At 49.6% G+C, this 57,671-nt stretch carries 56 protein-coding genes and 2 pseudogenes (2 of these 58 cut by a window edge); 51 read left to right on the top strand and 7 right to left on the bottom strand.

Annotated features, from left to right (window positions below):
* Positions 1 to 653, bottom strand: partial view of an N-acetyl-gamma-glutamyl-phosphate reductase gene (argC, locus tag BO18_RS22160; protein WP_034449730.1) — the 5' portion only. It extends 424 nt beyond the left edge of the window; only the first 653 of its 1,077 coding nucleotides appear in the window; it begins with the start codon at positions 651 to 653; its stop codon lies beyond the left edge, outside the window.
* 478 nt (positions 654 to 1,131) lie between these two features.
* Here argC and BO18_RS22155 point away from each other — a divergent pair, with 478 nt between their 5' ends.
* From BO18_RS22155 to BO18_RS22010, 30 genes and pseudogenes are all read left to right on the top strand, one after another.
* Positions 1,132 to 2,247: an ABC transporter ATP-binding protein gene (locus BO18_RS22155; protein ID WP_028507475.1), complete on the top strand. Its 1,116-nt coding sequence runs from the start codon at positions 1,132 to 1,134 to the stop codon at positions 2,245 to 2,247.
* Positions 2,248 to 2,443: 196 nt separating this feature from the next.
* A complete protein-coding gene (locus BO18_RS22150; RefSeq protein ID WP_034449728.1) occupies positions 2,444 to 3,550 on the top strand; it encodes a PucR family transcriptional regulator in 1,107 nt (368 codons plus the stop codon).
* 6 nt (positions 3,551 to 3,556) lie between these two features.
* Positions 3,557 to 4,213 (top strand): annotated as a pseudogene (ftsE, locus tag BO18_RS36645) (cell division ATP-binding protein FtsE); the annotation flags it as partial.
* A gap of 716 nt (positions 4,214 to 4,929) precedes the next feature.
* Entirely contained in the window at positions 4,930 to 5,826 is an 897-nt protein-coding gene (gene ftsX, locus BO18_RS22140; protein ID WP_034449727.1) for a permease-like cell division protein FtsX, read from the top strand.
* Between the two features lie 8 nt (positions 5,827 to 5,834).
* Entirely contained in the window at positions 5,835 to 7,124 is a 1,290-nt protein-coding gene (locus tag BO18_RS22135; protein WP_051689056.1) for a murein hydrolase activator EnvC family protein, read from the top strand.
* Positions 7,125 to 7,130: 6 nt separating this feature from the next.
* On the top strand, positions 7,131 to 7,871 hold the full coding sequence (locus tag BO18_RS22130) for a class I SAM-dependent methyltransferase (RefSeq protein ID WP_034449725.1): 741 nt from the start codon (positions 7,131 to 7,133) through the stop codon (positions 7,869 to 7,871).
* 9 nt (positions 7,872 to 7,880) lie between these two features.
* Positions 7,881 to 8,795, top strand: a complete 915-nt coding sequence (gene hslO / locus BO18_RS22125) for an Hsp33 family molecular chaperone HslO (protein WP_051689055.1) — start codon at positions 7,881 to 7,883, stop codon at positions 8,793 to 8,795.
* A 368-nt stretch (positions 8,796 to 9,163) separates the two neighbouring features.
* Positions 9,164 to 9,481 carry a 30S ribosomal protein S10 gene (rpsJ, locus tag BO18_RS22120; RefSeq protein ID WP_034449724.1) on the top strand — a complete coding sequence of 106 codons (318 nt, stop codon included), beginning with the start codon at positions 9,164 to 9,166 and terminating at the stop codon, positions 9,479 to 9,481.
* Positions 9,482 to 9,590: 109 nt separating this feature from the next.
* Positions 9,591 to 10,217: a 50S ribosomal protein L3 gene (gene rplC, locus BO18_RS22115; protein WP_034449722.1), complete on the top strand. Its 627-nt coding sequence runs from the start codon at positions 9,591 to 9,593 to the stop codon at positions 10,215 to 10,217.
* Positions 10,218 to 10,234: 17 nt separating this feature from the next.
* On the top strand, positions 10,235 to 10,858 hold the full coding sequence (gene rplD, locus BO18_RS22110; RefSeq protein ID WP_034449721.1) for a 50S ribosomal protein L4: 624 nt from the start codon (positions 10,235 to 10,237) through the stop codon (positions 10,856 to 10,858).
* Positions 10,858 to 11,118, top strand: a pseudogene (gene rplW / locus BO18_RS22105) (50S ribosomal protein L23); the annotation flags it as partial. The gene rplD and the pseudogene rplW, both read left to right, overlap by 1 nt.
* A gap of 116 nt (positions 11,119 to 11,234) precedes the next feature.
* Positions 11,235 to 12,065: a 50S ribosomal protein L2 gene (rplB, locus tag BO18_RS22100; RefSeq protein WP_034449717.1), complete on the top strand. Its 831-nt coding sequence runs from the start codon at positions 11,235 to 11,237 to the stop codon at positions 12,063 to 12,065.
* A 12-nt stretch (positions 12,066 to 12,077) separates the two neighbouring features.
* On the top strand, positions 12,078 to 12,359 hold the full coding sequence (gene rpsS / locus BO18_RS22095; RefSeq protein WP_034449716.1) for a 30S ribosomal protein S19: 282 nt from the start codon (positions 12,078 to 12,080) through the stop codon (positions 12,357 to 12,359).
* Between the two features lie 14 nt (positions 12,360 to 12,373).
* Positions 12,374 to 12,850 carry a 50S ribosomal protein L22 gene (gene rplV, locus BO18_RS22090; protein ID WP_081861196.1) on the top strand — a complete coding sequence of 159 codons (477 nt, stop codon included), beginning with the start codon at positions 12,374 to 12,376 and terminating at the stop codon, positions 12,848 to 12,850.
* A 12-nt stretch (positions 12,851 to 12,862) separates the two neighbouring features.
* Positions 12,863 to 13,612, top strand: coding sequence for a 30S ribosomal protein S3 (gene rpsC, locus BO18_RS22085; RefSeq protein WP_034449714.1), 750 nt, complete (start codon positions 12,863 to 12,865; stop codon positions 13,610 to 13,612).
* Complete coding sequence (gene rplP, locus BO18_RS22080) at positions 13,612 to 14,043, top strand: 50S ribosomal protein L16 (RefSeq protein ID WP_034449713.1); 432 nt, start codon at positions 13,612 to 13,614, stop codon at positions 14,041 to 14,043. The genes rpsC and rplP overlap by 1 nt, the downstream gene beginning before the upstream one ends.
* The gene (gene rpmC / locus BO18_RS22075) at positions 14,033 to 14,233 is read left to right on the top strand and encodes a 50S ribosomal protein L29 (protein ID WP_034449711.1); all 201 of its coding nucleotides are present in this window, start codon (positions 14,033 to 14,035) and stop codon (positions 14,231 to 14,233) included. Before rplP ends, rpmC begins: the two co-directional genes overlap by 11 nt.
* Positions 14,234 to 14,247: 14 nt before the next feature.
* Positions 14,248 to 14,505, top strand: a complete 258-nt coding sequence (rpsQ, locus tag BO18_RS22070; protein WP_034449709.1) for a 30S ribosomal protein S17 — start codon at positions 14,248 to 14,250, stop codon at positions 14,503 to 14,505.
* Positions 14,506 to 14,529: 24 nt separating this feature from the next.
* Positions 14,530 to 14,898 carry a 50S ribosomal protein L14 gene (rplN, locus tag BO18_RS22065; RefSeq protein ID WP_028507491.1) on the top strand — a complete coding sequence of 123 codons (369 nt, stop codon included), beginning with the start codon at positions 14,530 to 14,532 and terminating at the stop codon, positions 14,896 to 14,898.
* A 12-nt stretch (positions 14,899 to 14,910) separates the two neighbouring features.
* Positions 14,911 to 15,261 carry a 50S ribosomal protein L24 gene (rplX, locus tag BO18_RS22060; RefSeq protein ID WP_081778874.1) on the top strand — a complete coding sequence of 117 codons (351 nt, stop codon included), beginning with the start codon at positions 14,911 to 14,913 and terminating at the stop codon, positions 15,259 to 15,261.
* A 3-nt stretch (positions 15,262 to 15,264) separates the two neighbouring features.
* On the top strand, positions 15,265 to 15,804 hold the full coding sequence (rplE, locus tag BO18_RS22055) for a 50S ribosomal protein L5 (protein WP_034449707.1): 540 nt from the start codon (positions 15,265 to 15,267) through the stop codon (positions 15,802 to 15,804).
* Between the two features lie 18 nt (positions 15,805 to 15,822).
* Positions 15,823 to 16,008, top strand: a complete 186-nt coding sequence (locus BO18_RS22050; RefSeq protein ID WP_034449706.1) for a type Z 30S ribosomal protein S14 — start codon at positions 15,823 to 15,825, stop codon at positions 16,006 to 16,008.
* Between the two features lie 53 nt (positions 16,009 to 16,061).
* Entirely contained in the window at positions 16,062 to 16,457 is a 396-nt protein-coding gene (gene rpsH / locus BO18_RS22045) for a 30S ribosomal protein S8 (RefSeq protein ID WP_034449704.1), read from the top strand.
* Between the two features lie 111 nt (positions 16,458 to 16,568).
* Positions 16,569 to 17,108 (top strand): 50S ribosomal protein L6, encoded by a 540-nt coding sequence (gene rplF / locus BO18_RS22040; protein ID WP_034449703.1) that lies wholly within the window; start codon positions 16,569 to 16,571, stop codon positions 17,106 to 17,108.
* A 23-nt stretch (positions 17,109 to 17,131) separates the two neighbouring features.
* Entirely contained in the window at positions 17,132 to 17,500 is a 369-nt protein-coding gene (gene rplR, locus BO18_RS22035; RefSeq protein WP_034449701.1) for a 50S ribosomal protein L18, read from the top strand.
* An 18-nt stretch (positions 17,501 to 17,518) separates the two neighbouring features.
* The gene (rpsE, locus tag BO18_RS22030; protein ID WP_034449700.1) at positions 17,519 to 18,037 is read left to right on the top strand and encodes a 30S ribosomal protein S5; all 519 of its coding nucleotides are present in this window, start codon (positions 17,519 to 17,521) and stop codon (positions 18,035 to 18,037) included.
* A gap of 17 nt (positions 18,038 to 18,054) precedes the next feature.
* Positions 18,055 to 18,234: a 50S ribosomal protein L30 gene (rpmD, locus tag BO18_RS22025; protein ID WP_034449699.1), complete on the top strand. Its 180-nt coding sequence runs from the start codon at positions 18,055 to 18,057 to the stop codon at positions 18,232 to 18,234.
* Between the two features lie 12 nt (positions 18,235 to 18,246).
* Positions 18,247 to 18,690 carry a 50S ribosomal protein L15 gene (rplO, locus tag BO18_RS22020; RefSeq protein WP_034449697.1) on the top strand — a complete coding sequence of 148 codons (444 nt, stop codon included), beginning with the start codon at positions 18,247 to 18,249 and terminating at the stop codon, positions 18,688 to 18,690.
* A gap of 5 nt (positions 18,691 to 18,695) precedes the next feature.
* Positions 18,696 to 20,039, top strand: a complete 1,344-nt coding sequence (secY, locus tag BO18_RS22015) for a preprotein translocase subunit SecY (protein ID WP_034449696.1) — start codon at positions 18,696 to 18,698, stop codon at positions 20,037 to 20,039.
* Between the two features lie 123 nt (positions 20,040 to 20,162).
* Positions 20,163 to 21,320, top strand: a complete 1,158-nt coding sequence (locus tag BO18_RS22010; RefSeq protein ID WP_081861195.1) for an Mbeg1-like protein — start codon at positions 20,163 to 20,165, stop codon at positions 21,318 to 21,320.
* A 33-nt stretch (positions 21,321 to 21,353) separates the two neighbouring features.
* Here BO18_RS22010 and BO18_RS33340 read toward each other — a convergent pair whose 3' ends face one another.
* Positions 21,354 to 23,285, bottom strand: a complete 1,932-nt coding sequence (locus tag BO18_RS33340; protein ID WP_051689053.1) for a sensor histidine kinase — start codon at positions 23,283 to 23,285, stop codon at positions 21,354 to 21,356.
* Positions 23,285 to 23,983 carry a response regulator transcription factor gene (locus tag BO18_RS22000; protein WP_034449694.1) on the bottom strand — a complete coding sequence of 233 codons (699 nt, stop codon included), beginning with the start codon at positions 23,981 to 23,983 and terminating at the stop codon, positions 23,285 to 23,287. Before BO18_RS22000 ends, BO18_RS33340 begins: the two co-directional genes overlap by 1 nt.
* A 150-nt stretch (positions 23,984 to 24,133) precedes the next feature.
* Between BO18_RS22000 and BO18_RS21995 the strand changes: the two genes are divergently transcribed.
* Entirely contained in the window at positions 24,134 to 24,682 is a 549-nt protein-coding gene (locus BO18_RS21995; protein ID WP_034449693.1) for a histidine phosphatase family protein, read from the top strand.
* Positions 24,683 to 25,151: 469 nt separating this feature from the next.
* Here the strand turns inward: BO18_RS21995 and BO18_RS21990 are convergent, their stop codons facing one another.
* The 3 genes from BO18_RS21990 to BO18_RS21980 are packed head-to-tail and all read right to left on the bottom strand — an operon-like array spanning position 25,152 to position 28,244.
* Entirely contained in the window at positions 25,152 to 26,819 is a 1,668-nt protein-coding gene (locus BO18_RS21990) for a carbohydrate-binding domain-containing protein (RefSeq protein WP_051689052.1), read from the bottom strand.
* Positions 26,820 to 26,845: 26 nt separating this feature from the next.
* Positions 26,846 to 27,526, bottom strand: a complete 681-nt coding sequence (locus BO18_RS21985) for a DUF4956 domain-containing protein (RefSeq protein ID WP_034449691.1) — start codon at positions 27,524 to 27,526, stop codon at positions 26,846 to 26,848.
* Positions 27,519 to 28,244, bottom strand: a complete 726-nt coding sequence (locus BO18_RS21980; protein ID WP_034449689.1) for a polyphosphate polymerase domain-containing protein — start codon at positions 28,242 to 28,244, stop codon at positions 27,519 to 27,521. The genes BO18_RS21985 and BO18_RS21980 overlap by 8 nt, the downstream gene beginning before the upstream one ends.
* 199 nt (positions 28,245 to 28,443) lie before the next feature.
* Between BO18_RS21980 and BO18_RS21975 the strand changes: the two genes are divergently transcribed.
* Both BO18_RS21975 and BO18_RS21970 read left to right on the top strand, forming a co-directional pair.
* Positions 28,444 to 29,118 (top strand): response regulator transcription factor, encoded by a 675-nt coding sequence (locus tag BO18_RS21975; RefSeq protein WP_034449687.1) that lies wholly within the window; start codon positions 28,444 to 28,446, stop codon positions 29,116 to 29,118.
* Positions 29,115 to 30,368: a sensor histidine kinase gene (locus tag BO18_RS21970; protein WP_034449686.1), complete on the top strand. Its 1,254-nt coding sequence runs from the start codon at positions 29,115 to 29,117 to the stop codon at positions 30,366 to 30,368. The genes BO18_RS21975 and BO18_RS21970 overlap by 4 nt, the downstream gene beginning before the upstream one ends.
* Before the next feature lie 140 nt (positions 30,369 to 30,508).
* Here BO18_RS21970 and BO18_RS36325 read toward each other — a convergent pair whose 3' ends face one another.
* Positions 30,509 to 33,487: a carboxylesterase family protein gene (locus BO18_RS36325; protein ID WP_330379614.1), complete on the bottom strand. Its 2,979-nt coding sequence runs from the start codon at positions 33,485 to 33,487 to the stop codon at positions 30,509 to 30,511.
* A 211-nt stretch (positions 33,488 to 33,698) separates the two neighbouring features.
* Between BO18_RS36325 and BO18_RS21955 the strand changes: the two genes are divergently transcribed.
* The 18 genes from BO18_RS21955 to BO18_RS33325 all read left to right on the top strand — a co-directional run.
* Entirely contained in the window at positions 33,699 to 35,462 is a 1,764-nt protein-coding gene (locus BO18_RS21955; RefSeq protein ID WP_051689051.1) for a sensor histidine kinase, read from the top strand.
* 13 nt (positions 35,463 to 35,475) lie between these two features.
* Positions 35,476 to 37,077, top strand: coding sequence for a response regulator transcription factor (locus BO18_RS21950; RefSeq protein ID WP_034449685.1), 1,602 nt, complete (start codon positions 35,476 to 35,478; stop codon positions 37,075 to 37,077).
* Positions 37,078 to 37,294: 217 nt separating this feature from the next.
* On the top strand, positions 37,295 to 39,064 hold the full coding sequence (locus BO18_RS21945) for a sugar ABC transporter substrate-binding protein (protein WP_034449683.1): 1,770 nt from the start codon (positions 37,295 to 37,297) through the stop codon (positions 39,062 to 39,064).
* Positions 39,065 to 39,150: 86 nt separating this feature from the next.
* The gene (locus tag BO18_RS21940) at positions 39,151 to 40,119 is read left to right on the top strand and encodes an ABC transporter permease (protein ID WP_034449681.1); all 969 of its coding nucleotides are present in this window, start codon (positions 39,151 to 39,153) and stop codon (positions 40,117 to 40,119) included.
* A 19-nt stretch (positions 40,120 to 40,138) separates the two neighbouring features.
* Positions 40,139 to 41,074 (top strand): carbohydrate ABC transporter permease, encoded by a 936-nt coding sequence (locus BO18_RS21935; protein ID WP_034451571.1) that lies wholly within the window; start codon positions 40,139 to 40,141, stop codon positions 41,072 to 41,074.
* Between the two features lie 171 nt (positions 41,075 to 41,245).
* Entirely contained in the window at positions 41,246 to 42,748 is a 1,503-nt protein-coding gene (locus BO18_RS33335) for a YesL family protein (protein WP_051689050.1), read from the top strand.
* Between the two features lie 131 nt (positions 42,749 to 42,879).
* Complete coding sequence (rpmH, locus tag BO18_RS21925; protein WP_034449678.1) at positions 42,880 to 43,017, top strand: 50S ribosomal protein L34; 138 nt, start codon at positions 42,880 to 42,882, stop codon at positions 43,015 to 43,017.
* A gap of 27 nt (positions 43,018 to 43,044) precedes the next feature.
* Entirely contained in the window at positions 43,045 to 43,422 is a 378-nt protein-coding gene (gene rnpA / locus BO18_RS21920; protein WP_185752546.1) for a ribonuclease P protein component, read from the top strand.
* Positions 43,419 to 43,631 (top strand): membrane protein insertion efficiency factor YidD, encoded by a 213-nt coding sequence (gene yidD, locus BO18_RS21915; RefSeq protein ID WP_081861192.1) that lies wholly within the window; start codon positions 43,419 to 43,421, stop codon positions 43,629 to 43,631. The genes rnpA and yidD overlap by 4 nt, the downstream gene beginning before the upstream one ends.
* Before the next feature lie 38 nt (positions 43,632 to 43,669).
* On the top strand, positions 43,670 to 44,791 hold the full coding sequence (locus tag BO18_RS21910; RefSeq protein WP_034449676.1) for a YidC/Oxa1 family membrane protein insertase: 1,122 nt from the start codon (positions 43,670 to 43,672) through the stop codon (positions 44,789 to 44,791).
* A 27-nt stretch (positions 44,792 to 44,818) separates the two neighbouring features.
* Positions 44,819 to 45,538 carry an RNA-binding cell elongation regulator Jag/EloR gene (jag, locus tag BO18_RS21905; protein WP_034449673.1) on the top strand — a complete coding sequence of 240 codons (720 nt, stop codon included), beginning with the start codon at positions 44,819 to 44,821 and terminating at the stop codon, positions 45,536 to 45,538.
* 41 nt (positions 45,539 to 45,579) lie between these two features.
* Positions 45,580 to 47,001 carry a tRNA uridine-5-carboxymethylaminomethyl(34) synthesis GTPase MnmE gene (gene mnmE / locus BO18_RS21900; RefSeq protein ID WP_034449671.1) on the top strand — a complete coding sequence of 474 codons (1,422 nt, stop codon included), beginning with the start codon at positions 45,580 to 45,582 and terminating at the stop codon, positions 46,999 to 47,001.
* Positions 47,002 to 48,939: a tRNA uridine-5-carboxymethylaminomethyl(34) synthesis enzyme MnmG gene (mnmG, locus tag BO18_RS21895; RefSeq protein WP_051689048.1), complete on the top strand. Its 1,938-nt coding sequence runs from the start codon at positions 47,002 to 47,004 to the stop codon at positions 48,937 to 48,939.
* The gene (gene rsmG / locus BO18_RS21890) at positions 48,932 to 49,825 is read left to right on the top strand and encodes a 16S rRNA (guanine(527)-N(7))-methyltransferase RsmG (protein ID WP_081861191.1); all 894 of its coding nucleotides are present in this window, start codon (positions 48,932 to 48,934) and stop codon (positions 49,823 to 49,825) included. Before mnmG ends, rsmG begins: the two co-directional genes overlap by 8 nt.
* Positions 49,826 to 50,026: 201 nt before the next feature.
* The gene (gene gyrA / locus BO18_RS21885; RefSeq protein ID WP_081861301.1) at positions 50,027 to 52,720 is read left to right on the top strand and encodes a DNA gyrase subunit A; all 2,694 of its coding nucleotides are present in this window, start codon (positions 50,027 to 50,029) and stop codon (positions 52,718 to 52,720) included.
* On the top strand, positions 52,720 to 54,165 hold the full coding sequence (locus BO18_RS21880) for a D-alanyl-D-alanine carboxypeptidase family protein (protein ID WP_034449669.1): 1,446 nt from the start codon (positions 52,720 to 52,722) through the stop codon (positions 54,163 to 54,165). Before gyrA ends, BO18_RS21880 begins: the two co-directional genes overlap by 1 nt.
* Complete coding sequence (locus BO18_RS33330; RefSeq protein ID WP_051689047.1) at positions 54,162 to 56,327, top strand: N-acetylmuramoyl-L-alanine amidase family protein; 2,166 nt, start codon at positions 54,162 to 54,164, stop codon at positions 56,325 to 56,327. Before BO18_RS21880 ends, BO18_RS33330 begins: the two co-directional genes overlap by 4 nt.
* 199 nt (positions 56,328 to 56,526) lie before the next feature.
* Positions 56,527 to 57,671, top strand: the 5' portion of a protein-coding gene (locus BO18_RS33325; protein WP_051689046.1) for a DUF6273 domain-containing protein. It continues 985 nt past the right edge of the window; the window shows 1,145 of its 2,130 coding nt (coding positions 1-1,145); the start codon lies at positions 56,527 to 56,529; the stop codon falls past the right edge of the window.

The following is a 57,671-nucleotide window of genomic DNA, read 5'->3' as shown; positions in this document are numbered from 1 at the left end:
GTATGGCGGTGTCCGACTGCGCCGTAAGGCTTGAATGATTCGTCGAGTTCGCAGAATGCATAAGCGAGATCGGCTTTTCTGCCTGCGCCGCTTACTCCGGATGTCGCATCGATGATGATGGAATCCTCTTCGATGAGGCCTGCCTTGAGAAAGGGGGCCAGAGCGATGAGCGAACATGTCGGATAGCATCCCGGATTTGCAACGAGCTTTGCGGTCTTGAGCTGCTCTCTGTAGAACTCGGGAAGTCCGTATACCGCGGTCTCCAGAAGCTCAGGATTGGGGTGAGTGAGCTTATAGGACTTCTCGTAAGTCGTGAGATCCTTATATCTGAAATCTCCGCTGTGGTCTATGACCTTGCATCCTTCCTTGAGAAGCTCGGGAACGATCTTTGCGGATACCCCGTGGGGAAGAGCCGTGATGACAAGATCGGAATCTTTCGCGACCTCAGAATAGGGGAGATCTTCGCAGATATTGTCAACGATGCCGCGGAATTCCGGGTAGATGTCCGAATAGGGCTTGCCCGCGAAAGTCTGGCTCGTGAGATGGCGGAATCTGAAGACGGGATGAGCGGCAAAGCCTCTTACGAGCTCAGCGCCGACATATCCTGTGGATCCTATAATAGATACATACTTAACAGATTCTTCAATTGCCATATTTTTAGCCTCCGGTCAGGGCATGAGATACCTGCCCTTATGTGTGATTTATGCAATATAATGCATAAATATTCAAAAGTCAACAAAGTTGTGCATAAATAAAAACTTATTTATATGTCACTGATCCAATCCGCATAATATCGCAACAGGAGCCCCGCATGATCATCACGGAGCGTTTGGTAATCTAAAAGTAATAATAAATAAAGACCTTTTCGACGTTTTGGAGATAATTTGCACAATGCACAAAACCCCGAAAAATGCCCCAATTTATTGCATTTGCCTCTTTTTCTTGTACAACACACACAAAATAATTCAAAGCCAATTGATATATTTACCAAGCGGGGCATTTTACTATGCCAAATTACTCCCGCTTTTTTTGGGAAATGTGCCATATAGTAAAGAAAATTGCGTTTTGATACTATTCTCGTAGTTATCACGCCCACTTTCGGATGGGCACACTATTTGGAGGTTATAAGTTATGGCAAGTTTATCTTTCCAGCACGTTTACAAGAAGTATGAAGGCGGCGTTGTCGCAGTTTCAGATTTCAATCTTGACGTAGCAGATAAGGAATTCGTTATCCTCGTTGGCCCTTCCGGATGCGGTAAGTCTACAACACTCCGTATGCTCGCCGGTCTCGAAGATATTTCAGAGGGTGAGATCTATATCGACGATCGTTGTGTAAACGACGTTCTCCCTAAGGACAGAGACATCGCAATGGTTTTCCAGAACTACGCTCTCTATCCTCACATGTCAGTTCGTGACAACATGGCATTCGCTCTTAAGCTCAGAAAGATGCCTAAGGACGAGATCAACCGCCGTGTTCAGGAAGCAGCTAAGATCCTTGAGATCGAGCACCTCCTCGACAGAAAGCCTAAGGCTCTCTCCGGTGGTCAGCGTCAGAGAGTTGCTCTCGGCCGTGCTATCGTTCGTGACCCTAAGGTCTTCCTCATGGACGAGCCTCTCTCAAACCTCGACGCTAAGCTCCGTGTACAGATGCGTGTCGAGATCACAAAGCTCCACCACAGACTCAAGACAACCTTCGTCTACGTTACACACGACCAGACAGAGGCTATGACGATGGGTACCAGAATCGTAGTTATGAAGGACGGTTTCATCCAGCAGGTTGACTCTCCTACGGAGCTCTATGACAACCCGGTCAACACATTCGTTGCAGGATTCATCGGAATGCCTCCTATGAACTTCATCAATGCTGTTCTCAACGTTGAAGGTTCCGACGTATTCGTTTCTTTCGAGAACGTTGCTATCAAGCTCCCTGAGAGATATGCAGTTGAGGAAGTTATGGAGCGTGACGGTCAGGAAGTTATCTTCGGTGTAAGACCTGAGGCTATCACAGACGATATTACATACGTTACAGATCACCCTGAGTCCGCTTTCACAGCTGACGTCGACGTCGTCGAAATGCTCGGTGCTGAGACATATCTCTATGTCACAGTCAACGGCTCACTCCCGCTCACATGCCGCGTTGACCCTACAACATCCCAGTCAGCAGTTGGTCAGGTTGTAGACCTCGCAGTAGACTCTAACCGTATCCACCTCTTCGATAAGGATACTGAGCAGAGCATCATTTCTTAATAATCAATCTTTAGAACCTCAAACAAGGGCTGTCTCAAAAGTGAATGTTTCACTGTTGAGACAGCCCTTTTGATTGCCCGCTTATGTGGCAAATCAATGTCAAAATCTCTGCTCGCTTGCACCTTAAAGCGAAAAATAATATCATTTAATGTAGCGTTTTAGGCGTTCTTATTGAATTCTTGATGAGGTGAAAGCCATGGAAGAGATAAAGAAATGTATGCGTCAGGTAAAAACGATCATCTCCGTAAACTGCGGCGTGATCGATACGGCAGGAAAGATCCTGGCTGCGACGAATGAGGTCGGTGAAGATGAGATCGATCCTTCCTTCAGAGCAGTCGTATCCTCGGACAATCTTTTCGCTTCGACAGCAGACAGGACATATCTCAAGGTTTTCATTGGTGAACAGCTTAAATATATCCTTTATATAGAGAGCACCGATCCGGATGCCAAGATCTCTCTGCAGCTTATTGCGGAGTGGATGAAGACTCTGGTCAAGGAAAAGGGCACTGACGCGGAGAAGGCCATCTTCATCCGTAACGTGCTGCTCGATAACGAGATCAGGAGCGAAGTCCCCATGATCGCCAGAGGATATAAGATCGACTGCAACGATCCTAGACTCGTTCTCGTCGTAAGAACTGCAACGGAGCAGAGTGCCGAAGCATTCGAGATACTCCAGAATCTTTATACTGATTCGGATGTTGCGACAGTCATCTCCATGGATGATACGACGGCGATCGTCATAATTGACGCGCTCGAATCACAGGTAAGCGAGGAGTCCAGGGACAGTTTCATCGAAGAGACATCACAGTCCGTACTGGCATGCCTTACATCGGAAGGCTGCAAGGCCAAGGTTGCGGTAGGTTCCGTAGTAGGCTCCTTCATGGACATAAGCAAGTCATATTCCGATGCCATGACGGCATTAAAGGTCAGCAAGATCTTCGACGGTGAATCAGACCTGTCGAGATATGACAAGCTGGGACTCGGCAGACTTATCTATCAGCTCCCCAAGCCCCTCTGCGAGATGTTCATCAGAGAGGTTTTCCCTAACGAGGCTTTCAAGCAGCTGGATGAGGAGACAAGGACCACGATCGATACGTTCTTTGCCAATGACCTCAACGGATCCGAGACTTCAAGAGAATTATTCGTTCACAGGAACACGCTCGTATACAGACTCGAAAAGGTTAAGACCAAGACAGGCCTTGACCTGAGAAAATTTGATGATGCGGTACTCTTTAAGATGGCGACCATGGTCAGGACCTATATCGACTATCTTAACGATACCAATGACAACAAGATAAGGTAATAGGAATTGATCGATTTTATTGACGTTGAAAAGACTTACAGGTCGGGAGTTGAAGCTTTAAAGGGCGTCAGCTTCACTATAGAAGACGGTGAATTCGTCTTTGTAATCGGAAAATCAGGCTCAGGCAAGTCGACACTCCTCAAGTGCATAACATGTGAGGAGAGACCGACTTCAGGAAAAGTAACCATAGACAACTTCGACATCTCCCACATGAGCCGTGCGCTCGTGCCTGTCCTGCGCCGCAGGATCGGCATGATCTATCAGGATTTCCGTCTCATCGAGACGAAGACCGTTGCGGAGAATGTCGCTTTCGCGGGCGAGATCATAGGCGTTCCGAAGCAGGACCTCATGAACACGGTCCTGATCTGTTTATCCGTAGTAGGACTTAAAGACAAGGCAGACTGCTATCCGCAGGAGTTATCGGGCGGTGAGCAGCAGAGAGTCGCAATAGCCAGGGCCATGGTAAACAACCCAAGCCTCATCGTTGCCGACGAGCCTACGGGAAACCTTGACCCCGAGACATCGGAAGCCATCATGGCGATGCTCCTGGAGATCAACAGGAATGGCGGCACGACGGTAATCATCTGTACTCACGACAGTGCGATGGTCGACCGTATGAAGCAGCGCGTTATCGAGATCGAAGACGGTCTCATCTCAAGAGACGAAAAGAAGAGCGGATACAGAGGCGATCAGGCAGCTGACCACGAAGCATACATGCCGCCTGTTGCAAGAACATCTTACTACGCAGGAAAAGAGGAAGTCAGCGGCATTGCGTTCGGCGATGACGAAGCGTACAGCGACAACTACGACGATGCAGAGTATCAGCCTGCAGAGACCGTAAGTCCGGCTCCCGGTTTCGTTTTCGGTGACGATGCAAACGGCGCTGCGACAGTGAGCGCACCCGTCGAAGAACCTTTCAAAATGGATGAAGAGGAGATAACCCCGCAGGATAAAGCCCCTGAATCTGTCCCGGAAACAAAGATAGAGGACATCCCGTCAGAGGAGATCCCTGTTGAGGACGTGAAGATGGAGGAAGCTCCCGCGGCAGCTGAGGAAGAAACTGGAGCTCCGGTCGAGGAGCCTTTCATAGCTTTCGGTGATGAGGTGAAGTCTGAGCCTGCAGCTGCTGAGGTAAATGCTCCCGCGGAAAAGGAAACAGATCCCGACATCACGGCTGATGACGCTCTGACTTTCCCGAGTGAAGAGACATATACCGCGTCAAAAGACAATAAGCGCGAAGAAAAGAAAAAGTCGCGCGAGGACAGGCTCGCCCAGAAGGAAGCCAGACGAAAAGAAAAACTCGACAAAAAGAAAAAGGTCAGAAGAACGGACTTCATGCCCGGAAGCGACATAGACATTTTCCCGGAGGATGAAGAATAATGACTGCAAGAGCGTTTTTCAATTCTATAAGGGAAGGTTTCCGCGGTATCATCAGACACCCGCTGGTAACTATGGCTTCCATTACAACGATCATGATGATGCTCATAATCATGGGCGCGTTCTATATGTTCTCGGTCAACGCGAGACTTATCACGACTAAGCTGGCTCAAAGGCCGCCTATCGAAGTCTACATGAATCTCCAGTGCACCGAGGAGGAGAGAAACCAGGTCGCTCAGAACCTGGCAAACAATCCGGATATCATAGAGTTTACGGCAGCTTCGCCGCTGCAGAACTACGAGGAATTCAAGAGCAATCTCGGAACTTCTTCATCGATCCTGGATGATTTCGATTACAACATGTATCTTCCTTATACATTCAGTTTAAGGCTGTCCGATCCTTCGCTGGCAGACAAGGTCTGTGCGGAAGTCGCGACATACACCGGAGTCGCAAAGGTCGCGCAGGAGAGCAATGTCATGAGCTTCCTTACAAGGGCTTCGAGGATTGTCAACATTACGACGGCCGTATCATTTATCGTATTGTTCATCATCGCGCTGTTCATCATCTCGAACATGGTACGTATCTCCGTTTACTCGAGAGCGAACGAGATCGAGATCATGAAGTTCGTCGGTGCGACCAACAACTATATAAGACTTCCTTATATTACCGAGGGAGCGATAGTAGGACTTTTCAGCGCGATATGTTCGTGGGCGATCACGACTCTCGTTTACCACCAGGTATACGACAAGGCAATGAGTTCGATCGACCCCGGAAGTTTCTATGCTCTGGCTACGACCAGATCTTTAATGTGGCATGAACTGGTAATTCTTTTACTTATGGGACTGATAATCGGAGCTGTCGGAAGCGGCATCTCGGTACGCAAGTACATCAAAGTGTGAGGCGCATTATGGAAAAGACAGAGAAGTTAATGAAAGAGAATACTAAAAAGACAAGGATCTGGCGCAGAATATCCATGCTCGGCGTAGCGCTGCTCGCAGGCATCATCTGCACGACATCAGGTTCCTGGATCACTTCACAAAAGGTAATTGCCGTCGGCGGCATCCCTGTGATCACCAATGCGGTTTCGAAAGAAGACATCGAGAACGCAAAGAAGAAGAGAGATGAGGCCAGGACACAGGCCAAGAAGGCTGCCAGCATGGTCGAAGATCTCAAGGACCAGAAGAGCGATCTCCAGGGTGAGCTTAAGAAGCTCAACGCTGCCAATGAAGAACAGCGCGCCCAGTATGAGATCATCGCGGCACAGCTCGAAGCTGCTCTTGAGGAAAAGGCAAAGGCTCTGGACGAGTTCCTTGAAGCCCAGGAGAATCTCGAGTATCAGCAGCAGCTCTTCACCGACAGGATCACCGTCATGTTCGAATATCAGAACAAGTCGACTCTGGAAGTCCTTTTGGAATCAGACAGCATTGCCGGCTTCTTTACGAACATGGAACTCATAACTCTCATCGCCGATGCTGACGCACAGGCGATCGACATGCTCCAGGTTGCATTGGATGACGCACAGCTCCAGGCTGATATCAAGCTCCAGTATGCTGAAGAGATGCAGGGAGTCGCAGATGAGAAGCAGAAGCAGCTCGATGAACTGGCTGCCCTCATCGGAACTACAGAATCAACTCTTGAAGACGTAAATACAAGCATCGATTCATGGGAAGCAAAGGAAGACGAGCTCGAAGCTTACGCTGATTCCCTCGATAAGGAGATCAAGAAGCTTCAGGACCAGTACGCAAAAGAACATCCGGTTTCCGGCGGTTCAAAGACAACCGGCGGCGTTACGTTCAGCTGGCCCACATATTGTCATTCAATAACATCCTATTTCGGAAACAGGATTCACCCCGTTTACGGTACAACGAAGTTCCACGGCGGCATCGATATCGGTGCGGGTTACGGAGATAAGATCATGGCTGCTGCGGCAGGCACGGTCATCTATGTAACCGAGCCTTACGAGGGCTGCAACAAGGGCGGCTCCGGATACGGCAACTACTGCATCATCGACCACGGCAACGGATACGCGACACTTTACGGACACGCAAGAGACATCTATGTCAGCGAAGGCCAGTATGTCAGTGCAGGCCAGTCGATAGGCGAAGTCGGAAGCACCGGTACATCAACGGGCGCACATCTCCATTTCGAGGTCCGTCTGAACGGCGAAAAGAAGAACCCTCTGAACTATCTGCCTTAAGACATCATGGAAGAAAGTTTCTACGACATTCTTGCAGCGCATTATGACGTGCTCCAGCTGAACGGCGACGGCTCGTGGGGTCCTTATATCCACGGCCTCATCACCGATTTCTGCAGGATAAAGGATCCTTCGGTTACGGATCTCGGATGCGGCACGGGCATGATCACCAACTATCTCGCTTCAAAGGGACTTTCCGTTACGGGCGTCGATCTTTCGCCCGACATGCTGAGCATGGCTTCTTCCGGTGATGAGACGGGAACTGTTACCTGGGTATGTGCCGACATTACTTCATATGAAGGCCCTTCCTGCGGCTGCTTTATCTCCACGATGGATACCATAGGTCACATCACGGACGAAAAGGCTCTTGCCGGTATGTTTACGTGTGTTTCCTCGCTCCTTGAGGAAGGCGGAGTGTTCATACTCGATGTCACCACCAGGAAACATTTCGAGTCTTCACTCGGAGAAAACGTTTTTTATGAGGACTATGAGGACTTTACGCTCCTCTGGGTCAATCACTACGATAAGGAAAACAGGATCAATCACGCCGAGATGACTCTTTTCGAGCTGACGGAAGATGATCTTTACGAGAGATACGACGGCGAGCTTACTGCCAGATTCTATTCCCGCGAAGAGATAGAAGGGATGGCTTCGAAAGCCGGACTCAAAAAGCTTGCCCTGTTCGGTGATCTTAACAGAGAAGCGCCGGGCGATGAAGATGAGCGTATCTTCTACGTTTTCGGCAAATAAGGACCGGCTATGTCAGACAACGCATATTATGTTCCGGGCGCGCCCCAAGACCTGAAAAAAGACCACATCGTCAGAGCCGAAGGCCTGGGCGGTCTTGTAAAATGTCTCTGCGTAAGGACGACTGCGGTCTGCGAGACAGCAAGGGTCATGCATCAGATGAGCCCTGCGGCAACGGCTGCTCTCGGACGTTTTATGACGGGTTCCATCCTTATATCCGAATCGATGAAGAACGAAAATGACACCCAGACCACCATTATCAGGGGAGACGGACCGCTGGAGGGCATGACTTGCGTGACCGATTTCGGTTTCAAGGTAAGGGCATACCCCATGGAACCCGTGGTCCCGACCGAATACCACAAGCCCGGAAAGATCAATGTGGGCGCGGCTGTGGGAAAAGGAAGCCTGACTGTCGTAAGGGACATAGGACTGAAAGAGCCGTATGTCGGAGTTTCCGAACTAATCTCCGGTGAGATAGCCGAGGACTTTGCTTACTATCTTGCCAAGTCCGAGCAGACCAAGTCGATAGTTTCTTTGGGCGTACTGCTCTCGAAAGGGCAGGTTACCGAAGCGGGCGGACTCATGATCCAGCTCCTTCCGGGTGCCGGGGAAGATGAGATCTCATATCTCGAAAAGAGGGCTTCGGGATTCCCGGAGATATCTTTCCTCTTCAGCGAAGGCTTTACTCCTGCACAGATAATAGATCTTTTCATGGGGGATCCCGACCTTAAGTATCTTGACGGTCAGGAAGTTGAGTTCAAGTGCAACTGCAGCAGGGAAAGAATGCTCTCAGGCCTTGCCGCTCTGGGCAAAAACGACATTGAAGAGATCACAAAAGACGGCAAGCCGGTGGAGACCGTATGCAGATTTTGCAACAGTAAATATGTATTTGAGCCTGAAGAGCTTAAAAATATAGGCAAAAACTGAAAAAAGTGCTTGCAAAACCCCAGACATGATAGTAGAATACCATTCGCACGCGTCTAAAACAGGGTGTATTCTGCCCTGAAAAACGGGTGATAAGGCTTAGATAACGGAGATTGCCACGAGGTGAGGCGCCGGCTGCGCATTTGCTCACGAGGTGGGGAACTTCGAAGGAGCCGAAGGCGGAGGATACGATCCGATGCCGTCTCGGGACTCAGGTCCGGAGAGCCTGCAGCAGTACATACTGCCCAGAGAACCAAAGTGCCGCCAACAGGTGGTAACTGGATAGTCTGGGTTTTTGAATGGAAGGACAGGACACTCCCGCTAGGGTTGAGAGAAAAAAGAAATACAGCTTATAGAAGGAGGCCAACAAAATGGCAGCAAAGACAACAATGGTCAGGATCAAGCTCAAGGCTTATGATCACAAGATCCTCGATGAGAGCGCAAAGCTTATCGTAGATGCACTTGCTCGTGACGATGCAAGCTTCTCCGGTCCTATCCCGCTCCCTACTGAGAAGGAGATCATCACTATCCTCCGTTCACCTCACGTAAACAAGGATTCACGTGAGCAGTTCGAACAGAGAACTCACAAGAGGATCATCGACGTCTACACACCGTCCTCACAGACGATGGAAGACATTGGAAAGCTTGACATGCCCGCAGGCGTTACTATTCAGGTAACAATCAAGTAATAACGCCCAAGGCTTAAATCGGTTTTTAAGGATTGCCAAGCCCTAAGAACCGAGGTCACGTTCTTCGGGAAACCGTTGAACCAATAACCTAATAGGAGGAAAGAACTTTATGACGAAATTCATCATTGGCAGAAAGTCCGGCATGACACAGTTGTTCGATGACAACGGCAACGTTATTCCGGCAACCGTTATAAGCTGCGAGCCTATGTACGTGCTCCAGAACAAAACGGTAGAGACTGACGGATACAAGGCCTGCAAAGTAGGCACAGGTTCCATCAGAGCAAAGCTTGTAAACAAGCCTGACGCAGGACAGTTCAAGAAGGCTGACGTTGAGCCTAAGAGAATCATCCGCGAATTCACACCCGACGAGGAGTACAGCCTCGGACAGGAGATCAAAGTATCCGATATGTTCGCAGTCGGCGACAAGGTTGACGTAAGCGGCGTATCCAAGGGTAAGGGTTTCCAGGGCAACATCAAGCGTCACGGACAGAAGGGTGGTCCTTCCGGTCACGGCTCCATGTATCACAGAAGAGTCGGTTCCATGGGCGCTACTTCCACACCCGGTAGAGTCGTACCCGGTAAGAAGATGCCTGGACATATGGGCGCAGTTAACTGCACAGTACAGAACCTTAGCGTTGTCATGGTAGACGGCGAAAGAGGAATCCTCGTAATCAGAGGAGCTATCCCCGGTCCTAAGGGCGGCATCGTAACAGTACAGAATACTGTTAAGGCATAAGACGGAGGAACATAATAATGGCTAAAATTGATGTTAAAGATTTGACAGGTGCCGTTAAGGGTTCCATCGAGCTTTCCGATGAGATTTTCGGCATCGAGCCCAACGAAGTTGCAATGTCTACAGTAGTTAGAAACCAGCTTGCAAATAAGAGACAGGGCACACAGAAGACAAAGACAAGAAGCGAAGTATCCGGCGGCGGTAAGAGACCTTACAGACAGAAGGGTACCGGTCGTGCACGTCACGGTTCAACAAGATCCGCACAGTATGTTGGCGGCGGAATCATCTTTGGACCCAACCCCAGATCATACAGCTACACAGTACCTAAGAAGGTTAAGAGACTTGCTCTTAAGTCAGCTCTCTCTTCCAAGGTTGCTGATCAGAAGATGATCGTTATCGAGGACATGAACCTTGATGAAGTAAAGACAGCTACAGTTGCTAAGGCTCTCAAGGCCATCGGCGCCGGCGAGTCTTCTCTCATCGTTCTCGAGGGCGTTAACAGGAACGCAGAGCTTTCTGCAAGGAACATCAAGGATGTTAAGACAGCTTTGGTCAACACGATCAACGTTATGGACATCCTCAAGTATGACAGCTTTGTAGCTACTAAGGCTGCAGTTGAGAAGATCGAGGAGGTGTACAAATAATGAAGTCACCCTATGATGTAATCATTAAGCCCATCATCACAGAGAAGACGATGGCTATCACAGAAGAGGGCAAGTACACATTCGTAGTTGCACCCGACGCTGAAAAGCCCGAGATCAAGGCTGCAGCTGAGAAGCTCTTCGGTGTAAAGGTACTTTCCGTTAACATCGCAAATTACGACGGTAAGGTAAAGAGACTCAGAAACAAGCCCGGCAAGACAGCAGCTTACAAGAAGGCAGTCGTTACGATCGCTACAGATTCCGTTGAGGGTACATACCTCGGCAAGGGCGGCAAGGCTGTAAAGACCGGCGCAAAGAACAAGACATCAATCGAAGAATTCGGTTTTGGTCAGTAATGTAATCAAGGAGAGATATAAAAATGGCAGTAAAAACATTTAAACCTACTTCTCCCGCAGTTCGTGGAATGGCCATAGCTGACTATTCCGTTCTTACAAAGAAGGACCCGGAGAAGAGCCTTCTTAAGTCCAGGAAGAAGACTGGCGGCCGTAACTCTTATGGCCGTATCACGGTTCGCCATATCGGCGGCGGTAACCGTACAAAGCTCAGAGTTATCGATTGGAAGCGTGACAGAGTAGGAATCCCTGCAACAGTCAAGGCTATCGAATACGATCCTAACAGAACAGCTTACCTGGCACTCATCCAGTATGTTGACGGCGTTAAGTCCTACATTCTTGCTCCCGAGGGCCTCAAGGTAGGTCACAAGGTTGAGAGCGGCCCGGATGCAGATATCCTCAACGGCAACGTTCTTCCCATCTCTTCCATCCCGGTAGGTACAGTTATCTGCTGCGTAGAGATGAATCCCGGCAAGGGCGCTCAGCTCGTAAGAACTGCAGGCGCTTCCGCCCAGCTAATGGCTAAGGAGAACGGCTATGCTCAGATCCGTCTTCCTTCCGGTGAAGTTAGAATGGTTCCCGAGAAGTGCCGCGCAATGATCGGTTCCATCGGCAATGCCGAGCACGAGAACGTTAAGCTCGGTAAAGCTGGTAAGTCCAGACACGCAGGTGTAAGACCTGCAGTTAGAGGTGTCGTAATGAACCCTAATGACCACCCTCACGGCGGTGGTGAAGGTAAGTCACCTATCGGTCTTCCCGGCCCTGTTACACCTTGGGGTGTTCCTACACTTGGTAAGAAGACACGTAACAAGAAGAAGCAGTCCGGTAAGTATATTGTTAAGTCGAGAAAGGCATAAGGAGGCAGTTCAATGAGTAGATCAACCAAAAAGGGCTATTACGTTCAGCCGGCTCTCATGAAGAAGGTCGAGGCTTTGAATGCAGCCAACGACAAGAAGATCGTTCAGACCTGGTCAAGAGCTTCTACGATTTTCCCTGAATTCGTCGGCCATACGATTGCTGTATATGACGGTCATAAGCATGTTCCGGTATACATTACCGAGGATATGGTAGGACATAAGCTCGGTGAGTTCGCTCCTACACGTAAGTTCGGCGGACACACGAGCAACGAGAAGTCCGCTTCTAACTCATAAGGAGGGTAAGTTCTGTGGAAAAGATTATTTTAAGCAGAGAGAATATTGAGAAGAACCGCGAGAAGATCCTCGAAGCTTATGCGGCTCCTTCCAAGTCTTCAAACAAGCTCCCCACTCCTACAAAGAAGCAGAAGAAGCTTCTCGGAATGGGAAGAGACAGAGGAACAGCTACCGCTAAGTACATCAGGATTGCTCCCCGCAAGGTAAGAGTAGTTGCTAACCTCATCAAGGGTAAGTCCTTAGATGAAGCATATGCTATCCTCACATACACACCCAAGGCAGCATCCCCTGTCATCGCTAAGGTTCTGAAGTCCGCTGAGGCTAACGCTGTTAACAACTTCGACCTTTCCAGAGACAAGCTCTATGTTGCAGAGTGCATTTCTAATCCCGGCCCCGTGCTCAAGAGATACATCCCCAGAGCAAGAGGTTCGGCAAGTTCGATCAAGAAGAGAACAAGTCACGTTACTGTAGTTCTCAAGGAAAGGGTATAAGGAGGTTTAAGCATGGGTCAGAAAGTTAACCCGAATGGACTTAGAGTAGGCGTTATCGATGACTGGAGCTCACACTGGTATGCCGACAAGAATACCTTTTCTGATTGTCTTGTCGAAGATCAGAAGATCCGTGAGTTCGTACTTAAGGCAGTAGAGCCTATCGCAAGAGGCAACGCCAAGAAGCCCGTAGACGAGAGCCGCACGAATGTTGCAGGCGTATCCAAGGTCATCATCGACCGTAAGGGCACAGACAGGATCAACGTTATAGTAAAGACAGCCCGTCCTTCGCTCGTAGGCGGAGACAAGGGTTCAGGCAGAATGGCTCTTAAGGACGCTCTTGAGAAGGAATTCAACAAGAACGTTGCTAAGGACAAGAAGAGAACATTCACTGTTGATATCGAAGTTATCAAGAACAGTGATACAGATGCACTCCTCGTAGCTCAGAACATCGCTTCTCAGCTCGAGAACCGTGCAAGCTTCAGAAGAGCCATGAAGAGAGCAATGCAGATGGCTATGAAGCAGCCCGGTGTTCTCGGAATCAAGACAAAGTGCTCCGGCCGTTTGGGCGGTGCCGAGATCGCAAGATCCGAGACATATCACGAAGGTACTATCCCGCTTCAGACACTCCGTGCCGATATCGATTACGGCTTCGCAGAAGCTAAGACAACATACGGCATCATCGGTGTAAAAGTCTGGATCTACAAGGGTGAGGTTTTCGGCCAGAAGAGCCAGTCAAAGAAGTCTGAAGGAGGAAAAGCTTAATGTTACTTCCTAAGAGAACAAAGTATAGAAAGCAGCAGAGAGGCCGCATGAAGGGCCAGGCTCACCGCGGCAACTTCGTCGCATACGGTGATTACGGTCTTGTAGCTCTCGAACCCTGCTGGATCAAGTCAAATCAGATCGAAGCTGCACGTATCGCGATCAACAGATACGTAAAGCGTGGCGGTAAGGTATGGATCAAGATCTTCCCTGACAAGCCGGTATCAAAGAAGCCTGCACAGGTCCGAATGGGTTCAGGTAAGGCAGCAAACGAGTACTGGTGCGCAGTAGTTAGGCCGGGCAGAGTTCTTTTCGAGATCGCAGGCGTTACTGAAGAGCAGGCAAGAGAAGCAATGAGACTTGCAGGACACAAGCTCCCTTGCAAGACAAAGTTTATCGCAAAGGTAAAGGAGGAAAGCGCAAATGAAGGTTGAAGAAATCCGCAAGATGTCTGACGAAGAGCTTTCAAATGAGCTCGCCTCTTTGAAGGAAGAACTCTTCAAGCTCCGCTTCCAGCATGCAACAAACCAGCTCGATAATCCGGCTCAGATTGCACAGGTTAAGCGTGATATCGCAAGAGTAATGACAATTCAGCGCGAGAAGCAGCTCGCTGCTAATAAGTAAGGAGGAGACGGCAAATGGCTGAAAGAAATTTAAGAAAAACCAGAGTCGGTCTCGTTACATCCGACAAGATGGATAAGACGATCACAGTTTCCGTCGTAGAGCACGTTAAGCACCCTCTTTACGGAAAGATCATGAAGAGAACATACAAGCTTAAGGCTCACGATGAGAACAACGAAGCTCACCTGGGCGATAAGGTTGAAGTTATGGAGACACGCCCTCTTTCCAAGGATAAGCGTTGGAGACTGGTCAGTGTCGTTGAGAAGGCTAAGTAAGGCGATTAAAGGAGGATATATCAGATGATTCAGGTTGAATCCAGACTCAGATCTGCCGACAACACCGGAGCAAAAGAGCTTCTCTGCATCAAAGTATTGGGCGGCTCTTGGAGAAAGTATGCCAACATCGGCGACGTTATCGTTTGCTCCGTAAAGAGCGCTGCTCCCGGCGGCATGGTCAAGAAGGGCGACGTAGTTAAAGCTGTCGTTGTACGTTCCAAGCAGGGCGTAAGACGTAACGATGGTTCTTATATCAAGTTCGACGAGAATGCGGCTGTCATCATTAAGGAAGACAAGAATCCCCGCGGAACTCGTATCTTTGGACCCATAGCAAGAGAGTTAAGAGATAAGGACTACATGAAGATCTTATCTCTCGCTCCGGAAGTTCTTTAAGGAGGAATAGACATGGCTAAGAGTATTCATGTAAAGAAAGACGACCAGGTCATTGTCATTTCCGGCAAGGACAAGGGCGCAAAGGGCAAGGTCATTTTGGTTGATCAGAAGAAGGGCAGAGTTTACGTAGAAGGCGTAAACATGGTCAAGAAGCATCAGAAGGCCAGAAGCCAGAACGCTCCTTCGGGAATCGTAGAGCGTGAAGGTTCCATCGATGCATCCAATGTTATGCTCATCGACCCCAAGACAGGCGAGCCCACAAGAGTAGGCTACCGTATTAACGAGGACGGTTCCAAGTCCAGGATCGCTAAGAGATCCGGCGAGGTCATCGATACGGTTTCTAAGGCTAAGAAGGGGGAATAATCAATGACCAGATTAAAGGATAAGTACATTTCCGAAGTTGCACCCGCACTTCAGGAGAAGTTTAAGTACAGCTCACCTATGCAGATCCCGAAGGTCGACAAGATCGTCCTCAACATGGGTGTAGGTGAAGTTAAGGATAACCCGAAGGCTCTTGAGAGCGCTATGCGCGACATGGGCATCATTGCAGGCCAGAAGCCTGTAGCTACGGTATCCTCAAAGTCCATCGCAGCATTCAAGCTCAGAGAGGGCATGAAGATCGGATGCAAGGTTACTTTGAGAGGAGACAATATGTATTACTTCCTCGATAAGCTCGTAAGCCTCGCTCTTCCCCGTGTACGTGACTTCCGCGGAATCAATCCCAATTCCTTCGACGGACACGGCAACTATGCGATGGGTATCAAGGAGCAGCTCATGTTCCCTGAGATCGACTACGATAAGATTGATAAGATTCGCGGTATGGACATCATCATTGTTACTACTGCCGGAACAGACGAAGAGGCATTCGAGCTCCTGAAGCTCATGGGCATGCCTTTCCGCAAGTAATTTGGAGGAGAATAACACATGGCAAAGAAGTCAATGATTCTTAAGTCTCAGAAGACACCCAAGTTTTCCACGCAGCAGCACAACCGCTGCAAGCTTTGCGGAAGACCTCATGCTTACATTCGCAAGTACGGCATCTGCCGTCTCTGCTTCCGCGATTTGGCATACAAGGGAGAGATTCCGGGCGTAAGAAAGGCAAGCTGGTAACAGTTTTCTTTCTTAAGAATTAGAACTGTCCATAATAAACAGGAGGAAGAATTATGCAGATTACAGATGCAATCGCAGATATGCTCACAAGAATCCGCAATGCAGGTACTGCTGGACACGCCACGGTTGACGTTCCCCAGTCCAACATGAAGAAGGCTATTGCGCAGATCCTCGTTGATGAAGGATATATTGAGAAGTTCGAACTGCTCGAGGGCAATACTCAGGGCGTTATCAGGATCACACTCAAGTATTCCGGAAGAAAGCCTGTCATCACAGGTATCAAGAGAATCTCCAAGCCCGGTCTTCGTACCTATGCGGACAAAGAGAATCTGCCTCGCGTACTTAACGGCTTAGGCGTTGCTATCATCTCAACATCCAAGGGTGTTATGACTGACAAGCAGGCCAGAAAGCTTGGTGTAGGCGGCGAAGTTCTCGCTTACGTTTGGTAATTTATAGAAGCCTTTTAAGACTTCCGTAAAATATACATCTCTGAAAAGCCGGAGGCCGCGGCGACATACCGGGCCTTCAGGTTAAATCTTAAGAGCAGGAGGAAAATTTATATGTCAAGAATCGGCAGAATGCCCATAGTCGTTCCCGCCGGCGTCGATGTAAAGATCGATGGTCAGCACGTAACGGTTAAGGGCGGCAAAGCAGAGCTCTCACTTGATGTTCATCCGGACATCACAGTAAAGCTGGAGGATGGACAGATTACAGTTACACGTCCTTCCGATGATAAGAATCATCGTTCACTCCACGGTCTTACCAGAGCGCTCATCCAGAATATGGTAACCGGCGTACACGAGGGTTTCACAAAGACACTCGAGATCAACGGTGTAGGTTACAGAGCCAGCAAGGCTGGAAACAAGGTTACATTCAACCTCGGTTATTCTCATCCTATCGAGATGGTTGAACCCGAAGGCATCACAATCGATGTCAAAGATAATCAGGTCATCGTTCAGGGCGCTGACAAGCAGCTCGTAGGCGAGACCGCAGCAAAGATCCGTTCTCTTAGAGTTCCTGATGTTTATAAGGGCAAGGGTATTAAGTATGCCGGCGAGCACCTTATCATCAAGGAAGGTAAGACCGGAGCTAAGAAGTAAGGCGCAAAGGGGGTATATTCAACATGATTGGTAGAATTGATAAGAACAAGATTCGTAAGAGAAAGCATGTTCGTGTAAGAAAGAAGATTTCCGGAACGACAGAGTGCCCTCGTCTTTGCGTATATAGAAGCAACAGCCACATTTACGCTCAGATCATCGATGATACAAACGGAACAACTCTTGTAAGTGCTTCCACACTCGACAAGGAGATCAAGGGTTCCATATCCGTAGGCAGCAACGTCGAGGCAGCTAAAGCAGTTGGCAAGCTCATCGGCGAGCGCGCAATTGCCAAGGATATCAAGGATGTAGTATTTGACCGTGGCGGATATCTCTATCACGGAAGAGTACAGGCTTTGGCAGAGGCGGCAAGAGAAGCCGGTCTCTCATTCTAATCGGGAGGAGCAAATTAGATGGCTTTAGAGTCTAAGAACATTTCAAGAGAAGAGAAGAAGGATAAGGAGTTCGAAGAGCGCGTTATCCACATCGGTCGTGTTTCCAAGACTGTTAAGGGCGGTAAGAACATGAGATTTGCTGCTCTCGTAGTTATCGGTGACAGAAAGGGTCGTGTAGGTAAGGGCATCGGTAAGTCCACCGAAGTTCCGGACGCTATCAGAAAGGGTATCGAAGAAGCTAAGAAGAACATCGTTGATGTTTCCATCGTTAACGGCACGATCCCTCACGAGACAATCGGTGAATTCGCTGCAGCTCACATCGTTATGAAGCCTGCTGCAAACGGTACCGGTGTTATCGCCGGCGGTCCCGTACGTTCAGTATGCGAGCTTGCTGGTATCACGGACATCCGTACAAAGTCTATCGGATCCAACAATCCTAACAATATGGTCAACGCTACTATCGAGGGTCTCAAGTCCTTGAAGTCTGCTGAGGAAGTTGCAAGACTTCGCGGCAAGTCTGTTGACGAGATCAAGTAAGGAGGCCGGAACTCAATATGGCTAACATCAAGATTAAGCTTGTCAAAAGCACAAATAAGGCAAGAGAGTCCGAGAAAGCTACTATCAGAGCTCTGGGCTTAAAGAAGATCGGTCAGACTGTTGAGAAGGCTGACAATGAGGCTACACGCGGCATGATCAAGAAGGCTGTTAACTATGTAGCCGTTGAAGAGAATTAATGGAGGTGCCACATGAAGCTCAATGAAATGACTTCCGCAGGCAACGTAAAAGCATATCGCAAGGGCAGAGGTCCCGGATCCGGAAACGGTAAGACAGCAGGCCGCGGCCACAAGGGCCAGAACGCACGTTCAGGCGGCGGCGTAAGACCCGGATTCGAAGGTGGTCAGATGCCCCTTTACAGACGTCTCCCTAAGAGAGGCTTCAACAACAAGAGATTTGCTCCTGCATATATCACAATCAACGTTAAAGATCTTGAGGTCTTTGATAACGGAACAACAGTAGATGCCAAGGCTATCGCCGAGAAGGGTATCATCTCTGTTCCTAAGAACAACGACGGCATCAAGATCCTCGGAAACGGCGAGCTCACAAAGAAGCTCAACGTAACAGCTGCCAAGTTCACAGCTGCAGCAAAGGAGAAGATCGAGAAGGCCGGAGGCACGGCTACGGAGGGTTAATAGGCATGAATGGTATTTTCGATACTGCAGTAAATGCTTTTCGTGTAGAGTCTATACGCAAAAGGCTGCTCTATACCTTCATGATCCTGGGGATCTTTATGCTCGGCGGCCTCGTTGCCGTACCGGGAATCGATGGTGAGAAGTTCACTACTCTGATCAGACAGTGGGGTCAGCTCGGAAGCATCATGGACCTCATCTCAGGTGGTGGTCTCATGCACGCTTCCATCCTGTCCCTGGGTGTATCGCCGTACATCAACGCATCGATCATCATCCAGCTCCTGACTGTTGTAATCCCCGCTTTGGAAGATATGTCCAAAGAGGGTGAGTCCGGCAGAAAGAAGATGGACAAGATCACACGTTATTCGGCGATCGGTCTGGCTTTCCTTCAGTCCTGCCTGTTCACTTATTCAACACGTTCGGCTCTTAACACGAGCCTTCCCAAGTGGCTCAATTTCGGCCTCGTTGTCATGGCATTCACTGCCGGTGCAGCTATCGTTGTCTTCTTAGGTGAGAAGATCAATGATAAGGGTATTGGTAACGGTGTATCATTGATAATCTTCGCAGGTATCGTTACCCGTCTTCCCGACATGGTCAAGACGCTTTATGCAAAGTGCGTAAACATCAGCGACTCCATCGAGAATGCCGCTCTTGGTATTACGGTCGGTATCCTTGTTTTCATCGCGGTAGCTATCGTATCTGTTGCGATAATCGTCTTCGTTCTCTATGTTCAGAACGCAGAGCGAAGGATCCCCGTACAGTACTCCAAGAAGGTTATCGGAAGACAGGCACGCGGCGGTAACAGAGACTATATCCCGCTCAAGGTTAACATGTCCGGTGTTATGCCTGTTATCTTCGCTATGTCGCTCCTGGCAGTTCCGTCCATCGTGATCAACCTGTTCATGAGCAATACAACGAACGAAGTTGCACTCTGGTTAAAGAACAGCTTTACTGGTAGCGTCTGGTATTACATTATCTACTTCGTCCTTATCATCGCGTTTACATTCTTCTATACGGCGATCAATTTCCATCCCGTTGAGATTGCAAACAACATCAATAAGAACGGCGGTATGATCAACGGTATCAGATCAGGTAAGCCTACTACAGACTTCATCAAGGCTACTGCATTCAGACTCAACTGGATGGAAGCATTCTTCCTCGTCCTCGTCTGCATCGTTCCGACCATCATCGGTATCCTTACAGGCTTTGAGAATGTCTGGTTTGCAGGTACGTCAGTACTGATCCTTACGGGTGTTGCAAATGACCTCATCGTTCAGGTTGAAGGTGAACTTGAGATCAGAAGCCCTAAGGGATTCCTTGAAGATCTTACGATCAAGAAGGGCAGAAGGTAATTTAATTACTGCATAATCCATGTAACCAAAGAGGTTGTCCGGAAAGGGCAACCTCTTTTTATGGTATGACGGGCATAAAGCATTCCCCTGTCAACGAATCTGTTTCTGGACTATAATTGGCTTATGAGTAACATGCTTGATTATCTGGCCTGGCGCGGAGATCTTTCTTTTGAGCGCGATCCTTTCAACAGCGTTGATGCGCTGCTCCTTTCCACGCTGTCCTATGTGGATCTTGCAGGTGTCGTACCCTCACCTGGAGAAGGCAAGATCACTTTAGGAGAAGCTTCCGAAAAGTTTTTCGGGCTGCATTCCGAAGAAGAACTGGCCGCAGACAAGTCATTCATCAGTTTCGCCCCGGCGCTGTTAAGGCATCTTGCGGATTCAGACAGATTCAGGAATGCATATCTCCTCAACTACATAAACGATACTGACATCTCAAGGGAGATACAGTTTGCGGCTGTCGAGATAGATACCGGTGACGGCATTCCTTTCATCTCATTCAGGGGAACGGACGACACGATAATAGGGTGGAAGGAAGACTTCAACCTGAGTTTCATGACTGTTCCCGCAGAGGAGGAAGCTGCCCGTTACCTGAAGCAGACAATGAGCGGAAGGACGGTAAATTTCCGTGCCGGCGGTCATTCAAAGGGCGGACATCTGGCGATATACGCTGTGGCGGCAGATCCTGGCATGGCTGAACGCGTGCTTGCTATATACAATTTCGACGGGCCTGGATTCAATGATGATGCACTCGAGTCTGAGCGGTTTAAGAATGTCAGACCAAAGGTCATGAAATACATTCCGGAGACATCAATAGTCGGAAGACTTCTTACCAATACCACTGAGCCGGTAGTCGTAAAGAGTTCCGAGTTCGGCATCATGCAGCACAGTCCGCTGACGTGGCAGCTCGAGGGAAAGGAATTCGAGACATGCAATGCCACCGATAAGATCAGCGATCTTTTTGATGAGACCATGACCACGTGGCTGGACGAGATGAGCTTTGAAGAGCGCAAGGTTTTCGTCGATGAACTCTTTTCCGTATTTGAAGCTTCGGGATGCGAGAACTTAAGTATGCTGACGAAGGTCGGCGTAAGGGGCACCAAGGCCATGATAGGGCAGATGAGGCAGATAAGGAACGACTCGGGAGCGAAGGTCAGGACGCTCGTAAAGATGTTCTTTGTCAATATAAACGAGTTACGGGGTGAAGCGGCGAAGGAGAAGATAGAAGAGAGCAGGATCCTTTCGATCGCATCGGGCAAGATAAAGAACGGGAAGCAGTGATCCGTACCGCTTCCCGTTTTAGTTTGCCTGGTATTATGTGGCAGTTGCCGGCGGAACTTCTGTCAGCACCGGGAATGACAGCGTTACCTTGAAAAGATCCCCGTCTATGGTTACTTTGAACTTTCCTCCCTGGAGCTCCGTAAGTGTCTGTGCTATCGAAAGCCCCAATCCGTTGCCTTCGGTATTACGGGATTTATCTCCTCTTACAAAGCGTTCGACAAGTTCGTCGGCGCTGATGTTGAGTTCCTGGCTCGATGTGTTCTTGAATGTCGTTACTGCCATGCCGTCTATGACTTCGAGAGAGAGATAGACTCTCGTGCCGGGCTGGGAATATTTGCAGATGTTGTTCATGAGGTTGTCGTAGATCCTCATCATGCGCCTGCCGTCAGCCATTATCATGACCTTATCTTCGGGTGTGGTGCTTATGAGCGTGAGACCCGCGTTTTCTATCTTGTCCTTGAACTCACCGTCGGTCTGTGAGATGAACGTGCAGTTGTCCAATGGAGCAGCGACGATCTCAAGGTTTCCTGTCTGGGCCTTTGAGGCTTCGACCAGGTCTTCGATAAGCCTCTTGAGCTTGTCTGACTGCCTGACGATAACTTCGGAATATTCTTTTATCTTAGGGTCGGAGGGGTCGGTCGTTCCGATGAGAGAAGCATAGTTGATTATCGATGTGAGCGGAGTCTTGATGTCGTGTGAGACATTGGTTATGAGTTCCGTCTTCATTCGTTCGGACTTGAGCCTGTCCTCAACTGCGATCGTTACGGAATCTGCAACGGCATTGAGATTTACGGCGTGCTTTTTGAAATCTCCCCAAAGCCCCTTGGTGCCGGTGCGGTAAGTGATATCGCCCTGTGCCATCTTATCTCCCGATATCTTGAGTTTCCTTAGCATGAACGCTATATAGAGAATGACGGGGCAAAGGATCATCTTCTCAAGGACCCAGCCGACGGCGATGACATCTGGCTCGACTCCTGAACCGGCGATGACGATCAGTTCTATGAATGAGATACCTGCGATGATCAGTATGGTCCTCCATACAAGGGGTATCGAAAAGATCGCTTTGAATATGAGTTTTATGAACTTACCGAAAAGGATGATGATCTTATATGTAAGAGAATCCTTTATCAGCACATGGAGTTTGACCCTGGCAGCAAAGCCGACGCAGAGGCCGAGTCCCATGTTGAGATAGATAACGCAGATGACGAGAGCCATTGCAGCTTCAAATACCCCTGAGATGTTACTCAGGATAAGGAATGCAATTGGAAGAGTCAGGATGAATGCCAGGACCATTAAGTCGAAGGGTACCTTGCCGATAGGTCCCAGCGCGGGTTCTTCCGAATCCGGTCTCATTCCCGAGACGCACATGAGCGAAATGAAGGCGGCAAGGCACAGGAAAAATGAAACGATCCCGATAGGGTAGACGGCATAACGGAGCGTATATGCCAGATGGACGATGTCCTTTTCGTATGCAGACATGCCGGCAAAGTCAGCAGGGTTTGCGTATACCTTGATCGTGGCGGAGGATACGTCGCCTGAACCATTGCTTAAGAAATTTAAATTTAATGTCCCGTCTTCGGCTTTGTACAGTGAGATATCATATGTAAACAGCTCGGCATCCTGATATTCACCTGTCTTTCCGACGGAGGAACTGACTTCATTAAAGTCATAGGATGCGCCAAGGACCTGGCCTTTCTCGTCCTCGATCTGAAGGCTCATCGAATCGAACCTGTTGTTCTTCGAGGTGAGGATCATCTCGGCATTTTGTATGGCAATATAATTCAGGTTATTCTCGCCCACCTGTTCGTAGTATTCCTGTTCCGTATGGTCATAAAAATCCTGTGATATTGCAAAAACACTTGCCAGTACAGACATTGTAAGTGAGAACAGCGAGATGTTGATGACGATGAACAATATCGTCTTACCGGCCACAGTTCTCCAAAAATGCTTCTTTTTCTTTTCCATTAATTTCTCCCCTTTTCGATCTTATAGCCCTGGCCGAAGATGACCTTTATGTATCTCGGCTCGTTGGGCGTGATCTCTATCTTTTCGCGCAGATGTCTTATGTGTACCGCAACGGTATTGTCACCGGCCGTGAGGGCATCCTCTCCCCACACCTTTTTGTATATCTCCTTGGGCGCGAAAACCTTGCCCGGGAATTCCATAAGGAGCTTTAAGATATCGAATTCCGTGGGCGTGAGGTTTACGTTTTTTCCGTCGACCGCGACGGACTTGGTGTTGTTGTCGAGTTCGATCCCTCCGACCGTAAGAAGCTCTTTGGCTTCCGATCCCGAACCGAGCTTGGTGTAACGCCTGAGCTGCGAGCCAACTCTCGCAGCCACTTCCAGAGGGTTGAACGGTTTGGTGATATAATCATCCGCCCCTATGTTGAGTCCAAGTATCTTGTCCTGATCCTCCGATTTGGCCGTTAAGAGGATTATGGGCATGTTGAAACTCTCCCTTATCTTTGCCATCGCTGTTATCCCGTCCATTTGCGGCATCATGATATCGAGCAGTATGAGATGGATCTCTTCTTTCTGTGCGGCCTCGATCGCTTCGATACCGTTGTGCGCCTCAAAAAGCCTGTAATCCGGATTCTGCAGGTATATCTTCAGCGCGTTTACGATATCTTTGTCGTCATCACAAATAAGAATGTTATACATAGTTCCCCCTCATGCTGTCCGAGATAATGTCATTTTACGGATAAACCCATTAATATCAAATGACCTGTGACATTAAGATTTGATTAAGAATGAGATTTTTTTGGTACAATATCCCGTGGAAAAAATAATTCGACATTAAGGAATCGCGAAATGCTCTACATTATCAGACACGGCAAGACAGATTGGAACATAAGACACAAGCTTCAGGGCAGGACGGATGTGCCGCTCAACGACATCGGAAGACAGATGGCCAGGGATGCCCATGACGAGTATCTGAATGTTCATTTCGATTACTGTTTCTGCTCTCCGCTCAAAAGGGCGCAGGAGACGGCAAAGATCCTTCTCGATGGCCGTGATGTTCCGATCATTACCGATGAGAGACTGGTGGAGATGGGCTTCGGCATCTACGAAGGCGTCGAGAATGTATTCAATAAGCCCGAGTGTCCCGTCAGGGAGCTGTTCTTCAATCCCGCAGAGTATGAAGCTGTCGGAGGCGCCGAGAGCTTAGAGGAACTCCTTGCAAGGACCGACCATTTCCTCAACGATGTCGCATTTCCCCTTGTCGAGGAGGATAAGGATGTGCTGATCGTCGGTCACGGCGCAATGAATTCCGCCATAGTATGCCTCGTTAAGCACAAGTCCGTTGACCAGCTCTGGGAAGAGGGCATCGAGAACTGCAAGCTTATTAAGCTGATGTAAGTTTCCAACTGTTAAAAAACTGCGGATCTTAAGAGAGTTTTTAATATAATTTGCCGTTTACTATTAAAGATCAGCCCGAAAACGGGATCTTTTTAATAATCGGAACATGATGCTTCGCCCAAAAAATATGTCACAAAAAGGAGCGACCACCCCGGGAAGGGTGGCCGCAAATATGGGGATAATAGGAATAGAAAAATGTCTTTGTTGATACTTGAAGTATAGTTTACTTAATCCCTAATTTCAATGTCCTTACTTTAATGTTGTTTAAACGTAATTTGAAGATAATATGAAAGTTTTTACGGTAATATTAACGAATCACTTTCATGGAGTAATGATACCCCCAACATTGTTTTTGTTCTATACAATTATTTGCATTTTTGTCCAATTGGTATTCACATCTTGCCATATTCTGTATTAAAACCCGCAAATGGGTTGTTTCAGCGTGTCTTCAGCCGTGGCGATATTGTTTTCAAACTTCAGTTTCAGACGCTGTTCCGTTATCTGATCTTCCGCCCGGAAAACCGTCCGGTCGGCCACCCTGGAATCCGTTCTGACCGCCGTCAGGCATACCGCTGAAGTCGCCGTCAGGCTTTTCACCGAAATTACCGTCGAAGTTACCGTCGAAGTCTCCGTTAAAGCCTCCGCCGGGCATACCTCCGCCGAAGCCGCCCTGGCCGAAACCGGTGCCTGAACCGTAGATGTTATCCGTGAGTTCGACAGTCTCGGAATAATCTCCGGCCGTTACCGTATAGCTGTTGCCCTTTACCAGATCGGGGCTGCTGATCAGGACCGTCTGATAAGTGCAGTCGGCAACAGCGCTGAGTATCACGTTGCCCGACTCATCCTTTACCGTGATGACCGTATCCTTGCTGCAGTTTCCTACGTTCAGAAGGATGGAACCCTGTGAAGCGCTCGAGAAGTTCATGGCCATGCCTGAAGCGCCTGCCACAATTACCGTTCCGCCCGTGATCGTTCCTTCTCCGGCATAGTCCAGAGAGCCGTTTGCTCCGTTTTCGGGACCCATGATCGTGAGCATTCCGCCGTTCATCTCGAAAGAACCGTTTGAGTCGATGCCGTCGCCGCCGGTCCTGATATAGATATTTCCGCCGTTTACCGTAACGGAGCTGACTCCGTCAGTGTGCATCATGTCACCGGATGATGAAGATGCGGCTACCGCATTTACCGCGTCGTCGGAGGATGTTATCGAGATGTCTCCTCCGTTTACGGTGATGTTCTGCGCTTCGATTCCTTCGTAGCATCTGCTGATGCTGACAGTGCCGTCATCTATCTGAATGATGTTTGCCGCCGTTATGCCGTCGTCATCTGATGAGATGCTGACCTCGCCGGATTCTATGTAGATGCATCCTTTTGAAAGGTCATCTTCGTCCTTTGCCTGTATGCCGTCCTTGCCGCAGGTGATCTCAACGGAAGCGTTCTGTATGGCGACTGTTTCCTCTGACTGGATCCCGTCCTTTTCGCTTTCGACCGTGATGTCACCGCCGGTGATGTTGACATCGTCCTTGCCGACTATGCCGTGTGCGGAAGATGATATCTCAAGGGAACCGGAGCCGTTTATCGTGATGTCCGTTTTCGAGAAGACCGCGCCGTCGACGCTGTTGTCATCCTTGGAATCAAAGGTGCCGGTGTTGGCGAGTTTGTTGACCGTGCCGTCTTCGAGCGTGATGTAGACGTTGTCCGCATTGAGGCAGTAGATGGGCGCGTAATCCGAAGATGTTATGTCGCAGTCCTTTAAGATGAGCCTTATGTCGTCGGAATCACCCGCGTCTATTACGATGTAGCCGTCGTCCAGTGTTCCGCTTATGACATATGTGCCTTCCTTCTTTATGGTTATGACGGAACCGTCTGTCTTTACCGATGAAGAGGATGAATCGGCCGAGGTGCCGTTAAGGGTTATGGTAACTGCATTACTCTCGTCGTAACCGATCTCAAGATCCTTTTCCGAGAAGAGTCCCGTGGTGGTCTTTGCCGTCTCGCCTGAAGATGTTATGGCCGCGGAGGCTGAGGCGGAAGAAGATGCTGTCTGTCCCGCGATCGAACAGGCGGTGAGAGCGGTGACTGCCACTGAGCAGATGACGGCTGCCGATATCAGTTTATGTTCTGTCTTTATGTGTTTCATGGCTGTGTTTCCTTTCGAAATGGTGATCAGAGCTGTTCCGTTTCAGATGACTGCGGATCGGACAACGAGATCTCGAGGTTGCCGTTTCTGGTCCTGAGCTTGTCGATGAACTCCTTCTCGGCCGCAGGGTCGCTTAAGACTATCTCGTAGCTGAGTTTGAACAGAGCGCCCATGTTGCTGGTCTTTACCTGTCTTAATCTGTATGACTTTGTGTATGCCTTGAGTATCTCGTCAAAGACGCCCGAATAGTCAAGGTTCTCGGGGATCGTGATCTTCAGGTTCTTCTTGAGGTTTTTCGTCTCGCCTATCGAGAGTGCGGAATATATCAGCATCGCAAGGCTGATCAGGACCGTAAACAGCGCCGCGTAACCGATGTAGCCCATGCCCAGGATGAGACCCATGCCCATTGCGGCGAAGATCGCGCCGATCTCGCGGGCGGTTCCGGGAGCCGACCTGAACCTTACGAGACTGAATGCTCCTGCGACTGCCACTCCGGCACCGATGTTGCCGTTGACCATCAGGATAACGACGCATACGACGGCGGGGAGGATGGCGAGCGTCATTACGAAGCTCTTTGTGTAATCGTTCTTATATGTGTGGATCAGTGCCATAAGCGCGCCGAGCACCAGTGACACGAGTACCAGTATTATGAATATCTGAGGCGTGATGCCGTCAGTCGGGATGACCGATCCGAATATGTTAAGCATAGAAGACACTCCTTTCAGGCATTTTTTCTGCCATGATGTGATCTGTGTAGTAGGTTCCGTATTTTGAGAAAGATATCTTTGAGATGTTGTGTCCGCTCAGGAATCTTGTAAGCCACAACGGTATCGAGCCCTGTATCTTCAGTTCCATGAGGGTTATGCCTGAGGGAAGAAGGGATGTTCCCCAGATGTCGCTGCCGAGGTCCAGGTCCGTGTCACGCGCCAGGATGTTCTCGTCGAACGTCAGTCTTAATCCCGGATCCGTCACTCCGCAGTATGCTTCACGCTCGTAGCTTAAGAATGTCTTTGCGCTGATATCTCCGTAGAACATAAGGAAGTAATCTATCTCGGAGGTTATCTGGGTCCGGAAGGGAATGGGAGTCTTACCGGAGATCCAGTCCTCAGCTGACATCTTCGGCATGGCGACGCGCCTTTTGTAAACGACGTCTTCGAACTTCTTCTTTATCTCGACGAAGACCATGTCTTCTCTTCCTGCTCTCTGATAAGACCTTACCCTGAGTTTTTCCTTGTATAACGGGTGATCCAGGGAATCCCTTATCAGCCTGAAACTGTCTGTATCGTAGTAGATGTTGCGGATGGTGGTCCTGCCGTACTGATCGGGCGCGAGCCTGCCTTCCATCACATCGAGCAGTTCGTTCTTCTGGGAAGAAGTGATGAAGTACTTTATCTCATATCTTTCGAAAACATCCTGATAAGACATTTTTTTAACCTCGTTTTAGTTTCTTGCCCTAATCTTATGGTGCATACTTAAAACAGGCTTAAAAGTTCCGGAGCATTTCGAAAAACTTTTGAAAGGATCCGGCAGCGCTTCCCTGAAGCGCTCTGAACTTGTAAAGTGCGGTTCAACGCGATAGCATTTAATCAGTTTTCTGGGAATGAAAGATAAAGGGGTATATATAATGAGAATCCTTTTGGCAGAAGATGAGAGATCTTTATCCAGGGCTTTAAAAGCCATCCTTACCAAGAGCAATTATTCCGTCGATTGTGTTTTCGACGGGGAAGAAGCCGTGCTCTATGCAATGGCCAGCGAATACGATCTGGTGATCATGGACATCATGATGCCGAAGCAGGACGGGATCTCCGCCCTGAAGGAGATCAGGTCAAAGGGCAATTCCGTTCCCGTGCTCATGCTTACGGCCAAGTCCGAGATAGACGACAAAGTCGAAGGCCTCGATTCGGGAGCTAACGATTATCTGACCAAGCCGTTCGACACCAAGGAACTCCTTGCAAGGATAAGGGTGCTTACGAGGCAGCCCGCCGTCGCGACCGACAATGTGCTGAAGTTCGGCAACCTCACTCTGGACAGGGGGAGCTTCGAACTCTCTTCTCCCAAAGGAAAGTACAGGCTCGCCGGCAAGGAATTCCAGATGATGGAGATGCTCATGATGAATCCGGGTATCCTTATCTCCACCGAAAAGTTCATGGATAAGATATGGGGACTTGATTCGGAGGCTGACATCAGCACCGCATGGACGTATATCTCTTACCTGAGAAAGAAACTGGCTGCGCTTGAGAGCAATGTCCAGATAAAGGCAACGCGCAATGCCGGATACTCCCTGGAGGAGATCACATGATCGGAAAGCTCCGCAGAAGATTCATAATAACCGCGATGCTGTCGGTAACGGCGGTACTTGTCGTCCTTATCGGCGCGATCAATCTGTTCAACTTCATGAACGTTATAAAAAATGCGGATGCGGTCCTCGACATACTTACCGCCAACAACGGAGGTTTCCCCGATGAGATGCCCCAGCCGCCCGGAGGAGATCCGTTCGGTTTCCCGGGTGACATGAGGCGCGGACAGATGTCTCCCGAGATGCAGTATGAGGCAAGATTTTTCACGGTCTATCTCGATGAGTGTGGCACTGTCATCATTATCGATACGGGAAGGATCGCCGCAGTCGATTCGAAGGCCGCAGCCAATATCGGCGTGACGATCTATTCGAGCGGGAAGGCAAGAGGCTTCATCGGCGATTACAGATACAGGGTTAGTGACATGGGAGAAGGCGTCTCCCGCATAGTCTTCTACGACTGCGGACGGAGTCTCGACAATGCGAGGGCATTCCTTTGGATAAGCCTGATAATATCCGCTGTCGGACTGCTCATCTTTTTCGTGCTCATAGCGGTATCTTCCAAGGCAGTGGTAAAGCCTGCGGCCGATGCATACGAGAGGCAGAAGCGCTTCATCACGGATGCCGGTCACGAACTGAAAACTCCTCTGGCCGTAATAAAGGCCGACTGCGATGTGCTCGAAATGGATGATGACGGCGACAACGAGTGGCTCGCCGATATCAGGAAACAGACCGAGCGCATGACTGAACTCACCAACAGGCTCATCTATCTGGCAAAGACACAGGAAGGTTCGAAGTCGGAGCTCAAGAAGATCGAGTTCCCGCTGTCGGACATGGTGTCGGAAGAAGTGGAATCTTTCAAAGGCCCTGCAATATCTTCCGGCAAGGAACTTGAGACAGACATCGCTCCCGGCATCTCATATAACGGCGACCCCAAGGCATTGGCGGGACTTGTTTCGATCCTCATGGAAAATGCCGTAAAGTATTCGCCCGAAGGCGGAAAGATAAAAGCGTCTCTGCAAAAGAACGGCTCGAAGATACTGCTGTCAGTTTATAACGACACGGCAGAGCCCGTTTCGCAGGATGACATGAAGCACATGTTCGACAGGTTCTACAGGACTGACAAGTCCAGAAACTCCGAGACCGGCGGATACGGTATCGGATTGTCTATCGCGAAGGGCGTAACCGAAGCCCACGGCGGAAATATCTACGCAACGGGCAGCGGCAAGGGCATTACGGTTACCGCGGAGCTCTGAGTTTTTTGGAGTTGCTTCGGGAATCCGGTTCAGCGAAGATTCAGTATTAAAACTACAGGGGCTGCCTCCCCGGCATAAAGCCTTTAAGAGACAGCCCCGTAATACTAATTCGGGAATTAGTATTGTCGGTGTTGTTTATCTCAGTGCAGGAATTCGAAACTCAGCAATGAGACATTGCCCATGCCTTTGAACGTAAGGTAGAGCGGATATACGCCGTCGGCGATATCGAATCTGGCGACGTGTTCTTCCCATGCGGTACAGAAGTCGACGCTAACCGTGGAGAGGACTTCTCCGTCAATGGAAGTCTTTATGTCGATGTCGCCCTTGCCGTATCCTCTTGTCGTAAGCCTTAAGCCTTTGACGCCTTTGAGGTCGAAATACTTGAAGCCGACAGTCGTGCCATCTGAGATCTGTCTGATGTGCGACGGTCCCTTGAGTCCGTCCCTTACATCCATCGTGACGTTTGCCGCATGCATCTCGCCGACATACATCTTGTTGTTGTTGTCGAAGATATTGCATGCAATGTGTGCGGGATATTCGCCGGTATCCTTCAACGGTCCGCCGTTAAGTCCGCATGACGTGATCTCAACCTGCTTTATCATGCCGTTCTCATCGAAAGCGATCTTCTCGGCGCAGCCCTGGCGCGAATACCAGTCGTTGTTTGTCTGCCTGTGATAGAAGATGTACCAGTCGCCTGCGATCTCCACGATGCTTCCGTGGTTGTTGGCGCCGAAAGCGGTGGGCTTGTCTGCGGGCTTATAAGTGTCGATGCCGATATCGCAGTTGCTGACGATGACTCCGCCGTATGTGAAGGGTCCCAGAGGATCGGAAGAGTAAGCGTAGCAGAGCTCATGCATTACCTGTGAGGAATAGATGAGGTAGAAGATCCCGTTTCTTTCTCTTATCGAAGGAGCCTCAAAGAATGCGTGACCTTCGAATTCTGTTCCGGCACTGTATTGTGTTGAAGGAATGACAAATTCGGGTGCGCGCTTTACTGTGAGCATGTCCTTGTCCAGTACGGTTACCATGCATCCGTGACGGGACTTGTCGCCCTGTCCGCAGAAACCGGTGTAGAGATATGTGACGTCGCCGATCGTGATTACGCCCGGATCGAACTGCTGTTCTTCGCCTTCCTTCTTTCCGAGGAGCGTGCCGTCTTCGTGATGGACGTTTCCGATGAATTCGAATCTGCCTGAAGGAGAGTCTGATACCGCTACCGAGATGACACAGTCGTCATCCAGGGCATAGAACAGGTAGTATCTTCCGTCGGGACCGACGGTTACGTCAGGTGCATAGAGGCATCCTCTCTCGTCGGCGTTGGCCGGATCGTCAGTCCTCTTGAAGATGACGCCCTCATATGTCCAGTTGCCGAGATCGTCGACGGGTGCGGACCATGTCACATAGTCCTCAAGACAGAATGCGTGTCCTGCGAAAACATCGTGTGAACCGTAGACATAGACTCTGTTGTTGAATACATAAGGTTCGCCGTCAGGTATGAACTCCCAGTTGGGAAGATAGGGGTTGAACGCCTGCTTCTTCGGAACTTCGTAGAGCTCGACCTTGAGACCCGTGTCGCCTTCTTTGCCGGAATCGGAAGAAGAACCGGTTGTGGCCTCTTCGATGTGCTTTGTCATGAATGTTATGAAGTCAGACTCGGGTGAATCTTCCTGTACGGCAGTCTTCGCGCCATCAGGAGTGAAGTGCATCTCGTTCTTGAAGGCGGGTGTATAAGGCTTCCAGAGAGGAAGTGCCGTACCGTCGACATCGTTGCCGTTCGGATCGCCGGTCTTGATGAAGTTCGTAAAATACAGGCTCATCTGTCTTGCGATATCGAAATGTCTTCCGACCATCGGTCTCCAGCACTTGTCGAGGTTGTCGAAGAAGAACCAGAGGTCTACCGAGTGGAACGTGCCGGGGTTGTCATATCCCGGAATATCAGGTTCAAAGCTGTAGTAGTAGCCGGGCTTGTCGTTGTGGGCGAAGGTTGCCTTTACCGCACACTCGATCGCGCGAAGGGATGCGTACATGTTGCCGTTGTTCATCTGAGCTTCGGGGAAGGAGAGGAACTCTTCGGTCTTGCTGCCGAATATCTCTTTTGCCTTTGCCTCGAAATCCTCTTTGGAATCTGCGAAGATGCAGCTCGGGAACTCATCGAAAGTATTGCCCGACATGAGCGGAACGTGAGCATGTTCTCCGGCCATGAAGAGTTTTAACGGTTCATCTTCCATAAAGACGTTGTCGATCATGGGGGTGAAGAAGAAGTTCTCGGTCTCCCTGAACTTCGCATATACTTCGCGGATATATGAAGCGTCGAGCTTTCTTGCTTCTTCGACTGTCTTTACGCCGAGTTTCTCGAAGAACTTTACGCCGTATGAGCAGGCGTCGTCTATTGTTCTGGGAGTCATGACGAAGTCCTTCATGTAGGGGAAGGAGATGATGCCGGAGAGTATGACAGCTCTCTGATAAAGACCGATGCTTGATTTTGCCGTCAGGTGGTTTAATACGCTTCCGCCGCCTGCGGACTGTCCTGCGATCGTGATGTTCTCAGGATCGCCGCCGAAAGCTGCGATGTTTCTCTTAACCCACTTAAGGCCGGCCTGCTGGTCCAAAAGACCGAAGTTTGCCGGTGCTTCGGGAGATTCTTTGAAGAGATCCGGATGTGAGAGGAATCCGATGGCACCGAGTCTGTAGTTTACCGTAACTACGATGATGCCTTTCTTGGCAAGGTTCTCACCGTTAAATTCCATCTCAGCGGTGTAGCCCCACTGGAATCCGCCTCCGAAGAACCATACGAGGACGGGGAGTTTTTCATCCGTGCTCTTTGCGGGTGTCCAGACGTTCAGGTAGAGGCAGTCCTCACTTATCTCGATGTCGGGGTCGACGTGCCACTCGCGGCAGTAGATGTCGGTTCCGACGCCGGGCTGATCCTGCACGGAGATAGGCGCGAACTTATATGCGTCGTAGATGCCATCCCAATCCTTTTTGGGCCGGGGAGCTCTCCAGCGGTTCTCGCCTACGGGCGGTTCAGCGAACGGGATTCCTTTGAAAACTGAGATACGGGTGTTGTTTCCGGGAAGGCCTCTTACCTGGCCGTTCTCGGTCTTTACGATCTTTAACATAGGGGACACCTCTTATTTGATTTTATATACAAGTAAAATGTTAAATAATCATAACTTTTAATTCAACAGGATGAATTGCAGATAATTCCTGACTAAATCCAGCACTTTGAAAGAGCCCGCCGTTTGCAAAGAACAACCGGTTTCCTGTAATATGATATGGTTATGTTTAAGAACAGTTGAGGAGCAGAACTCATTAAGAGCCCCGGGGATTATGTTTAAGTACTCCAAGAACAGTTTTTTCGGAAGATTGAAGCTCAGCAAAAAGTTTCTTCTGATGTATATTTTCGGCGTCATTCTTCCTCTTGTCATAACAGACGTATTCCTTTTGAGATCCATTTACGAGGCGGAACTCAAGAACCAGTACTACTACAGGGAGACTGCGATCGACGCATATTCGAACTATTTCGAGAATCTCCTGAATTACGATACGACGGTCGCTTCGTCGATCGACCTCAACAATACCCTGAACACGTTCATGAACAGGCTTTATGAAAAGCCATCCGATTACTACAAGAGCTACATCGATACGATCTCCAATTCATTCTTCTCGACGCTGACCGATTACAACCGCGACAGGATCGTAATATATGTCGACAACAAGTCCATGATCAACGGAAACTATTTCCATCACCTCTCTGATGCCAACGATGAGAGATGGTATCAGGAGTTTATAGCCAGCGGTGATAATCTCGGCGTCTATGCTTATTACGATTATGAACCGGTCGTAAGGACAATGGACCAGAAGCGTTTCATCTATGTAAGAAGGATGACCAATACAAAGACGCCGGTCGAAAAGATCGTAACGATAGAGCACAGGAGCTGGAGGATCACGGAAGAACTTGCCGACATTCCCGTAAACTGCACGATGTTTGTATGCTGCGGAGATTATCTCGTCTATCCGAGCCAGGACAGCTTCAACGACTACCAGAAGCTAATGGAGAAGATCGCGAACGAGCCTTACGTAACGGTAAGGCAGGTCCCGATGTTCGGCAACACCTTTACCATCTATGCAGTCACCGAAAACCTTACCGTCACCGAGGTAATGAAGAACAACATTCCCGTAACCCTGTTGTTATTTGTTGTCACTCTCATTATTCCGATCCTTCTGATGAAACTGCTCGAAAAGTCCATCACAGAGCGTATCACCGTTCTCGGAAAAGCTTTCGGTGAAGGCGGAAACGAGATCCTGCAGCCGATCAAGGAGATAAAAGGCTCAGACGAGATCTCGAACCTCATGCACAACTACAACAGGATCGTTGAGATCAATAACGAACTCACTCAGACTATTTACAAGGACAAGCTCCGCGAGCAGGAGATCGATATCGCGCGAAAGAATGCCGAGCTCCTGGCGCTGCAGAGCCAGATCAATCCGCACTTTCTTTTCAACGCTCTCGAGAGTATCCGCATGCACAGTATCTTAAAGGGAGAGACAGAGACCGCCGAGATGGTCCAGAGGCTCGCGGTAATGCAGAGACAGAACGTTGAGTGGCACGAGGATGCCGTCACCATCGAGGAGGAAGAGGAATTCATCGATGCTTACCTCCAGCTCCAGAGCTACAGGTTCGGCGACAGGATATCTTTCGACATCGACATCAGCGAGGACTGCAAGAGGATCCTGATCCCGAAGCTTACACTGGTTACATTCGTTGAGAACGCCTGCGTGCACGGCATCGAGTCCAAATCCTCGCAGGGCTGGATCTTCGTCAGGGTCTATAACTCTGACGATCAGGTAGTGATCGAAGTCGAGGATACGGGAGACGGAATGGATGAGGAAGAGGCCGAACTCCTGCAGCAGAGGATGAATAATGTTACCATTGATACGATAAAGAAGGCGAAGCACGTCGGTATCCTGAATGCCTGTCTCAGGATCAAGATGATGTTCAAGGACAAAGCCAGGTTCTCGATAGAGAGCGAGAAGGGCATCGGAATGAGCGTCATCATTATGATACCGTCAGATATGATCACAAAGGCTTGACTCGAGGTGGACTATGCTAAAAGTAATGCTTGTTGACGACGAACCGTATATCCTTCAGGGACTTCAGGTCATTATCGACTGGGAGGGCGAGGGATTTGAGATCGCTGCCGTCTGCTCCAACGGAAAAGAAGCTTTAAGATATCTTACCGAGAATCACGTCGATCTCGTGATCTCGGATATCAGGATGCCTGAGATGACGGGTCTGGAGCTTCTTGAGACCGTCAAGAAAGATAAGGTTACTGATGCCGAATTCGTCCTGCTCACGGGATATGATGATTTTGCCTACACGCAGAAGGCCATCAGATACGGATGCTGCGATTACATCTTAAAGCCGGTCGAGGAAGAGGAGCTTATATCGGTCCTCCGCAAGGTGTCGAACCGCAATCAGGAATCCATCGTTCTTCGAAAGGACAGGGAGAAGATGGAGGACGCATATCTTGCCAGGGTTATAAGACATCTGGTCAAAGGCAAGTTCACCGGGGAAGAAGTCGATTACATCAACAAGCACGTCCAGATCTCGGGAAGCCTCAGGTTTATATACATAGAATTGATAAACAGGGAAGCCGGAGTCGATGAGGAGGATCCGGATGACATGAGCGTCATCCAGAGGCAGCTCTTTAACGCGTGCCGAGAGATATTGAAGGAATACGCGAACAACTTCACTATGGATATCTCCTATGATGAGGAGAATTATAATATCGGTTTCATATACTGCGAGACGATGGCAGAGATGCGCGACATGAACGAGACGGAGTTCCTGAATGCTTTTATAAGGAAGATCGAGCTGCTCATCATGAAACCGGTAAGGATGCTTTGCGGACAGCTCGTTCAGAATATCTCGGATCTGGCGCTCTCTTATGTCACCTGCAGAAGGCTCAAGAGCATCACCGGTTTCCACAATACCAAGAAACTGTATTTCTATGAGGAGACAGAGGAGAACCAGGGTGCGGTAAGAGGGTTCGTGCTCTGTAAAAATACGATCGACGAGATAATCGACTCCATCGTAAAGAACGATCCCGCGCTCATTGAATCCGGCGTCGAGAAACTCTATGAGGAGCTCAGGGGCAAGGAAGGGAACAACAGGGCATTTGACCTCAACATCAATTATCTTTTGTTCCAGCTGATCCACCTTGCGAGCGAACTCGATGATACCGTTAACCAGGAGGAGATCATCCAGTACATTTCAGACAGGGCGTCGGAGGGAGTCTTCCTCAGGGGAAGCCACCAGCACTTAAAGAAGTTCGCACTGGAATATGCATCTTACCTCGCGGAACTCCGGAAGAGCATATCGCACGGCATACTCGCCGAAGTCGAAGCGGAGATAAGGGAGAACTTTGCGGAGAACATCAGTCTGAAGGATCTGGGTGACAAATATCACATCAACAGTTCTTACTTAGGACAGATATTCAGGAAGAAATACGGGATGTCTTTCAAAAATTACCTGACAAATTACAGGATCAAGGAAGCGGCCAGACAGATAATCACTACCGACGAGAAGATAAACCGCATAGCGGAGAACGTCGGATACAAGGACAGTGACTATTTTATCCGTAAATTCATTGAGATCATGGGGTGTACGCCCTCCAAGTACCGTAAGACCAACAGGGGTGCCTGACCTGAACCAAGTGCTTAATCGTAGCCCTGCCTCTTTGTGCAGTATGCACAAAGAGGCAGGGTCGTTTTTGTCTATAGATGTTAAAAGTATTGCATTTTTGTTGAGTTTATCAGTTGTTTAGTTAGACTTTTTCGGGTTGTGGCAAAAATGGGGCAAACATATAATCTAATTGCTAAATACTCGTTTTTAGCGAGAATCTAATTCGGGAGGTCTAGTAATGAAGACTAAGAAAATCGTTACATTGATCCTTGCATCAATGCTTGCGGTATCATCTCTTGCTGCATGCTCCAATGGCGGTGGAACTGGCGCTACTGACGCTACTACCGGTGCCGGCGGTGAGACACAGGCAACAAGCGGTGAGAAGGAAATCGTTGATTTCACGATGTTCGCTGCAATGTCCGGTAAAGAGAAGGACGCAAACAACGACATCCAGGAGATCATCGCTCAGAAGACTGGTGTCCGTGTTAAGGAGACATGGCTCACAGGTCAGGACGCAGGCGAAGCTATCGGCTCCATCATCGCATCAGGTAAGCTCCCTGATCTCATCGATGGCGGCGACGGTTCCGTTACACTCTATGAGAACGGTTTGCTTGTAGCTTGGGATGACTATCTTGAGAAGTATCCTAACCTCAAGGAAATGTACACAGACGAAGAGTGGGATAAGTTCCGTATGGACGACGGCCACATTTATTGGGCTAACGTTTTCGGTAACTCCTACAATCACATCAACACAGCAACAGGTCAGAACGGTGAGGCTTTCTGGATCCAGGTTCGTGTTCTTGAGTGGGCTAACTATCCTAAGATCGAGACTCTTGATGAATACTTCAAGCTCCTCGAGGATTATGCAGCTGCTAACCCGGAACTTCCGGATGGAACACCTGTAATCCCTTACACATGTCTCTGCGAAGACTGGAAGTATTACTGCCTTGAGAACGCTCCTATGTTCCTCGACGGTTATCCGAACGACGGTTGCTGCATCGTTAACATCGACGCAGGTATGGACAAGCCGAAGGTTGTTGACTACAACACAACCGATACAGCTAAGATGTATTTCAAGAAGTTGAACGAAGAGTACGCTAAGGGCGCTATCGATCCTGACTTCGCTACACAGACATACGACGAGTATATTGCTAAGCTTTCTACAGGTCGTGTACTTGGTCTCTGCGATCAGTATTGGGATTTCGCTTACAACATCATGGGACCCTTCGCTTCTCCTCTCCAGGCTACAGATGGCACTGAGTTCCGTCTCGATCAGCTCGGATGCGACTATGTACCTCTCGGCCTCGTTGCTAAGAAGGGCATGAGCCAGCAGTGGCACTCTTATGACGACGAGCTCAACCAGTCTTCTGGTTGCGCAGTTACAACAAGCTGCAAGGATCCGGATCTCGCATTCGCATTCCTCAGCGCTCTCCTCGATCAGGACATCCACGATCTCCGTTTCTGGGGTATAGAAGGTGTTGACTATCTCGTAGACGAGAACGGTCTCTACTACAGAACAGAAGAAATGAGAGAGAACTGGAAGAGCGACAGCTACAAGGCTAAGCACACATGTGAATACTCATACTGCCCTCAGTGGATGGGTATGAGCAGAGACGGCATCAACAGAATGCAGCCCGGTGAGCAGCCTTCTGAGTTCGTTCTCGGCCTTGCTGAACCTCTTAAGAAGTGCTTCGACGCTTACGGCGTTGGTACTTACGTTGAGTTCCTCGATTCCGAGAAGGTTGTCAACGCTCCTTGGTATCCTCTCTGGTCTTGGTCAAACAGCATCTCTTCTGACACTCCTGGTGGTGTTGCTTGGAAGAAGATGGGCGAGACAAAGCACCTCTGGCTCCCTACAGTTGTTATGAGTAAGGATTTCGAGTCCGATTGGGCCGCTTACCAGGCAGCTTACGCTGAGTGCGAACCTGAGAAGTTCCTCGAAGAGGCTCAGGCTGAGGTTAACAAGAGACTTGAGACAGCACAGTCTTACGGCTGGACGCCTAACTGAGTCTAAGGTTGATGAGTAATTAATCGTGTGGTGGCGACCATGGCAAATGCAACTATGGTTGCCACCACTTTTAATAGGAGCTAAACATGGAGATCTCGACTTCCAAATCGAAGAAACAAAAACCGGTTGATATCGACAAGCCGAAGCTCACTGTCAAGGAATTCAAGAGACAGTGGATACTTGTTGTAATCAGCGCCATATATATTATCTATGGCATCATCTTCTATTATCTGCCTCTCGTAGGCTGGATCATTGCTTTTCAGGACTTCAAATATAACAAAGGAATCAGTGGCTCAAAGTGGGTCGGTTTTAAAAAATTCCAGTTCCTTTTCCATGATAAGACGTTCCTGATGGTAATCAGAAACACTTTCTGTATGGGTGCTCTTAACTTAATCTTCAGCACCGTTGTTGCTATCGCGTTCGCTATCCTCTTGAATGAGGTCAAGAATAAGTATTTTAAGAAGTCTATCCAGACTATTTCATATCTTCCTCACTTTCTTTCATGGATCATCGTAGTTGCCATCGTTCACGATGCACTTACGTCCACAGGTATCATCAACGACATCCTTCTGAGATTGCATATCGTTGATACCGCTTTCCCGTTCCTTGCAAGACCGGAGTGGTTCTGGCCCATCGTTACATTAAGTAACCTTTGGAAAGAAACAGGTTGGAATGCAATTATCTATCTTGCAGCGATCACTTCCATCGATCCCTGCCTCTATGAGTCAGCTTCGATCGACGGCGCAGGACGTTTCCAGAAGATGCTTTATGTAACTCTTCCCGGTCTCCGTCCTACGATCATGATCCTTCTCTTGATGAACATCGGTAACGTGCTTAACGCAGGCTTCGAGCTTCAGTACCTCCTCGGTAACGGACTTGTACAGAACGTTTCAAGAACGATCGACATCTACGTCCTCGACTGGGCACTCGACGCTCGTAACCTTGACTATTCACTCGGTACCGCAGCAGGTATCTTCAAGACCGTCGTTTCAATGACGTTTATCGTAGTTTCCAACTACATCGCCAAGAAGAAGGGCGATGAGCGTCTGTTCTAATGGAAAGGGGTGAATGATCATGGCAGATATTCAGCAAGTCTCTTTTGAGAGAATCAAACACAAGAAGAAAATGGCAACGGAGGATCTCATCTTTACGATCCTCAATACGACCTTCCTCGTATTGTTCGCAGTCGTAACGCTCTATCCTGTTATCAACACGTTGGCTTATTCCTTCAACGAAGGTAACGACGCCGTACGTGGCGGAATCTACTTCCTGCCCCGTAAGTGGTCCTGGAGAAACTACGAAGAGATCCTCTTCGAAAGACCCGGTATCCGCGTCGGTGCAAAGATCACGGTATTGAGAACCATTATCGGTACACTTACCTCACTGGCAGCAAACGCATTGCTTTCCTACATCCTGAGCCGTAAGAAGTTCCTGTTCAAGTCAGGCGTATCCCTCTTCTGGATCATCACGATGTATGCTTCCGGCGGTATGATCCCGGTACTGATCCTCTTCAGATACCTCCATCTCACATCCAGCTTCTGGGTATACGTTATCCCCGGCATGGTAAGCGCATTCAACGTAATGGTCATGAGAACTTACATGCTCGGTATTCCGGATTCACTCGAAGAAGCTGCACAGCTCGAGGGTGCAGGCTACATGAGAGTCTTCGTAAGCATCATAACCCCGCTGTGTAAGCCGGTTTATGCTACGATTGCTCTGTTCGTCGCCGTATATCACTGGAACTCCTGGTTCGACGCAATGCTGTACAACAGATTCGATCCCCAGTACACGACGCTCCAGTACGAGCTCATGAAACTCCTGGATTCCGTTTCTGCTACAACAGGCGCTACGTCCGGAGCCGCAATGACAGCCGCTACAGCTAATACCATCACACCTATCACGGTAAGAGCCGCAGCTTCCATTGCAACAATGGCACCTATCATCGCTCTGTATCCTTTCTTGCAGAGATACTTCGTTACCGGTCTCACGATCGGTGGTGTTAAGGAATAATCCTTATACATTCTTGTTAAGATCTTGGGGCTGCTCTTTAAAGGGGCAGCCCCAATTTATCAAGGGATAAGATTTTTCGGGCACAGGTCCGGATTTGATGTAGAATAGTAAAGTTCCGGAGGTCAGGGCATCCTGCGCCCGGATTTCGAATATATAAACAGGTCGGTAAAAATGAACATATTAAAACCAGACAGTCCGGTAATGGACTTTATCAGCACCATAGCGGATCTGATCATCCTCAATCTGCTCTTCATAATCTGCAGCATCCCGATAGTCACGTTCGGAGCCGCATATTCCGCAAAGTATTATGTTGCGATGAAGATAATAAGAGGAGAGGGAACGGGAGTCTTCATTCCGTTCTTCAAATCCTTCAAGCGGAATTTCAAACAGTCCACGATCGTCTGGATAATCATGCTCGTTGCCATAGCCCTGATAGTCCTTGACTGGCGCTGGATAATCTACAGCGGCTGGGCTGAGACCCCTCTGCTCTATAAGATCGGCATCATCGTGTTCAGCATCTTCGTATTCCTCATGACGATCGCGATCTTCCCGACGATCGCAAGATATGAGATGAAGACTACAGAACTCTTTAAGGCAGCCCTGATCTTCGTCATAATCAAGTTCATACCCCTGATCCTGATCGCGGCTCTCATGATCGGATCAGTCATCGCTTGCCTCTGGTATGCCCAGTGGTTCCCGCTCATATATGTATTCTGTTCAACGACGATAACGTACTTCCTCTGCATCGTCTTCATCAAGCAGTTCGACAAACTCGAAAAGAGCCAGGCCGAGAAGCTCAAGGCGCTGAAGGAGTCCGTCGAGTACGATCCCGAACTCGATGCCGCAGGCAATATCTCCCTTGCAAGTTCCAAGAAAGAAGTCAAGGAACTCGAGAAGGAACTCGAAAAGCCCGATGCCGAGAAGGATAAGTCAGGCAACAAGGTCACGAGATTCTTCAGGGAGGAAAAACAGAAGCTCGCAGGCCTTACCGCAAAGCAGAAGGCAGGTTATCTCGCACAGTACTACCTGCCCGGAACCATAATGGTTTTGCTACTGGCCGGCGCTGTTACCTGGTACGGAATCGATATTTACAAGTCCAACATGAGAGTCCTTGGCGGCGGACAGATCAACTGCCAGGTCTCGGATGAAGGCCGTAAATACGCTACAGACGGATTCCTCTCATGGGGCGGATACAATAAGGCCAGAACGGCGCTCCTTGCAGACAACAAGGATATGGACTTCACGAGCGAATTCGAATATGAACAGAAGTACCTTGAGGTTGCTTTCAGGGCTTCCATCGTCACAGGCCAGTACGATTACATGATCATGAGAGAGGATGCGGTATACGCATATTCGACTCCCGATTATTTCCAGGATATGCGCCAGCTCGTCAACATGGAAAATTTCTCCGAAGATGATTTCTACTACTATGAAGAGACTGACGAGGAGAAGGCAAAGAGCTCTCAGGGCATTTCGCTCAGGGACATCTTCAACATGGGTGAGGAAGAAGAGGAAGGTCCCGTACCTCTGGCTCTGAAACTGTCCGACGAGATCGAGCAGAAGCTCGGACTCGATGAACAGTACGATTACTACATCGCATTTGCATATTCGACAAAGGCATCGGGAAACAACGATTATCTGAAGTTTATCGAGTACCTCTTCGGCAAGTGCTGATGCAGATGCTTGACTTTATACGAACGCCCTAATATAATTTTACGGTTTAATTAAGATTGTCGTATTATGCGCTGCCGCCAGAAACGCGGGTGTGCAACTGAAAAACAACAACAGTCCGGAGGATTTATATTATGGCAAAGATGACTTTTCAGCCTAAGAAAAGACAGAGAGCAAAGGTTCATGGCTTCAGAGCAAGAATGGAGACCGCTAACGGCCGCAAGGTTATTGCTGCAAGAAGAGCTAAAGGCAGAAAGAGACTCGCAGTCTGATAAAAGGACTGCAGTCGCATTCTCGCTTTGAAATCGGTAGCGCTCAGATTCAACTTTGAATTTAACAGGGTTTACCGGTACGGGAGATTCGCAACCGGCAGATACCTGTCGGTTCACGTGCTTAAAAGAAGAGAAGGGACCACGCAGAGCGGTTATAAAGTAGATCCGGCATTAAGACGCACGGGCTTTTGTGCAAACAAAAAAGAGCTCGGCGCAGTCGGAAGGAACCGTGCAAGGCGCCTTATGAGGGAATCTTACAGGAAACTGGAGGACAGGCTTCCTCAAGGATACGATTACGTTTTCACGCTGAAGGCTAAGGGCGGTATCCCTGAATTCTCGGAAATCAGCACAGATATGGGGAAGTGTCTTGCAAGGCTCGATCTTTTGGATGGAGAGTCCGTATGATCCGTAAAGCCGTAATAGGGATGGTTCGCTGGTATCAGAAGCATATTTCTCCGCATATGGGGCCTCACTGCAAGTATCAGCCGACGTGTTCGCAGTACATGATCGACGCAGTGACGAAGTACGGCGTTATAAAAGGCGGTCTCATGGGTATTTGGCGTATATTGCGATGCAATCCTTTCTCAAAAGGCGGATACGATCCCGTCAGATAATCTAAACACGTTATTTATTAGCAAACCGGAGAACAATAATGGGAGACATTTTAGTTCAGTTATCGATCCTTGACCCGCTGTACACTTTGTTCGGCTGGCTTACCAGGGTCTTGTTCATCTTCTTCGGTAATTATGGTCTGGCCATCATCTTCCTTACCATAATCATCAGAGGAGCTCTTATCCCGCTCAACATCAGGTCGCAGAAGTCCATGCTCAAGATGCAGGCTTTGAGCGGCAAGCAGGCAGAACTGCAGCGTCAGTTCGGCGATGACAAGGAAGCTTATCAGGAAGCGCTGATGAAGATGCAGAAGGAGAACGGTGCAGGCGGTCTTTCGGGATGCCTTCTTCCTTTCCTTCAGTTGTTCTTCATCTGGCCTATCTACCGTATCGTCAGCGGACCTTTGATCTACCTTTCACAGGTAAGCAAAGAGAATATCCAGTCCATGATCGATCTCGGAAAGAGAATGGGCGAGAACGGTATCCTCACAGGCAATGTTTCTCCTGAGATCCACATCAACCTCATTAAGGCGCTGAACGAGAATGCACAGTTCCTCAATGAGTGTATCAATCAGAAACTCATCAGTCTCGATCAGATGATCGACCTCCACTTCCTCGGAATGGATCTCACGGTAACTCCCGCATGGAATCCCCTTGAGATCGCAAAGGATCCCGCAACTTACGTTCCGATGCTCCTGATCCCGCTGCTCGTTGTTGTCACCAACATCGTCGTGATGCAGCTTTCCAAGATCATGAAGCCGGGCTGGAAGGAAGAGGAAGAAGCAAAGAAGCGTGCCAAGCTCAACAAGGCTATGTCAGGTCAGGCCGGAGATAAGGGCAGCGCCGAGGACATCACACAGAACTCCATGAAGATGATGAACTGGATGATGCCTATCCTCATGCTCGTTACGACATTCACGATGCCTGCTGCAATGGGCCTTTACTGGATCATCTCCGGACTCATGAGCATCATCACGAGCGTTATCGTCTACTATCTCTTCACAAAGCCTTACGAAGCAAAGAAGGCTGAGATCGAGGCAAAGAAAGACGCCGTATTCAAGAAGAGCGGCAAGGCCAAGCTCGCCGGTGTTGATGCGGAAGTCGACGTTGACGACAAGAAGAATAAGAAAAAGAACAAGAACAAGAAGAACGACATCGAATAATTTTGGCTCGAAGGAGGCCTTTGACATATGGAAAAGACAGTAATCAAAACAGGCGCAACAGTTGATGAAGCAATCGAGGCAGCTCTTTCCGAGCTCGGATGCACAAAGGAACAGGCAACTGTCGAAGTTATAGAAGAAGGCACTGAAGGCGGCTTCCTCGGTTTGGGAAGAAAGGACGCTGAGGTCAAGGTTACATTCAATTCAGAGGAAGCAGCAGAGGAGACATCATCTTCTGCAGAATCTGACGATACATACTACGGTGACGACGAGAGCTTTGAAGGCGACGCAGTAAGCGAAGCAGAAGACGCAGCTGCAAATTTTGTAGCTGAAGTCCTCTCCGGCATCGGCATCCACGGCAACATGGATTCCTACAGGGAAGACGATACCATCTACATCTCCGTAACCGGTTCTGACTGCGGTGCAGCCATCGGACGTCACGGTGAGACACTTGAGGCTATCTCTTACATGACAAACCTCATCGCCAACAAGCACAGTGAGCAGAGAGTTCACGTTTATCTCGATGTCGGCGGATACAGAAAGCACAGAGAGCAGGTCATCAAAGGCCTCGCTGACAAGGCTGTTACCAGAGTAAGACGTTCCGGCCGCAAGGTTGTCATGGAAGCCATGAGCCCTGCAGAGAGAAGGATCGTTCACTCTTATCTCCAGGATGTCCCCGGTGTTTCCACACACAGTGAAGGCGTCGAGCCCAACAGATGTGTCGTTGTAACACCCGTGGAAAAGAAGTAATCAGCTGATAATCTTTTAAATTTTTACGCGGGCATATTTCGATGTATTCGTATGATGACGAACCTATCTGCGCCTGCTCCACGCCGGCCGGAATCTCAGGAATAGCGGTTATCCGCATCTCGGGTAACGGCTGTGGAAAGCTTGCCGATAAATGTTCCGTCATCGTAAGGAGCAGCGGAGATTATAAAAAGCTCTCTGAGCTTCCCGGATACACATGCGCATTCGGTTATGTAAAGGACCCTTCAAACGACGTGAAGGTCGATGAGGTTATCTTCACGCGCTTTGAGGCACCGCATTCCTATACGGGTGAAGAGATGGTCGAGATATCCTCGCACGGCTCAGGAGCCGTCAAGCAGGAGATCTTAAAATGTCTCGGTATGTCCGGGATCAGGATGGCATATCCGGGCGAGTTTTCGAGACGCGCCTTCATTAACGGCAAGATGAGCCTTGCTTCGGCAGAGGCGGTCATGGATGTCATCAATTCCGAGACCGAAAGACAGCTCGAAGCAGCCGGAAGCCTTATGTCCGGCAAGCTCGCCGAAGAGATAAATACGATCGAGCAGAACCTCTATGACCAGGCTGCTATGCTCGAGACATTCACCGAATTCGACACCGAAGATCCTTCAGAGGAAGAATCCAAATTGGAGAAGGTCAAAGACGCTTTGAGCGACTGCCACGACAGGCTTACCGCCCTTTGCAAAGGTTACGGCAAGGGAAGGATATTGTCCGAGAGGCTCCGCGTGGCTCTCTTAGGACTCCCCAACAGCGGCAAGAGCACTCTCCTTAATACTCTCACAGGTTTTGACAGGGCAATCGTTACAGAGGTTGCCGGAACGACGAGAGACACCATAGAAGTCCAGATAAATATCAACGGTATTCCCGTTACGCTTATAGATACCGCAGGCATCCGTGAGACTGAAGACATCATCGAGTCAATGGGCATCGGCAGGGCAATAGAAGCTGGCAGAGGCGCTGACATGATCTTCTACATGATACCGCCCGACATGGATGCGGACGAAGTGTTTGTCGGTGTTTTTGACCTGAGAGAAGACTGTGATTCCATTACCGCTGTATTTACAAAGAGCGATGCCGGCGAGAACCCTGAACGGAAAGAGATCGAAGAGCAGCTCAAGACGCTGGGCATTACCGATTTCATCTCGATAAGCGCCGAAGAGGGACTCAACATCGACAAGTTAGAAGATGCGATCGTCGATTACTATAACGAACTCGGAGGCGGTGCTTCCGAAGGACTTCTCATCACGAACAGCAGACATTATTCAAAGTTCAGCAAGGCATGTAAAAAACTCGCCCTCGCGCTGGACGCGTTAGATAACGGTCTCGGCACGGAAGTGTGCGCATCCGCTTTAAGAGCGTGCCTTGACGAGATCGGCGAGGTTACCGGCAAGACGGTATCCGCAACGCTCGCGGACACGATATTCTCAAGATTCTGCATAGGTAAGTAAATGACTATCCGTGAAGCTTTAGAGTTGGAAAGAAGCTTTGAAGCGGGAACATTCGATGTTGCCGTCGTAGGAGCAGGGCATGCCGGATGCGAGGCGTCTCACGCCGCGGCAAAGCTCGGTCTTAACACGATACTCTTTACGCTCTCTCTGGACAGCCTCGCAAACCTTCCGTGCAACCCGAGTATCGGAGGCACGTCAAAGGGACAGCTCGTAAGAGAGATAGATGCGCTGGGCGGAATCATGGGGATAATGGCGGACAAATGCGCGGTCCAGATGAGGATGCTCAACCGTTCGAAAGGCCCCGCCGTTTATTCGCCGAGAGCGCAGGAAGACCGAGCTATGTATTCGATCGAGATGAAGCATTATCTCGAGAACCTTCCGAACCTCACTTTAAAACAGGCACACATTACCGCGCTCCTTACCGATGAGGATGGCAATGCCGCAGGCGTAATGACCGAAGGCAGGGCCGTCTACAGGGCAGGAGCCGTAGTCATATGTTCCGGTACATACATGGAAGCCCGCATAATCAGAGGGGAAGTTATTACTGAGAGCGGTCCGGACGGACTGCCGAGATCGGTGGGCCTTTCCTCTTCACTGGGTTCACTCGGCATACCCCTCTTAAGGTTCAAGACCGGAACACCAGTAAGAGTAAATTCCAATTCCGTTGATTTCTCACAGATGACGAGACAGGACGGTGAGGACGATATCCCGCCTTTCTCGTACAGGAACGAGATGGAGGGAAAATTCCCCGCGCCCGTTGACGAACAGATACCGTGCTGGTCGGTATGGACCACGGAAGAGACCAGAAAAGTCATAGCGGACAACATGGACAGGTCGCCTCTTTACAGCGGCGAGATCAAGGGCATAGGTCCCAGATACTGTCCTTCGATAGAAGACAAGTTCATGCGTTTCAAGGATAAGACGAGACATCAGATCTTCGTCGAACCCATGGGGCGCCATACTAATGAGATGTATCTGCAGGGGTTCTCAACGAGCCTTCCCGAAGAGATACAGGAAAAGATGGTAAAGTCACTGCCGGGACTTTCGAACGCGAGGATACAGAGAGCGGCGTATGCCATCGAGTACGATCTTGTCGATCCTTTATCTTTGAAGGCTTCGCTCGAATCGAAGATCGTGCCGGGGCTTTTCACCGCGGGACAGATAAACGGATCCTCAGGATATGAGGAAGCAGCCGCACAGGGCATCGTGGCAGGCATAAACGCGGCGATGAAACTGCTCGGAAGAGACGCGGTGATAATAGACAGATCACAGGGTTACATCGGAGTCCTCATAGACGATCTGGTTACCAAGGGAACTAATGAGCCGTACCGCATGATGACCTCACGCGCCGAATACAGGCTCTTCTTAAGACAGGACAATGCCGACGAGAGGCTTACTCCCATAGGTCATGAGATCGGACTCATTGAAGATGATGTTTTCGAAAAGTTCGAAGAAAAGGTCAAAGCGATAGCCGAAGAGACGGCAAGGCTCAGGAAGACTTATGTAGCTCCGACGGAAGAATTGGGAAAGCTCCTCGACACATGCAATCAGACGCTGCCGAAGTCAGGAGAGAGCCTGGCAGACCTCATCAAGCGCCCCGGCGTCACCTATGAGCTGCTTGCCCCGGTCGACAAAGACCGGAAACCGCTTCCGCGCAATGTTACGTTCGCCTGTGAGACTGACATAAAATACGAAGGCTACATGTCTCTTGAGAAGGAAAAGATCGAGAAGTTCAAGAACCTGGAGAAGATAAGGATACCTGAAGACATAGATTATTCCCGCATAAAGGGACTGAGGCTCGAAGCCACGCAGAAGCTTGCGAAGATGAGACCCGAGAACGTCGGCAGGGCCTCGAGGATATCCGGAGTGTCGCCCGCGGACTGCGAAGTCCTCCTGGTATATCTCGAACAGCAGAGAAGGAGACAGAATAATGGCTGACGGCTTGTTCCACAAGAGAAAACCGCTTACCAAGGATGATATCAGGCGCCTTAAGGAGACTCTCCCGAAGAAGGTGGAGATTAGTTCCGAAGGGACAAAGATTACTGAGAAGACGGATGCGGATGATGCCGCCAAGGCTGAAACTTCATCTGACGTCGCACCCATCCTCGAGAACCGTTCGGATGAGATAAGCGTTCCTCTTTCGGCCGAGGAGATAAGGTCATTCCAGATCTATGCCTCCATGCTCAAGGAAAAGAACAAGGTGATGAACCTCACAGCCGTCGATGACGACGAAGGCATCGCCATGAAGCATTTCATAGATTCACTTACGCTCTGCCCGTATATCAGGGAGGAAGAGGCGAAGGCCGGAGAAGGAAAGCAGCTGACGTTCATCGATGTGGGAACGGGTGCAGGCTTCCCGGGACTTCCGGTAAAGATATCATGCCCCGAGCTTGGCGTAACGCTCATGGATTCGCTCGAAAAGCGCCTCAAGTTCCTTGATGAGGTCATTACCGCACTGGGACTTCAGGACTGCTCTACGGTCCATTCCAGGGCCGAAGACGCGGGCAGGAACAAGAAGTACAGGGAAAAGTACGATATTGCCACCGCTAGAGCCGTCGCAAGGCTCTCGGTACTTGCCGAATACTGTCTGCCGCTGGTAAAGGTGGGCGGCGTATTCCTCGCCATGAAGGCACACTCGGAAGATGAGGAGACGGAAGCAGGCAAGGCCATAGCGCTCCTCGGAGGCACCATAGAGAAGACCGATACATTCAAGCTTCCCGGCACCGACATGGAAAGAACGATAATCGTCGTAAGGAAGATCCGCCCGACGCCCGCCAGGTTCCCGAGAAAAGCAGGCACTCCTTCAAAGACCCCCATAGTCTGATTTCAGGACAAATTTTGCCATATATTATAATATTATACGCGCGTGTGCGTTTTATTATGATATAATACTTTAGTTTGTAGATATTACATCTATATGACCAAGTAATTTGATTACCCGCAAAATGTGCTTTACTGCGGGCGGAGGCGACAAATGGCAAACAGCGACGACAAGAAACAGGCCAGGCTTCAACAGGAAGCCGAGATGGACGAAGTATTCAAGTCAGAACAAACAACTATAGTTCCGGTTGACTTAGACGGTGAGATGAAGAAGTCCTTCATCGACTACGCGATGTCGGTTATTTCCGACCGTGCGCTCCCCGATATCAGGGACGGTCTGAAGCCGGTTCACAGAAGGATCCTTTATTCGATGTTTACTCAGGGCTTCACCCCTGACAAGCCGTACCGTAAGTGCGCTACCACGATCGGTGACGTTTTGGGACGTTTCCATCCTCATGGAGACGCGTCTGTTTACGATGCTCTCGTAAGACTCGCACAGGATTTCTCATTGAGACATCCTCTGGTTGACGGTCACGGCAACTTCGGTTCACTCGACGGTGACCCGCCGGCTGCATACCGTTATACGGAGGCAAGACTTGAGAAGATCGCTCTCGAGATGATGAGGGATATCAACAAGAATACCGTTGATTTCCGTCCTAACTTCGACGAACACGAGATGGAGCCTGTATCGCTTCCTTCACGTTTCCCGAACTTCCTCGTAAACGGCGCCGTAGGTATCGCCGTAGGTATGGCTACGAATATCCCGCCTCACAATCTGGGCGAGGTAATCGACGGCTGCATCATGATGATGGATAACCCTGACGTTACCGTTGACGAACTCATGACGGTGGTAAAGGGACCTGACTTCCCGACCGGAGGCGCAATCCTCGGCACATCGGGCATCAGGGAGGCATATCTTACAGGTAAGGGCCGCATCATGGTACGTGCCCATGCCGAGATCGAAGAGCATGCAGGCAGGACGAGGATCATCATCCACGACATCCCTTATGCGGTCAACAAGGCAAGGCTCATCGAGCGCATGGCCGATCTCGTTAAGGAGAAGAAGGTCGAAGGTATCTCCGGATTGAGAGACGAGTCCGACCGTAACGAGCAGGTACGTATCGTTATCGAACTCAAGAAGGACGCCAACGCTGACGTTGTTCTCAACCAGCTCTACAAGAACTGCTCGCTCCAGGATGCCTGCTGCGCAAACATGCTCGCGCTCGTACCCGACGCGGACGGCAAGCTCGAGCCGAAGCTCGTAGGCCTGAGAGAAGCGCTGCATTACTACATAATGCACCAGGAAGACGTCGTTACACGCCGCACGCAGTATGATCTCGAGAAGGATGAGGCAAAGAAGCACATCGACGAAGGTCTCCTCATCGCGATGGATTACATCGACGAGATCATTGCCATCATCAGATCATCACGTACCGAGGCTGAGGCCAAGGTCCGCATGTGCGAGCGATTCGGTCTTACCGACAAGCAGGCACAGCATATCGTCGACATGAGACTCGGACGTCTCACGGGACTCGAGAGAGAGAAGCTCGAAGCAGAAATAAAGGCTCTCACCGAAGAGATCGAATACTTCCACAGAGTCCTTTCAGACAAGGATCTCCTTGACACGATCATCAAGGACGAGATGACGGAGATCAAGAACAAGTTCGCTACTCCGAGAGTCTCCGAGATCATCAACGGCTCTTTCGAGGATATCGATGACGAGTCGCTGATCGCTGAAGAGAACATCGTTGTAACTCTTACTCATTTCGGCTACATCAAGCGCCAGAGAGTTGATACATACAAGGCTCAGCACAGAGGCGGCAGAGGCATCTCCGGCCAGTCCACGAGAGAAGAGGACTATGTCGAGAAGATCATCACGACCACCACGCACAAGTTCCTGCTCTGCTTCACGAATACGGGACGTGTATTCAAGATCAAGGGCTACAAGATCCCCGAGACGACATCACGTTCGGCAAGAGGCACGGCGCTGGTCAATCTCCTGAACCTCAATGACGGAGAGACAATAAGGAACATCATCCCGATCGACAGCTTCGATGAAGAGGATCTCTACCTCACGATGGTCACCAAGTTCGGTGTCATCAAGAAGACTTCGATCGACAAATACGCAAACATCAACAGAAACGGCCTTATCGCCACAAAGATACGTGAGGGAGACAGCGTTGTTGCTGTTCAGCTCACGAAGGCGGGTCAGGAAGTCATCGTCGTATCCGCGGCTGGTAAGTCTGTCAGATTCAATTCCGACGATGCACGTGACATGGGCAGAGGCGCTACGGGCGTCAGAGCCATGAGGCTTGCCGATGACGACGAGGTCGTAGGCATGGAGCCCGTCGATCCCGCCCGTGAGATCCTCGTTATCTCCGAGAAGGGTTACGGAAAGAGATCCAGGATCGACGATTACCGCGTCCAGTCCAGAGGCGGTAAGGGCATCATCACATATAAGGTTTCCGAGAAGACCGGAAGACTCTGCGGTACGGTTTCCGTTACTGACGAAGACGATCTTCTCATCATCACGAGCCAGGGCGTCATCATCAGGGTAAGAGCTGATGAGATCCCGACGCTCTCCAGAGCCACTTCGGGCGTCAAGCTCATGAAGTCCAATGCTTCCGTTGTTGACTTTGCCCTCACCGACAGGGAAGAGGAGGAGCCGGAAGAAGAGGCTGAGGGAACGGAAGGTTCTCCGGAATCTCCTTCATCTGACGGCGGAGAAACCCCGGTTGTTACAGAAACCGGTGAAGAAGGTTTAAGCCCCAACGCCGAGAAGGTCCAGGCATTTGCGGATACGCTGGCGGCCGAGATAGAAGCAGACGGCATAGCGGCTCCGGCAGACGCTGAAGACGAAGACGGTTCGGGCAGCAACGACGAAGGTGACGATACCTGATGAACATTAAGAAATTAACAGTTTCCATGATAAGAACCGCGGCGGTAACCATCGCTGCGGCTCTTCTTGTTTTCTCGGCAGCAATGTTCCTGCTGCCCGCAAAGACCGTTTCCGCCGATGTCGGCCAGCCCGATATCCCGGTCCCGGCGCTGGGCGACGTTCACTGCGCTTCTTATTGCGTATACGACAAGACAACCGGTTATATCGTTATCAGCATGAATCCTGATGACCGTATCTATCCGGCTTCCATGACCAAGATAATGACATGCATGCTGAGTCTTGAATATCTCGATACTGCAGCAAAGATCACGGTCAACGCTTCGGCTCTCGCGGATCTCGATGCCGATTCATCCCTCATGGGTGTTCTCGAGGGCGAGAAGGTCAAGGTAAGCGAACTTCTTTACGGTCTGATGCTTCCTTCGGGAAATGATGCGGCAAACGCACTGGGCGAAGGATGCATCGAGGCATTCTTCCAAAAGTATCCGGCAGGAGGCTCCGCGGTAAACAAGGACGGAGTCAATGCGCAGTATCTTCTTGATACACTGAAGGATACACAGGACCACATCGTATCATCCAGAAAACTCGAGGCATTTGCGGTCCTCATGAACCTCAGAGCCGATACTTTGGGATGTAAGGGTACGCATTTCGTAAACGCGTGCGGACTTCCTGATGACAACCACTACACGACAGCCTATGACCTTGCGCTCATAATGGCGGCAGCATCAGAAAACCCTGATTTCAACACGCTCATCAGCGCGCCTTCACATGTTTTCGTTGCCACGAACAGGCACAAGGCTGACGCATGGAGCTACGTGAAAAATTCCAACTATCTGCTATACGATCCCTGGCTCGCTTCGAAAACAGCCAACGGCACGGATTCTCATCTTTCCGCCGTCATCGGAGGCAAGACGGGAACCACGTCACAGGCAGGCAAGGGTCTTACGATCTATACGGTAAATGAGAACGGTCACGAACTCATGATCTCCATCTGCGGTATACCGCAGGAGTACTACTTCTATACGACCATGTATCTTGCTTCGGTCACGGCATACGGCAATCTCGCGTGCTGGGAGTCCGATCCGGTCACGAGAGTATACGGTACCACGGGAGACTATAAGTATGTCAATGCTCCCGCATCCGAGCAGCCTCAGTTTGACCCGCTCATTAATCCCGGCGACGAACCCGACGGCTACGACCTCACGCAGCTTACGCCTTCTCCCACACCGGTTCCGGAACAGAATGAAGACGGTGACAGCGGTGACGGAAATACCGCGGGAACCCCTCTCGAACTCTTTGTTAAGCAAAATCCCGTAATTTCGGGTATCATCGGCGGCTTCATGCTGCTTATAATAGTATTGAACATTGTACTTTGGGTACGGATCAACCGCATCAAGCACGCTGCGGAGATAAAAGCTAAAAAGAAAGCGGGGAAGAAGAAAAGATGAGAATTAACGGCCGTAAGATCACAGCATCACTCCTTGCTGCTGCTGTCAGCATTGCGCTTTTCCCAAAGATCGTATCAGACGATACGGTTTATGCTCTGGCTTCCAAAAACATCAACAACACATGCCTCAGCACTTCAAAGATCGCCAACCCGACTGCTCCTTCTTCAGCAGGTGCCGCATGGAAAGGCAGCTATGTGTACTTCGGAAAATATGATGGTACACCCATCAAATTCCGCGTTCTTGGCAAAGCTGTTAACAGATTCGGTGTGGATTCACTGTTCCTGGACAGCGACCGCACATTGTATCAGGACTTTTTCGATGCCGATAAAGTGGCCAATGCGGGTGCGAAAAAAGCAAATGAATGGCAATACAGCGATCTTAAGACAGGTCTTAACGGAGACAAGTTCCTCAATAAGGCTGATGGCTTTACTGATCTGGAGAAGCAGGCTCTTTCATTGAACTATGTCAGTTCTTATGCTCTGACCGAGGGAACTTCGGGAAGTGGAAAAGTAGGTGCATGGTGCAAGGACAGGTACGGCTATTACACTGCGCTTAACGGAGAGAAGGTCTTTGTCATCGACGCGGAAGATATCTCGAACAGGGACTATGGTTATCACATCAGCGGCGGTAAAAATCATGCAAAGAATAATCTGGAAGGAAAGGCGGCAGGCTGGTGGCTTCGCAATTCGAGTAAAGATAACAACTACAGTGTAGCTTCTGTAGACAAATCCGGCACTTTCAACGTCACGACTACCAGTACAGCCGCCGTTCAAGTTGCTCCTGCGCTGAACGTCAACAAATACTGGGTGATCTTCTCCACACTCGTATCAGGCAAATTCAACACCGCCGGTGCGGAATACAAGCTCACGCTCGAGGATTCGGATATCACCATAGCTTTGCAGAGCGGACAGAATGCGAGCCTCAGCGGTTCCAAGATAACCGTTCCTTACACGGTATCGGGAATGAATTCCGGCAATGCGACACGTGTTTCAGTCCTTATCCTTGATGAGGCTTTCACTTACGGCAATACCAATAACGCAAACATTATCAGCTACGCGGAACTGGAAGGCACATATGCGAAGAATTCCGTGGGGAAATTCGACTTCCCGTCTTCTCTTTCTCTTATGACCTGGGGAACGGAATATCATGTCTATCTGCTTGCTGAGGATATAAACGGAGATAAGGAAACCGATTATGCGAGCCATCTCTACGAACTCAGTGCTCCCTCCACGATGCCGATGAACGGCTGGATCCAGGAAGGCACTGCATGGCACTACTATGATATGAGCGATACGCCTGTTACGGGCTGGAAGCAGATATCCGGTTCCTGGTATCTGTTCAACAGCGATGGCGACATGCTCAAAAAGTGGCAGCAAGTAGGAACTTCCTGGTACTATCTCGGAACCAACGGTAAGAGGGTTACAGGCTGGCAGCAGATCTCGGACAAGTGGTATTTCTTCGACAGCGAAGGAGTAATGAAGACAGGCTGGCAGCAGGTCGGAGGCAAGTGGTATTTCTTTGATGGCGAGGGAGCCATGAAGACAGGATGCTGGCAGCCGAACGGAAAAGCCTGGTACTACATCGGTAATGACGGAATTATGCTTACAGGCTGGCAGCAGATCGGCGGCATATGGTATTACTTCGGCACCGACGGAGCAATGAAGACAGGCTGGCAGCAGGTTTCCGGCAAGTGGTACTTCTTCGACGGCGAAGGCGCAATGAAGAAAGGCTGTTGGCAGCAGAACGGAAATAAATGGTACTACATCGGCAATGACGGATATGTACTTACAGGCTGGCAGAAGATCTCAGGCAAGTGGTACTACTTCGGAACTGACGGAGCAATGAAGACTGACTGGCAGCAGATATCCGGTGAATGGTATTACTTCGGCACTGACGGCATAATGAAGACGGGCTGGCAGAAGATAGGAAGTTATGACTATTTCTTCAAGAGCAACGGCATCATGGCTGCGAAAGAGTACTGCGACGGCTACTGGCTCGATCCCGACGGAAGGTGGATGTACAAGCCGAGAGCTTCCTGGAAGAAAGACGCAACGGGCTGGTATTTCCAGGATACCAAGGGATGGTTTGCCCAGGGCCAGACGCTGAAGATCGACGGCAAGAGCTATCACTTCAACAGTGCAGGATACTGTTCGAACCCTTAAACGTTTGATCAAAACATAATAATATGATGGGGCTGTCTCACTGAAAACGTGGGGCAGCCTCTTCTCATGATTGTGTGTGATTATCACGGCTGAACGGCGTGTATTTGAAAAATGGTACTAATGGGTGATTTTCAAATTATCATATAAAAATGATAATTAGGATATCGAATATCACATGATAACCAGAAAGGGGATCGAAATGAGATCATTCATAAACGGAAAGAAGATCGCTGCATCCGCTCTTGCGGCAGTGATGAGCATGGCATTTATCCCGCAGATCACGGGTGGCGTTGCGGTTTTCGCAGATGAGGCAAAGAATCAGGACAACACGTGTCTTGCGACTACGAAGCTCGCTTCCCCGGAACCATTGACCGGCAGCTTCTGGCAGGGCAGTTGGGCATATTTCGGAAAGGACAACAATTATCCGATAGAATTCAGAGTACTGGCGCCTTCGACCAAGAAGTTCGGAGGAAAGACGGTATTCATTGACAGCGTAAGGGGCCTTTTCACGGACAGCTTCGACAACAGGTCGGAAGGCTCCACGGCGTGGAACGGCAGTTCTCTTCAGGCAAAACTGAATGGCTCTTTTATGACGGAGACCTTTACAGATATCGAGAGGGAGGCGATCCCCGTAAGTTATCTTGAGGGTGGTGAAGATTATCCCGAAGGCTCATTTAACGCATACTACTACGGAAAAACAGTCGGGATCAACGACCGGATATTCCTTCTTGATGCAGGTGACGTCTCAAATCCCGAATACGGTTTTCCTGAAGATCCGGGGTGGACGACCCAAACCGATTGGAGCGGTACTCTGGAAAGGCACTTTGTCAGCAGGATCAAAGGTGGTGTTTCCTGGGAATACTGGCTCCGCACACCGCATGACGGTGTCAATGAGGCCGGTCTTGTAGGCGAATACGGCGAGCTGGCTTCCAGTGGACGGACTATATCTTACGGCGTTGCGCCGGCTCTGAACATAGACCTGTCCAGGATACTGTTCTCGACGGCTGTATCAGGAGAGATGGGCGCTATCGGCACGCGTTACGCATTCACTCTCTTTGACGGTGACATGGAGATCGTTCCGGGCAGTGTCACGACAGACGGAACCGGCATCAGCGTTTCGTATGAGGTAAAAGGAGATAGCGCGGGAAATGCGACAACCGCGTCTGTCCTGATCCTTGATAAAGAATACGACGCAAACGGGCCGGAAGGCACGGAGATCTTATATTACAGTGCGCTTTCAGGCTCTTTCGGCCTGAACAGCGGGGGAACATTCACGCTTCCTTCTACGCTTGATCTGTCAGGCTGGGGAACAGATTACTATGTGTATCTTTTAGCCGAAGACCG

The sequence above is a fragment of the Butyrivibrio sp. AE2032 genome, assembly GCF_000702965.1.
The sequence above is the reverse complement of the archived record's forward strand: the minus strand, read 5'-3'. Positions and strand labels throughout refer to the sequence as shown.

Bases quoted from the DNA above. Each gene is read 5' to 3' on its own strand.
- rpsJ (WP_034449724.1), top strand. From the start codon at position 9,164: ATGGCAGCAAAGACAACAATGGTCAGGATCAAGCTCAAGGCTTATGAT.
- rpsH (WP_034449704.1), top strand. From the start codon at position 16,062: ATGCAGATTACAGATGCAATCGCAGATATGCTCACAAGAATCCGCAAT.
- BO18_RS33330 (WP_051689047.1), top strand. From the start codon at position 54,162: ATGAGAATTAACGGCCGTAAGATCACAGCATCACTCCTTGCTGCTGCT.
- secY (WP_034449696.1), top strand. From the start codon at position 18,696: ATGAATGGTATTTTCGATACTGCAGTAAATGCTTTTCGTGTAGAGTCT.
- rplE (WP_034449707.1), top strand. From the start codon at position 15,265: ATGACCAGATTAAAGGATAAGTACATTTCCGAAGTTGCACCCGCACTT.
- BO18_RS22010 (WP_081861195.1), top strand. From the start codon at position 20,163: ATGAGTAACATGCTTGATTATCTGGCCTGGCGCGGAGATCTTTCTTTT.
- rpmC (WP_034449711.1), top strand. From the start codon at position 14,033: ATGAAGGTTGAAGAAATCCGCAAGATGTCTGACGAAGAGCTTTCAAAT.
- yidD (WP_081861192.1), top strand. From the start codon at position 43,419: ATGATCCGTAAAGCCGTAATAGGGATGGTTCGCTGGTATCAGAAGCAT.
- BO18_RS21985 (WP_034449691.1), bottom strand. From the start codon at position 27,526: ATGCTTAACATATTCGGATCGGTCATCCCGACTGACGGCATCACGCCT.
- BO18_RS21990 (WP_051689052.1), bottom strand. From the start codon at position 26,819: ATGAAACACATAAAGACAGAACATAAACTGATATCGGCAGCCGTCATC.
- ftsX (WP_034449727.1), top strand. From the start codon at position 4,930: ATGACTGCAAGAGCGTTTTTCAATTCTATAAGGGAAGGTTTCCGCGGT.
- rplF (WP_034449703.1), top strand. From the start codon at position 16,569: ATGTCAAGAATCGGCAGAATGCCCATAGTCGTTCCCGCCGGCGTCGAT.
- BO18_RS21935 (WP_034451571.1), top strand. From the start codon at position 40,139: ATGGCAGATATTCAGCAAGTCTCTTTTGAGAGAATCAAACACAAGAAG.
- rpsE (WP_034449700.1), top strand. From the start codon at position 17,519: ATGGCTTTAGAGTCTAAGAACATTTCAAGAGAAGAGAAGAAGGATAAG.
- rpmH (WP_034449678.1), top strand. From the start codon at position 42,880: ATGGCAAAGATGACTTTTCAGCCTAAGAAAAGACAGAGAGCAAAGGTT.
- BO18_RS22155 (WP_028507475.1), top strand. From the start codon at position 1,132: ATGGCAAGTTTATCTTTCCAGCACGTTTACAAGAAGTATGAAGGCGGC.
- rpmD (WP_034449699.1), top strand. From the start codon at position 18,055: ATGGCTAACATCAAGATTAAGCTTGTCAAAAGCACAAATAAGGCAAGA.
- rplB (WP_034449717.1), top strand. From the start codon at position 11,235: ATGGCAGTAAAAACATTTAAACCTACTTCTCCCGCAGTTCGTGGAATG.
- BO18_RS21950 (WP_034449685.1), top strand. From the start codon at position 35,476: ATGCTAAAAGTAATGCTTGTTGACGACGAACCGTATATCCTTCAGGGA.
- BO18_RS22135 (WP_051689056.1), top strand. From the start codon at position 5,835: ATGGAAAAGACAGAGAAGTTAATGAAAGAGAATACTAAAAAGACAAGG.
- rsmG (WP_081861191.1), top strand. From the start codon at position 48,932: ATGGCTGACGGCTTGTTCCACAAGAGAAAACCGCTTACCAAGGATGAT.
- rpsC (WP_034449714.1), top strand. From the start codon at position 12,863: ATGGGTCAGAAAGTTAACCCGAATGGACTTAGAGTAGGCGTTATCGAT.
- rplC (WP_034449722.1), top strand. From the start codon at position 9,591: ATGACGAAATTCATCATTGGCAGAAAGTCCGGCATGACACAGTTGTTC.
- rplR (WP_034449701.1), top strand. From the start codon at position 17,132: ATGATTGGTAGAATTGATAAGAACAAGATTCGTAAGAGAAAGCATGTT.
- BO18_RS33335 (WP_051689050.1), top strand. From the start codon at position 41,246: ATGAACATATTAAAACCAGACAGTCCGGTAATGGACTTTATCAGCACC.
- BO18_RS21910 (WP_034449676.1), top strand. From the start codon at position 43,670: ATGGGAGACATTTTAGTTCAGTTATCGATCCTTGACCCGCTGTACACT.
- BO18_RS21880 (WP_034449669.1), top strand. From the start codon at position 52,720: ATGAACATTAAGAAATTAACAGTTTCCATGATAAGAACCGCGGCGGTA.
- hslO (WP_051689055.1), top strand. From the start codon at position 7,881: ATGTCAGACAACGCATATTATGTTCCGGGCGCGCCCCAAGACCTGAAA.
- BO18_RS21995 (WP_034449693.1), top strand. From the start codon at position 24,134: ATGCTCTACATTATCAGACACGGCAAGACAGATTGGAACATAAGACAC.
- BO18_RS21970 (WP_034449686.1), top strand. From the start codon at position 29,115: ATGATCGGAAAGCTCCGCAGAAGATTCATAATAACCGCGATGCTGTCG.
- BO18_RS21980 (WP_034449689.1), bottom strand. From the start codon at position 28,244: ATGTCTTATCAGGATGTTTTCGAAAGATATGAGATAAAGTACTTCATC.
- BO18_RS22000 (WP_034449694.1), bottom strand. From the start codon at position 23,983: ATGTATAACATTCTTATTTGTGATGACGACAAAGATATCGTAAACGCG.
- gyrA (WP_081861301.1), top strand. From the start codon at position 50,027: ATGGACGAAGTATTCAAGTCAGAACAAACAACTATAGTTCCGGTTGAC.
- BO18_RS21945 (WP_034449683.1), top strand. From the start codon at position 37,295: ATGAAGACTAAGAAAATCGTTACATTGATCCTTGCATCAATGCTTGCG.
- rplN (WP_028507491.1), top strand. From the start codon at position 14,530: ATGATTCAGGTTGAATCCAGACTCAGATCTGCCGACAACACCGGAGCA.
- jag (WP_034449673.1), top strand. From the start codon at position 44,819: ATGGAAAAGACAGTAATCAAAACAGGCGCAACAGTTGATGAAGCAATC.
- rplX (WP_081778874.1), top strand. From the start codon at position 14,911: ATGGCTAAGAGTATTCATGTAAAGAAAGACGACCAGGTCATTGTCATT.
- rpsQ (WP_034449709.1), top strand. From the start codon at position 14,248: ATGGCTGAAAGAAATTTAAGAAAAACCAGAGTCGGTCTCGTTACATCC.
- BO18_RS22150 (WP_034449728.1), top strand. From the start codon at position 2,444: ATGGAAGAGATAAAGAAATGTATGCGTCAGGTAAAAACGATCATCTCC.
- BO18_RS33340 (WP_051689053.1), bottom strand. From the start codon at position 23,285: ATGGAAAAGAAAAAGAAGCATTTTTGGAGAACTGTGGCCGGTAAGACG.
- BO18_RS21975 (WP_034449687.1), top strand. From the start codon at position 28,444: ATGAGAATCCTTTTGGCAGAAGATGAGAGATCTTTATCCAGGGCTTTA.
- rplD (WP_034449721.1), top strand. From the start codon at position 10,235: ATGGCTAAAATTGATGTTAAAGATTTGACAGGTGCCGTTAAGGGTTCC.
- mnmE (WP_034449671.1), top strand. From the start codon at position 45,580: ATGTATTCGTATGATGACGAACCTATCTGCGCCTGCTCCACGCCGGCC.
- rplO (WP_034449697.1), top strand. From the start codon at position 18,247: ATGAAGCTCAATGAAATGACTTCCGCAGGCAACGTAAAAGCATATCGC.
- BO18_RS21940 (WP_034449681.1), top strand. From the start codon at position 39,151: ATGGAGATCTCGACTTCCAAATCGAAGAAACAAAAACCGGTTGATATC.
- mnmG (WP_051689048.1), top strand. From the start codon at position 47,002: ATGACTATCCGTGAAGCTTTAGAGTTGGAAAGAAGCTTTGAAGCGGGA.
- BO18_RS22050 (WP_034449706.1), top strand. From the start codon at position 15,823: ATGGCAAAGAAGTCAATGATTCTTAAGTCTCAGAAGACACCCAAGTTT.
- BO18_RS21955 (WP_051689051.1), top strand. From the start codon at position 33,699: ATGTTTAAGTACTCCAAGAACAGTTTTTTCGGAAGATTGAAGCTCAGC.
- BO18_RS36325 (WP_330379614.1), bottom strand. From the start codon at position 33,487: ATGTTAAAGATCGTAAAGACCGAGAACGGCCAGGTAAGAGGCCTTCCC.
- rpsS (WP_034449716.1), top strand. From the start codon at position 12,078: ATGAGTAGATCAACCAAAAAGGGCTATTACGTTCAGCCGGCTCTCATG.
- rplP (WP_034449713.1), top strand. From the start codon at position 13,612: ATGTTACTTCCTAAGAGAACAAAGTATAGAAAGCAGCAGAGAGGCCGC.
- BO18_RS22130 (WP_034449725.1), top strand. From the start codon at position 7,131: ATGGAAGAAAGTTTCTACGACATTCTTGCAGCGCATTATGACGTGCTC.